The organism is Kitasatospora sp. NPDC048407 (assembly GCF_043200475.1).
Taxonomy (GTDB): domain Bacteria; phylum Actinomycetota; class Actinomycetes; order Streptomycetales; family Streptomycetaceae; genus Kitasatospora.
This window is the reverse complement of the sequence record NZ_JBICXW010000006.1, coordinates 112730-169495: the sequence shown is the minus strand read 5'-3', so window position 1 is coordinate 169495 and position 56766 is coordinate 112730. Positions and strand designations below refer to the sequence as shown.

Genomic DNA, 56766 nt, shown 5'->3' with positions numbered 1-56766 from the left:
GCCGGACGGAGCGTCAGCGGCGGTGTGGTGGAGCCGTCGCGGGCGGTGGAGCGCTGTTCGAGGCGCAGGTCGACGGTGGTGACGGTGCCGGACAGTTCGAGGGTGCCGTCGCCGCCGGCGTCGCCGTCGCGCGGGCCGTCGGCGGCGGGGGCGAGTTCGCCGGGGCCGACCGTCCAGCCCGGCCAGCCGGTGCGGCCGACCAGGGTGGGGGCGGCGGGGGTGCCGCCGGCGACCGCCAGGCGGGCGCTGGTGCCGGTGATGCCGCCCTGGCCGGTGGCCAGGGCGGTCAGGCCGCTGACGTGCAGGCGGGGGTTGCGCACGGGCCGGGAGAAGGTGAGCCGCAGCGTGCCGAGGGGGTGCCAGGCGCCGTCCGCGTGGGGGCGGTCCTCGGCGACGCGGAAGGTCTCGGCCGGGTCGCCGGGGCGGATGCCGTCGCTGTAGGCGTCGCCGCCGGCGGCCCGGTCGGTGAGCTTGCCGGGTGCGGCCTCGACCGTCACGCCCTCGACGGCCTCGAAGTCGAACCGGACGGCCAGCCCGGAGGGCAGTTGGGCGCGTCGCTCGGCGGACCAGCTGTCGGGCGTCTGCTGGGCGGCCACCGGTGGGGTGCCGAGGCCGGTGAGCAGCCCGGTGGCGATCAGGGCGGTGGTGGTCCGGCCGATCCGGGGCCCGGGCCGGTCACGGTCGGCCGGGCGGGCGTCGGGGGCCGGGGCCCGGTGGAGGAACTGTCGGCACATCCGGCTCTCCTCTCGGTGTCTTCGTCCGCCGAATTCGCGGCCCGTGCCATGCACCCGAATGGTGATGACGATCAGACAAAAGGGAATCACGATCGGGTTTCGGTCATACCGCGACACCTGCTCGATCGCCCGATTCCACCCGTTCAGCAGCCAATCTGTCCGCAGCATCTGGATACCCGCCACGCCAGGCATCAACTCGCCCAAGCAGGCATCAATCGGACGCTACTGTCCAGTACTTGAGTGATCGTCAGATCGCCCTGTTGGAATTGGTGTGTTTATCAGTAGAGTCGGCGGGCGTGACTATTGATTCCGCGCTCATCAAAAGCAGCTTCGCCGCCGTCGAGCCCCACGGCAGCGATGTCACCGCATACTTCTACGCCCATTTGTTCGAGCACAACCCGGATGTCCGCAAGCTCTTCGCCGAGCACCTGAATGACCAGCAGGACCGCCTCTGGGCGGCGATATCCACCCTGGTCGACAAGCTCGACGACACCGACACCGTGGTCGAGGTGCTGCAGGGCCTGGGACGCCGGCACGCCGGGTACGGCGCCCTCCCCGAGCACTTCCCCGCCGTCGGCGCGAGCCTGCTGGCCGCCCTCGCGCACTTCGCCGGGGACGCCTGGGCGCCGGAGACCGCCGCGGCCTGGACCGCCCTGTACGGCGTCGTCGCGGAGGTCATGGGCGGCGCGCTGACCGAAGCCGCCGCAGGCTGAGGGGCCTCCCCGGTGCCCTTCGACCCCGCGGTCGTCCGTGCCGGCTTCGCCGTCGTCGAGCGCCGGGCCGACCAGCTGACCAAGTACTTCTACGCCCACCTGTTCACCAACAACCCCGGCGTCGAAGCGCTGTTCCCGGCCCGGCTCGCCGAACAGCGGGACCGCCTGATCGCCGCACTCGCCCAACTCGTGCTGCGACTGGAGGACCCGGAGAAACTCACCGGCTACCTGGCGGCGCTCGGACGCGACCACCGCAAGTTCCAGGCCGCGCCCGAGCACTACCCGGCCGTCGGCGCCAGCCTGATCGCCGCGCTGAAGCACTTCTCCGGGACCGCCTGGACCCCCGAGGTCGAGCAGGCCTGGACGGAGGCGTTCGGCATCATCGCCCAGGCCATGATCGACGCGGCCGCGGCCGTCCCCGCCGGCACCCCGCGCTGGTGGAACGCCGATGTGCTGGCCGTCCGCCGCGCCACCCCCGACCTGGCGGTGCTCACCCTGGCGCCCGACCACCCGTACCCGTTCACCGCCGGAACTGCACGTCCGCCGGGTCCCCGACGGGCTGCTGTCCACCGCACTGGTCGACGAGGTCCGGGCCGGTGAGACGCTCCGGCTCGGCCCGCCGCTCGGCGAGGCGGTGCTCGCCGAGGACTCCGGGCGGCCGCTGCTGATGGTCGCCGCCGGAACCGGCTGGGCCCAGATCAAGGCCCTGCTGGAGCAGCTCGCCCGGAACGGCGGCCGGCCCACCACCGTGTTCGTCGCCGCCCGCGACGACCGCGACCAGTACGACCTGGCCGCCGTGCACGACCTGGTGAAGGCGCATGCCTGGCTGCACGCCGTCCTGTCGGCGCCCGTGCCCGGCGCGTCCCGTGCCACCGCGATCCGCCTGCTCCGCGACGGCCTGCGCGACTACGGCACCTGCGCCGGCCACGACATCCACCTGTCCGGCCCGCCCGACCTCGCGCCCGCGCTCGCCGCCCAACTTCTCGACCAGCACGCCGATCCCGGGCTCATCCGGCACGACCCCGTCACCGCCACGTTCAACCGCAGCCGCCCGCTCACGCCCGCGGACTGGTTCCTGGAAGAACGCGAGGTGCTCTGGATCAACCGGACCGAACTCGGGACGGCATGACGACGAAGGCCCCGGGTGGAAACCCGGGGCCTTCGGTTGGTGCGCTCAGCAGGATTCGAACCTGCAACCTCTTGATCCGTAGTCAAGTGCTCTATCCGTTGAGCTATGAGCGCTCGGACGGCCCCTTGCGGAACCGCGAGCGGAGATTGGTGCGCTCAGCAGGATTCGAACCTGCAACCTCTTGATCCGTAGTCAAGTGCTCTATCCGTTGAGCTATGAGCGCTCGCCCCGTCGGCCTTGGCCTCCTGGGCGGTGCGGGGACAACATTACATGACCGGCGACCTGGGGCGAAATCGATTGCCGGGGACCCCGTCAAGACCGCCGCAGAGGCCGCTGGACGAACAGTGGCCGACAACGCGGAAGCCCCGCCGGTCAGTGACCGACGGGGCTTCCGGTGAAGCGGAGGCGGAGGGATTTGAACCCTCGATGGACGGTAAAGCCCAAACCGCATTAGCAGTGCGGCGCCATAGACCGGACTAGGCGACGCCTCCAACACCCGGACTGCGACCGGGACTCCGGCGCACTCCGTGCGACTGAGATGATGCCACAGCCGAAGGCTCCGGCACCAACCACCACAACGATACTGGCCGGGTCGTCCACGGCGCAAAGAAGAATGAGATACTCCAGTCTCCGAGGAGAGCCAGAGCCGCCCGTCGAAGCGGCGGCCCGAAGGCGTGAGGAGACCTGTCGACGTGAGCAGCAGGCCGACCCGAGGCGCTGCTCGCCTCGCCGCGATACTCGACGCACTGCCCGATCCGTTGCTGCTGGTGAACTCCAACGGCACGGTGGTCGACGTCAACAAGGCCGCCGTGGAGAGCCTGCAGGCACCCGGCACCTCGTTGGTCGGACGGGGAGTGCTGGACCTGCTGCCGGAGTTCGACCCCAGCCGAATCCCCGGTTCGATGCGGCCCCCGGCGAGCGAGACCCAGAGCCTGGAACTACCGGTCCGGATGACCGCCCGACGCACCGACGGCACCACCTTCACCGTCGAAGTGTCGGGCAACGACTTCACCGACGAGGGCGGCGGGGAGGCGCACGGATTCCTGTCCTTCACCACGACGGACCAGGACCTGCTGCTGCTCCTGGTCCGTGACCTGTCGACCCGCCTGGGTGTGGAGACCGAACTCCGGCGCCAGCACAAACAGACCGAGATGATCCTGCGGGCCGCCGCCGAGGGCGTCCTCGGCGTCGACCTGGAAGGCCGCGTGGTGCTGGTCAACCCGGCCGCCGCGCACATCCTCGACTTCCGGGCCAGCGAGCTCGGCGGCCGCGAACTGCACCCGCTGATCCAGCACTCGCAGCCCGACGGCAGCCCGCTGGCCGCCGAGAGTTCGGCGCTGAACGACACCCTGCACTCCGGCCGCAAGCACCGGATCCGCAACACCGTGCTGTGGCGCAAGGACGGCAGCCCCGTCACCGTCGACCTGACCACCGCACCCGTCCGGGACGGCGAGCAACTGGTCGGCGCCGTCATGACGTTCACCGACCGCACCCACGAACTCGCCCTCACCGCACGCAACGAGCACCTCACCGCCGTGCTGGAGTCCGAACTCGGCGGCGCGCTCGGCGCCCTGCACCGGCGGATCGACGCGCTCGCCGCCGACCCCGCCGGGCAGCTCTGGCCGGAGGCCAACTGGACGCTGCGCCGGCTCGCCGACGAGTGCCGCCGGTTCGGCCGGCTGATAGAGGGCGTACTGGAGCACCAGCGCTTCGAGGCCGCCGCCGAGCGCGGCAAGGCCGCCCTGGACCGCGAGCGGATCGGCCTGGACGAGGTCGTGCAGCTGGCCGTCGACCGGGCCGGCGAACTGGTCGGCCCCGGCCGGGTCCGCTACTCGGTGCACGCCGCCGCCGTGAAGGTGCTCGCCGACCGCGAGCGGCTCGCCCAGGCGCTCGCGCACCTGGTCGCCGACGTCAGCGGCGTCACGCCCGTGCCCGAACCCGCCCGCGCCGAGGACGAATCCGCCACCACCGGCGGCGCGTTCGCCGGGCCGGCGCCGGACCCCGGGCAGCCGCCCATGGTGGTGCTGGCCGCCGCGCAGCGCGGACAGGTCGCCCGGATCGAGGTGCGCGGCCCCGCGCAGACCGCCAGCGCCGTCCACCTGCCGATCGCCCGCGCCGCCGTCCAGCGGCACGGCGGCGTCCTGCAGCGGCACGACCTGCCCGGCGGCGGCGGGGCCACCTACGTGGTGGAGCTGCCGCTCGACCCCGACGGCGGCGACGGCGACACGCCGGACAAGCAGCAGCACGTCCCCAAGGACTCCGACACCGCGATGCTGCCCGACCTTCCCGGGCAGCCCCCCGCGGCCGAACCGGCCAAGGACGACACGCCGTCAACGCCCGAGCCGGCCGAGGACGGTGCCACCCCCGCCGCCCGGGCCGACGACACCCAGGGCTCCGGCCGGCGCCGGGCCCGCCCCGCCCGCGAGGAGGACGCCCGGCCCGAACCGGCCGCCCCCGGGGCGCCGATCGCGCTCGGGCCCGGGCCGTCCGCCGCCACCTCCTCCGCCTCGGCCGAACCGGCCGAGAGTGGAGCCGCCGGGGCCGGCCAACTGCCGAGTGCCGAGCCGCCCACGCGTACCGGGCGGCGGGCCCGCCGGGCGCACGCCGGTTCCGGCGACAGCATGCCGGCGCTGCAGCTGCCCGGTATCCCGGACCCCGGGACGCCCGTCTACCCGGGGCTGGAGCACGCGCTGCCGGCCGGCCCGCCGGAGCCCGTCGTGCCGCCGACCCAGCCCACCGGGCGGCGGCGACGGCTGGCGCTGCCCGCCGACACCGCGGAGAGCGCGGAGGAGGTGACGACGGTTCTGCCGCCCGTCCCCGCCGGGGCGCCGGAGCCGTCCACCGCGCTGGAGGTCGCCGCCCGGCCCGCCGCGCCCCCGATGCCCGCCACGCCGCCGCCGGCCGGGGATGCCGGCCAGCCGCAGCCGGTCGGCACCGGGCTGGGCGGGCTCGTCCCGCCGCGGCCGCTGGCCGCCTTCCCGGGCGCGTTCCCGCAGCCCGGGGCGCCGCAGCAGGCCGAACTGCCCGCCGCCCCGGCCGAGACGGCCCCGCACGCCGTCAACGGGCAGGCGCTGCCCGCCGGTTCGGGCGAGGGCGGCGGCGCGCTGGCGCTGCCCGCCGGGCCCGGCGCGGTCGAGGGGCGCACACCGCCCCGGCCGATCGCCGAACTGGCCCCCGCCAAGGAACCCGCGTTCGACGGCCCCCGGCCGCTGCTGGTGTGGCCCGAACCCGACCCGTCCACCCACGACGCGCTGCAGAACCGGGGCTTCCGGCCGGTCGTGGTGGCCTCCCGCGAGGAGGTCGACGCCCAGGTGCCGCAGGCCCCCGCCGCGCTCTTCGTCGACCCGCTGACCGGGCCGATCACCCGCACCGCCCTGCAGGCGCTGCGCACCGCCGCACTGGCCGGGCGGATCCCCGTGCTGCTGGCCGCCGGCCTCGGCCAGGCCACCCGGGACGCCGCCTACGGAGCCGACCCGGCCGTGCTGCTGCGGGCGCTGGCCCCCCGGGACAGCGAGAACCACGCCGCGCGGGTCCTGCTGGTCGAGTCCGACCCCGAGGTGGCCGCCGCGCTGGTCGCCAGCCTGGAGCGGCGCGGCATGCAGGTGGAGCACGCCGCCGACGAGAACGAGGCGGTCGCCCGGGCCAGCAGCATCCAGCCCAACCTGGTGGTGCTCGACCTTCAGCGGATCGAACACGGCGACCTCGGTCTGCTGGACTGGCTGCGCGCCAACGACCGCCTGCACCGCACCCCGCTGGTGGTGTACACCTCGGCCGACCTGGACCCGCAGGCCCGCGCCGGGCTGCGCACCGGCGCGAACGTGCTGTTCCTGGCGGAGCGCTCCACCACCGACGAGGTGCAGCGCCGGATCGTCGAACTTCTGGCCCGGGTCGGCGCGTTGGGGCAGGTGGCGACGGCCGCGTCGTTCTGACCGCCCGTCAGTTCTGTTCGACTCCCGCCCTCGGCAGGCGGGCGACCAGGCGGGCGCCGGTGCGGGCGGGCTCGGCGGCCAAGGTGCCGCCGTGGTGCCCGGCGAGGTCCCGGGCGATGGCCAACCCCAGTCCGGCGCCGCCGAGTTCGCGGCTGCGGGCGTCGTCGAGCCGGGTGAAGCGCTCGAACACCCGCTCCCGGTCACCCTCCGGGATGCCCGGCCCGTCGTCGCGCACCTCCAGCACCACCAGCGGCCCCTGGACGGCGAGTTGGACCTCCACCCGGCTCGTGGCGTAGCGCTGGGCGTTGTCGACCAGGTTGGTGAGCAGCCTGGTCAGCCAGGTGCGGTTGCCCAGCACGTGGGCCCCCTCGGCGAGTTGGGACGTGACCGGGATCCGGTCGGCGGTGCGGGCGGCCAGCGCGGCGGCGAACAGGGCGGTCAGGTCGAGGAGTTCTACGGATACCGGGTCGGCGGCGTCCAGCCGGGCGAGCAGCAGCAGGTCGGCCGCCAGGTCCTGCAGGCGGACGGTGTCCTCCAGCGCGTCGGCGAGCAGTTCGGGCCAGAGCTCCGGGTCCGGGTGGGCCAGTGCCACCTCCAACTGGGTGCGCAACACGGCGATGGGGCTGCGCAGTTCGTGCGAGGCGTCGGCGATGAAACGGCGCTGGCGCAGGCCCGCGTCCTCCAGCCGGTCCAGGGTGGCGTTGACGGTGACGGCCAGCCGGGCCACCTCGTCGCCGGTGTGCGGGACGGGGACCCGGCGGTGCAGGTCATGGCCGGTGATTTCGGCGACCTCGGCCCGGATCGCCTCCACCGGGCGCAGTGCCCGGCCGGTGACCCGCCAGGTGACGGCCGCGACCAGCAGCACCAGCACCGGGACGCCGACGGCGAGCGCGGTGCCGGTGGTGTCCCCGGCGGCGTCCACGTCGCGCAGCGAGGTGCTGGCGTGGACCACGAGATAGCCGTCCGGGCCGGTGACGGGCATGGTGATCACCCGCGACCGGTGCTCCTGCATCCGCGGCACGGGCATCAACGGCTGGGCACCCTGGGCGGGTTGGGGCTGCTCCTTCGCGGCGGGCGGTACCGGCGGCGGGGCGAGGGGGTGCGCCAGCAGGTCCGGGGTGGCGGCGACCGGGCGGCCCTGACCGTCCACCACCCAGATGGAGGTTCCGCCGTGCAGGGGGAGGATCGACGGCAGGTGCTCGCGGGCGGCCAACTCGACCACCTTGCCTGCCTGTTCGACCGCGGAGTCCTGGGCGGTGCGGAGCAGGTTGGCGTGGAGCACGGCGAGCAGCGCGGCCGAACTGCCGCCCAGCGCGAGCGTCACCACGGCGGTGGCGGCGAAAGTGGCCCGGGCCCGCACCGAGCGCGGCAGCAACCGCCGCAGGCGCGGCGGGACTTGGAGGCGGCGGAGGGCCGGGAGGCGGCGCACGCGGTCAGCCACCGTCCGCCGCCAGCCGGTAGCCCGCGCCGCGGACGGTGCCGACGGCGCTGCGGCCGAACGGGGCGTCGATCTTGCGGCGCAGCGCGCTGATGTGGACCTCGACGATGTTCGGGTCGCCGTCGTAGGCCGAGTCCCAGACCCGTTCCAGGATCTCGCGCTTGGAGACCACCCCGCCGGCCGCCCGGGCCAGGCACTCCAGGACGGCGAACTCGCGGGCGGTGAGCCGCACTTCGGTGCCCGCGCGGGTGCAGCTGTGGCGGGCCGGGTCGATCGCCAGGTCGCCGAACTCCAGGGTCTGCGGCAGACGGCGGCCGGTCCGCCGGACCAGGGCGCGCAGCCGGGCCACCAGCACCACGTACGAGAACGGCTTGGACAGGAAGTCGTCGGCGCCGGTGTCCAGCGCCTCGGCCTCGTCGAGTTCGCCGTCCTTGGCGGTGAGCATCAGGATCGGGGTGTCGTCGCCTGCGGCCCGCAACCGGGCGCAGACCCGGTAGCCGTTCAGGCGGGGCAGCATGATGTCGAGCACGATCACGTCGTAGTCGTGCTCGGTGGCCAGCCAGAGGCCGTCCTCGCCGTCGTGGGCGACGTCGACGGCGAACCCCTCGGCCCGCAGGCCGCGTTGCAGTGCGGCGGCGAGCCGCCGTTCGTCCTCGACCACCAGTACGCGCATGGGAACCAGCGTCGCAGGCGCCGGATCCGGCGGTGCGGGCGGCTTCAGCTTGGCTTCAGGCGGGTGGCGGCATGCTGGGCGCCCGGCCGGCGGATTCGGTCCCGGCCGGGTCGTCGAGGGGAAGTGGGACGCAGATGTCCGAGCCGCAGTCGCCGGAGTCGTTCGAGTCCGGTGCCGAGGAGAAGGTCGCCGTGGCGGCCCGACCGACGCTGCGCAAGCGATACATCCGGCTGCCGGAGCGGCGAGGCCGCCGCTGGGTGCTCGGCGCGGCCGTCGCGCTGGTGCTGGGGGTCGGTGTGGCCGGCGCCGCCGCGGTGGCGGCGCACCACTCCGGCCGGGAACGGCCGCCGATCGCCCCGTTCGCGATGCGGGAGCCGGGGGCTCCCGGGGCACCGAACGCATGGGGAAGCGATTACGGGAAGCACCGGAGCGGGGAGCAGAAGGGCGACGGGAAGGTGGCGCACCGCGGCGCCCAGGGCGACGGGAAGGCGCAGCCGGGTAGCGGGAAGGCGCAGCCGGGCGGCCGGGCGGCGAAGCTCGCGCCGGCCGCGCTGCCGGCCGTGCCCGCCGATCAGGCGGTGGCCAAGGCGGCCGGCGCGGTGCCCGGCGGCAAGGTGGACGCGCTGTCGGTGGTGGGCCGGGAGGGCGGCGGCAGCTCCTGGGCGGTCGAGGTGCTCGGCACGGACGGCGTCCGCCACCAGGTGATGGTGGACGGCACCGACGGGTCGATCACCGCCAACACCGTCGTGAACGGCCGCTGACCGTACCCGAGGGCCCCGCCGCAGGACCGAGAACTGCGGCGGGGCGTTCCGGGCGGACCGCGCGTGGTCAGCCCTTGCCGATCACCGTCACGTCCAGGCGGTCGGCTGCGTAGTCGGCGCGGATCACCTTCTTGTCGAACTTGCCCACCGAGGTCTTCGGCACCGCCTCGATCACCGACCAGCGTTCCGGCAGCTGCCAGGAGGCGACCCGCTCGGCCAGGAAGGCGCGCAGTTCGGGGAGGCCGACGGTGGCGCCGGGGCGCAGGACGACGGTGGCGAGCGGGCGTTCGCCCCACTTCTCGTCGGGGACGGCCACCACGGCGGCCTCGGCCACCTGGGGGTGGGCCATCAGGTGGTTCTCCAGGGCCTGCGAACTGATCCACTCCCCGCCGGACTTGATCACGTCCTTGGCCCGGTCGGTGAGGGTCAGGTAGCCGTCGGCGGTGATGGTGCCGACGTCGCCGGTGCGCAGCCAGCCGTCGGGGCTGAACTTGTCCTCGGGACGCTCGGGCTCGCCGTTCGCGCCGCCGAAGTACGCCCCGGCGATCCACGGGCCGCGCACCTCCAGCTCGCCCTCGGCGACGCCGTCGTGCGGCATCACCTCGCCGCCGGGGCCGATCAGCCGGGCCTCCACGGAGGCGGGGAAGACGCCCTGGGTGATCCGGTAGGTCCACTCGTCCTCGCCGTTGACGCCGGCCGGCGGGTGGGCGACGGTGCCCAGCGGGGAGGTCTCGGTCATGCCCCAGGCGTGGATGACCCGGATGCCGTGCCGCTCCTCGAAGGCCTTCATCAGCGCGGGCGGGCAGGCCGAGCCGCCGATGACGACGGACTTCAGCGTGGAGGTGTCGTAGTCGCCGGCGTCCAGCTCGTCCAGCAGGCCGTTCCAGATGGTCGGGACGGCGGCGCCGAAGGTCGGCTTCACCCGGTCGATCATCTCGGCCAGCGGCTTGGGCTGCAGGAAGCGGTCCGGCATCAGCAGGCTGGAGCCCGTCATGAACGCCGCGTGCGGGATGCCCCAGGCGCCTACGTGGAACATCGGCACCACCGGCAGCACGATGTCGCGGGGGGTCAGGCCGAAGCTGGCGGGGGCGATGATCTGCATCGAGTGCAGGTAGATCGACCGGTGGCTGTACACCACGCCCTTGGGGTCGCCGGTGGTACCGGACGTGTAGCAGAGCACGGCGGCCTGCTTCTCGTCGATGTCGGTCTGCCACGGGTAGTCGGTCGGGCGGCCCTCGATCAGCGCCTCGTAGTCGTGCACCGTCCCCTCGAAGCCCGCCAGCAGCGCCGGGTCGTACGGGCCGGAGACCACCAGGTGGCGGACGACGTCGGCGAGCTTGGGCAGGACGGCGGCGAGCAGCGGCAGCACCGAGCCGTTGACGATCACCACCCGGTCCGCGGCGTGCCGGACGATGTACTCCAGCTGGTTGGCGGGCAGCCGCAGGTTCAGGGTGTGCAGCACCGCTCCCATGGACGGGATCGCCAGGTACGCCTCCTGGTGCTCGGTGTTGTTCCACATCAGCGTGGCCACCACGCTGCCGTCCGTGACCCCGAGTTCGTCCCGGAGGGCGTGGGCGAGCTGTGCGGCGCGGCCGCCGACCTCGGCGAAGGTCCGCACGACCGGGCCGTTCTCGGTCCAGGTGGTGACGGTCGACCGGCCGTGGATGGTGGCCCCGTGCTGCAGAATCCGGGCGACAGTGAGTGGAACGTCCTGCATCGTGCTGTACACCAGGGGTCCTCCTTGACCGGCCGGCGGATTGTTACCCGCAGGTAGTAGGCGATGCCTCCGATTGTTTCCCCGGCACACCCGCGCTGTCAGTAGCCGCAACCGAGATGAGACCGACGCCGCCGACCTGCGCGGCTTTCCGTCTCCGCGCGTGTCCGCCCGGGTCCGCGGCGTGTTCGGGATGCGGGGCACGTCACAGTTCCATGGTCGCGCGTCGGGGTCGCTGACCGGCCGTCAGTTCGCCCGGGCGGCACGCGCCGCCGACGCCCGCGGGTCTTGATTCGCCCCTCAGTGCACCCCGGCTTGCCTCTGGCGGTAACCGTCTTTGACCAAAGACACTCCTTACGCCACACTCGATCTCATGCCAGGCACCTCCCTCACCGTCGAAAGCACCACCGACATCCCCGCCATCGCCTCCGTTTCCAAGGTCACCAGTTCCGGCCGAGCCCGGGCAAGCGGAATGCGACGACGGCTGGGCGGTATCCCGGCACCGGTGCTGTGCGTGGTCTCGATGGTGGCGGTCCAGCTCGGTGTGGCGGCCTCCAAGCCGCTGTTCGGGGTGCTGGGGGTGGCCGGCGCGACCTTCCTGCGGATCTCCTTCGCCGCCATCGTGCTGCTCGCCTTCACCCGCCCCCGGCTGCGCGGCCGCAGCAAGCGCGACCTGGCGCTGGCCGGACTGCTCGGCGTGGCGTCCGCCGGCATGACCCTGCTGTTCGCCGCGGCCGTCGACCGGCTGCCGATGGGCACCGCCGCCACCATCGAGTTCCTCGGCCCGCTCGCCGTCGCCCTGGTCTTCGCCCGGCGCGCCGGACACGTGCTGTGGGCGATGCTCGCCGCCGCCGGCGTGGTGCTGCTCACCCTGTTCGGCCACGGCGAGTCCGGCTCCAGCCTGGACCCGGTCGGCCTGGCCTGCGCCTTCGGGGCGGCCGCCTGCTACTCCGGCTACATCCTGTTCACCGACAAGGTCGGCGCCGCGTTCAAGGGCTTCGAGGGCCTGGCGGTCTCCTTCACCGTCGGCATGGTGGTGCTCGCCCCGTTCGGCGCCGCCGAGGCGATGCACGGCCTGTCCGGCTCCGACTCCCCCGCCCTGCTGCTGCTCGCGATCGCGGGTGTCGCCCTGCTCTTCCCGGTGCTGCCGTACGCGCTGGAGATGGTCGCGCTGCGCCGGATGTCCCAGCGGGTGTTCAGCGTGATCGTCAGCCTGGACCCGGCGGTCAGCGCGCTGGTCGGGCTGCTGGTGCTCGGCCAGGTGCTGGGCCTGCCGCAACTGTTCGGCATCTTCTGCGTGGTGGCCGCCAGCGTCGGGGCCACGCTCACCTCCAGGCGGTAGGGCCTCCGCGGTAGGGCCTCCGCGGTAGGGCGTCCTCTTCCGAACACCCCTCGGGGGCGCGGTGCCGTTCGCGGCTGCCGCGCCCCCGAGGGGTTTCTGCTAGTCCTGCTCCCCGAGGCGGGTGACCCTTTCCACTCCCGGGTACTCCGGCGGTCCGTGCTCGGGCCGGTCCGGCGCCCCCGCCGGTCCGGCCGCACCTCCCGCCGGGAGGTCAGTAGCGCGCCATGGATTTCCTCCGTGCTGCCGATGTCCGGTTCCGATGGTCACTGCTGATGACCGTGAATCGCTGTCCTGCACTTCCCTGCACTTCTTCCTGGGAACAGAATTCCGCAACAAATCGACAAAGCACCAGCACCACTGGGCCTTTTCCCTCGTTCGCGTGATACCGAGGTCGCCGCACGGGGTGGCCGGCCGCTGGTTGCACGGCTGTTGAGCTGCGCTTCTGCCCGGACGGCGGAGCGCAGGCCGCCGCTTTCCGGCGAGTCGTTCCACCCCGCAGGCGCACGAATGGTGCGCCCGCGCCCCGGTCACAGCCGAGATGACCGTCAAATGTCGATTTTTATCCGCACGCCAGGGGCAATGGAAATCCGATCCGAATTCAGAACGATCCTCAGATCATCTTTCCCGGGTTGAGCAGACCCAGCGGATCGAAGACCGCCTTGATCTGCCGCTGCAGCTCCAGCCCGACCGACCCCAGCTCCCGGGCCAGCCACTCGCGCTTCAGCAACCCGATGCCGTGCTCGCCCGTCACCGTGCCGCCCAGCTCCAGGCCGAGCGCCATGATCTCGTCGAAGGAGATCCGGGCCCGCTCCGCCTGCTCCGGATCCTTGGCGTCGAAGATCACCACCGGGTGGGTGTTGCCGTCGCCCGCGTGCGAGACCACGCCGATGGTCAGCCCGTGCCGCTCGGCGATCTCCGCGACGCCGTTCAGCATCGCGGCCAGCGCGCTGCGCGGCACCGCCACGTCGTCGATCATCGTGGTGCCCATCCGCTCCAGCGCGGGCAGCGCCAGCCGGCGGGCCTGGAGCAGCAGTTCGGACTCGGCCCGGTCCTCGGCCGGCACCACCTCGGTGGCCCCGGCGGCCGTGCACAGCGCGCCGACCGCGGCCAGCAGCTCGCGCTGGTCCGGGCCGTCGAAGGCGACCAGCAGCAGCGCCCTGGTGGACTCCGGCAGCCCCATCTGCGCCATCTCGTTGACCGCCCGGACGGTGGTGGCGTCCATCAGTTCCATCAGCGAGGGCGTGAACCCGGCGGCCATCACGTCGCACACCGCCCGCCCGGCGGCGTCCACCGAGTCGAACTCGGCTGCCAGCACCAGCTGCGGGCCGGGCGCGGGACGCAGCGCGAGCACCGCCTCGACCACCACGCCGAGGGTGCCCTCGGAGCCGACCAGCAGCCTGGTCAGGTCGTAGCCCGCCACGCCCTTGGCCGTGCGCCGGCCGGTCCGCAGCAGTCGGCCGTCGGCCAGCACCACGTCCAGGCCGAGCACGTACTCGCTGGTCACGCCGTACTTCACGCAGCACAGGCCGCCGGCGCCGGTGCCGATGTTGCCGCCGATGGTGCAGGACTCCCAGCTCGACGGGTCCGGCGGGTAGGCCAGCTGCTGGGCCTCGGCGGCCCGGGACAGTTCGGCGTTGACCACGCCGGGCTGCACGATCGCGATCCGGTCGACCGGGTCCAGGTGCAGGATCCGGTTCATCCGGGTCAGCGAGAGCAGGATGCAGCCGTCGACGGCGTTCGCGCCGCCGGACAGGCCGGTGCGCGCGCCCTGCGGCACCACCGGCACCCGCAGTTCGGTGGCGGTGCGCATCACGTGCTGCACCTGCTCGACCGTCTCCGGAAAGACCAGCACGGCCGGCTCGCCCGCCTCGCAGAATCCCGCCATGTCGCGGGCGTACGCGCCCGTGACGTCCGGGTCCACCGCGACGGCGCCGTCCGGCAGTCCGTTGCTCAGCCGCTCGACCAGCTCACTCACGACAACCTCCACTCGTTCCGCCCGCACTCTCCTCCCCTGCCCGGCCCCCCGCAATCGTCACCAGCCACTGTCGGGCTGTCGGTCGGTTCGGGCACCCTGGTACCCATGCGCGCACCCCGTGTCCAGTGCCCCGCCTGCGGCCGTCCGGTCGCCCTCATGCCCACCCGCCGCACCGGCTACGGCATCGTCCACGACCACAAACGCGACCGCCGCTCGCTGGTGCTGTGCGACGGCAGCATGCGCCAACTCCCGTTCAGCGACGCCACCCTGTGGCAGGACGCGCTGCCCGGCCTGCCCGCCCAGGACGGCGAACCCACGCTGTTCTGACGGCCCGTCGCCCCGGGGCTGGTCAGTACCGGACGCCACGAGTAGCGTCCCCGTGCGACGGTTCGTCCTGGGGGGCACGACATGGCGTACGACGACGGCACGCGGTACCAGTACCTGGAGTCGCTCGACTCGACCCGGACGACCTGGCCCGGACCGGACCGCACGGCCGAGGGGCACGAGGACGAGCTGCATCTGCAGATCTTCACCGAGGTGCTGATGACGCTGGCGCTCGGCCGCGAGGTGGTCGTCCCGCAGTCGTACGCGTTCGACTCGTTCGGGTTCCAGCAGGTCGCGGCCACCGTGCTGCGGGCCCGGGACAGCGGCGCGGCGGGCGAACACCCGTTCCGGCTCCACCTGTTCGGGGTGCGCTCGTACGAGGAGGCGGTGGCCGGCATCCTCGCCCAGGCGGGTGATCCGGCCAGTCCGTTCCTGAGCAGCCTGCTGCCCGAACTCAACGACCCCACCGAATACGGCCTCGACCCCGGCGACGTGCGGGAACAGGCCGCCGACTTCGACCGGCTGCTGAACGCCGAATGGCTCGACCCGGAACGGGCCGACGGGCTGGCGGTGGTCCGCGACGAGTTCCGGCACCTCCCCCGGGTCGCCGCCCGGCCGCCGGCCCGGCTGTACGCGCTCGGCGAGCTGGTGCTCGCCGCCGTCGACGAGACCTCGCCGATGGGCCGGGCGGTGGCGGACCTGCCCGAGCCGTACCGGGAGGTGCACGCCACGGTGGCCACCGCGATCCGCCGGCTCGGCGCCGACCGCCCGCACGCGTTCCACCACCGCAGCCGGCTGCGACTGGCCCGGCCGTGGCCCGGCGACGCCGCCGGACGGACCCCCGAGGAGATCGTCGGCGGGCCGGAGACCCTCGGCCTGCTGGTGGAGTTCGTCGACACCCTCTACAACCTGATCGTGGTGGACTCCATCGGCGTCGCCGACACCACCCTCAGCACCGGCCAGGGCCACGACGACAACCGGCTCGCCGCCCGCGCCACCGCCCAGGAACTCGCCCTCGCCCAGTACCGCCACCGGGCCGGACGGAGCCTCCCGGAGACCGACGAGACCTCGGACGGGCCACTGTTCGAGGTGAAGGTCGGCGCGGCGGCCGGCCTCACCGACGAACGGGTACGGGCCCGGATGGCGGCGCTGCGCACCGACGCCGCCGACGCGATCGCCGCCCTGCTGCAGGCCCGCGCCGAACGCGGCCGCACCGCCAAATCGCCGTTCTGGCAAGGCATTGAGCGGCTGCGCGCGGCCGAGGACCCGCTCTCCGCGCGCAAGGCGCTGGACGCCCACCTGAGCCGGGTCGCCGCCATCCTCGGCGACCGGACCGGCCTCGTCCCGATCGGCGGGATGGCCGTCGAACTGATCCTCACCGCGGCCGGCACGGTCGGCCCCGCGCTGGCCACCGAGGTGTGGAAACTGCCCGGGCTGGTCGGCTACCCCGCGATGGCGGCCGGCGCCGTCGGCAACGTCCTGTACCGCAAGGGCAAGGAGAATGTGGCACGCCGGCTCTCCACCCGGCGGCTGGCGTGCGCGCTGGGACGAGTCGTCGACGTGAGGAGCTGACGCCATGACAGACACCGAGCACACAGACGCCATCCGCCGCACCCGCGAAGTCCTCGCGTACCGCAACAGCTTCGTCGACGTCTACGACGACGAGGTCGCCTTCCCGAGCGGGACCGCCGGGCACTACCTGAGGATCCGTCACCGCGACGAGGGCCTCGGCGTGGTGATCATCCCCGTCCACGACGACCTGATCGGACTGGTCCGCACCTACCGCTACCCGCTCGGCCGCCCCCAGTGGGGCCTGCCCCGCGGCTTCTCGCAGAGCGCCGACCCGCTGGTCACCGCGCGGGCCGAACTGCACGAGGAACTCGGCGTCCCCGACGCCGAGTTCGAGCTCCTCGGCACCATGACCCCCGACTCCGGCCTGCTCGCCAGCACCGTCGCGATCGTCCACGCCACCGTCCGCGACACCCCCTCCGGCACCCCGCTGCTGCCCGACGAAGTCACCGAAACCCGCTGGCTCCCCCTCCCCGACCTCCGCCACTGGATCACCACCGGCCACCTCGACGACGGCATGACCCTCGCCGCCCTCACCCTCGCCCAGGCCCACGGCCGCCTCCCCTGACGGCCCCTCACCCCGCGGACGCCGAACGGCCCCCGACCGGAAACTGCAGGTCGGGGGCCGTTCTCAGGCGCGGAGGGTGTGGGATTTGAACCCACGGTGACCAGAGGCCACGACAGTTTTCAAGACTGTTCCCTTAGGCCGCTCGGGCAACCCTCCTCGGCGGAGGCCAGCCTAACGGGTCGGGGCGGGTTCGGTGCACTCCGTGGTGGAGGGGTCAGTTGTCGCCCTTGCGTTCGCCGAGGGTGACGGTGGTCTTGGCGGCCTTGCCGTCGCGGGTGTACTCGACCTCGACCTTCTCGCCGGGCTTGTGCGTCCAGATCTCGCTGACCAGGGTCGGGCCGCTGTCGATGGAGATGCCGCCGAGCTTGGTGATGACGTCGCCGGCCTTCAGGCCGGCCTGGTCGGCGGGGCCGCCGGGGGTGACGGCGGGGGTGTCGCGGACGGGGGCGGTGGCGATCTGGGCGCCGTCGCCGCGGTAGTCGTCGTTGCGCAGGACGCCGAGGATCGCGTAGACGGGGGTGCCGTCCTTGATCAGGGTCTGGGCGACCCACTTGGCCTGGTTGATCGGGATGGCGAAGCCGAGGCCGATGGAGCCGGCCCGGCCGGAGCCGCTGGTGTTCGACTGGATCGCCGAGTTGATGCCGATGACCGAGCCGGAGCTGTCGAGCAGCGGGCCGCCGGAGTTGCCGGGGTTGATCGACGCGTCGGTCTGCAGGGCGTTCATGTACGAGGAGTTGGCGCCGGTCTCGTCGCCGGAGGCGACCGGGCGGTCCTTGGCGGAGATGATGCCGGTGGTGACGGTGCCTTCAAGGCCGTAGGGCGCGCCGATGGCGATGGTGGAGTCACCGATGGCGACCTTGTCGGAGTCGCCGAGCGGCAGCGGGACGAGCTTGTCCTTGGGCGGGTTGTCGAGGCGGATCACCGCGACGTCGTAGCCCTCGGCGCGGCCGACCACGGACGCGGTGTACGAGGACCCGTCGGAGAACTTGACGGAGAGCTTGCCGCCCTTGGCGGCGGGCGCGACCACGTGATTGTTGGTCAGGATGTGGCCCTCGGTGTCGAAGACGAACCCGGTGCCGGTGCCGGACTCGCTGGAGTTCGAGGCCTTGATGGTGACGGTGGACGGCAGCGCCTTGGCGGCGATCCCGGCGACGGACTCGGGGGCCCGGTCCAGGGTCTGGTGGGCGTTGCCGACGCTGACGGTGGTGCTGGTGTGCTTGGTGCCGCTGTCGCCGTTCCCGCCGGAGACGCTCGCGCCGATCGCGCCACCGGCCAGGCCGGCCACCAGGGCGACCGCCGCGACCAGCGCGACCAGGCCGCCGCGCTTGCTCTTGCCGGAGCCGCCGCCCGGAGCGGGCTGCGGGCCGCCCCACGGCGCACCCGGCTCGCCCGGCCCGCCGACGCCGCCCGGACCGCCGGCCGGGTGGCCCCAGCCGCCCACCGGGTGACCGGCGCCGAACGGGTGCTGCCCTTCCCCGGGGGCGCCGGGGACGCCAGGGACGCCCGGGGTGCCCTGCGGGTCGTGGGCGACCGCGGTCGGCGCGAACGGGTTGGCCGCCACGGGCTGGGCATCGGGGGCCGACGCGTAGGGGTTGGCCGGTGCCTCCTGGGCGTGCGGCGGCACGGCCGGGGCGACGGTGGTCGGCGTGTAGGGGCTGGCCGGCTCGCTGACGCTGCCGTACGGGTTCTGGAACGGCGGCGGCGCGTCCACCGGAGCCGGAGCCGGAGCCGGGGCCGGGGCCACCGGCGGGGCCGCCGGCGCGGCGGGGACCTTCCCGAGCTGCATGGTCTGGTCGGGCACCGGCGCGGCGGGCGCGGGCGCCGTCGGGGCCGCCGGCAGCACCGGCGGCGGGGCGTCGAGGTAGGAGGGAGCGGGCGCGGGCGTTCCGGCGGTGGCGGCGGCCGCCTCGGTGCCGGTGGCCTCGGGGGCCTTCTCCGGCGGGGTGGTACCACTCGCGTGCTCGGTGCTCACGGACGACCTCCATCGCTGACAGAACCTTGGGCTGCGGTCCGTCGCTCGGTCGGCGCGGCCACAGCCTCGGGGCACAGTTTTTCCTATGCCGGATTCGGACACCGTAAGCGGGCCCCTGAAGAAATCATGAGAAGCCTTAGGCCTCGCTGACATGGACATCAGTGGTCCCGCGATGCGGACGCCGTTCCCCCCGGCCTTGGCGTTCTCCCACCCGGAGGCTAGCCTGTCGCTCCTGTAAACCGAAGAACGTCGCGGGAGCTTGGACCAGCCAGGCTGAGAGTGCGCCGGATCGACCGTAGGGCATGGCGGTGTCGCCACCCCGGTCGAGGGGGCGCTGACCGCCGGAACCTGTCCGGGTAATGCCGGCGTAGGGAGTATCGGCCATGACGGCTGTTCCGTCTGCCCCAATTTCCGATCTTGAGACGGCCGCGCGGGCCGAGGCCCCGCTGACCCTCGACACGGCGCCGCCGCGGACGCTGGATTTCCGGGCGCTGTTCGCGCTGTGGGCGAACCTCGGGGTGAGCCTGATCGGGTTCACCAGCGCCGCGACGGTGCTGGGCAAGCAGGGCCACGAGCTGGGCTTCACCGCGGCCGTGACGGCGATCGTGGCGGGTACCGCGATCGGCACCGCGATGCTCGCGGTGGCGGCGCTGGTGGGCGCCCGCACGGGCGCGCCGGCCATGGCGGTGCTGCGCGGTCTGTTCGGCACCCGGCTGTCGTACGTGCCGACGGTGCTGAACATCCTGCAGTGCGTCGGCTGGGGCGTGTACGAGCTGACGGTGATCGCCTGGGGTGCCCAGACGGTGGCCGGCACCGAGGGCTGGCGCTGGCTGTTCGTGCTGCTGGCGGGCGTGCTGACGACGGTGCTGACGATCTGGCCGCTGGGCGCGATCGCGGTGCTGCGCAAGTACGTGGCCGTCGCGGTCGGTGTGGCGATGGTGTACTTCACGGTGCAGTTCGCCCGGCTGGGCTTCCCGGACCCGGGTGCGGGCAACTGGGACGGCTTCCTGTCGGCCACGGACGCGGTGATCGCGGTGTCGATCTCGTTCGTCCCGCTGGCCGCCGACTACACCCGGCACGCACGTACCTCGGCGAGCGCGTTCTGGGGGACGTTCTCCGGCTACACGGTGGCCCAGGTGTGGTGCTACGTGCTGGGCGTGGTGGCGCTGTTGCAGTCCGGCGGCGACCCGGAGAAGATCCTCGGCTCGTTCACCGGCGTGGCCGCGGGCTGGGCGTTCCTGCTGGTGCTGGTGCTGCGCGAGTCGGACCAGTCGTTCGCGAACGTGTACTCGACGGCGATGTCGATCCACAACCTGTGGCCGAAGGTGGACCGGCGGGTGCTGACCGGCGGCATCGGCGTGCTGGTGACGGTACTGGCGCTGCGCATCAAGGAGTTCACCGACTCGTACTACGCGTTCCTCGGCCTGATCGGGTCGGTGTTCGTGCCGCTGTTCGCGGTGCTGGCGGTGGACTACTTCCTCGGGGCCGGCCGGCGCGGCTGGAACCTGACCCAGGACGCCCCGGCGCGCTGGGTGATGCTGGCGCCGTGGGCGCTGGGCTTCGCGGTGTACCAGTTCCTGGCGCCGACCGCGGTGGCCGGCTGGTGGACGGACCTGTGGACGCAGGCGCAGGAGGCCGTGCACTTCACCCCGCAGGCGTGGAGCTCGGCCTCGCTGTTCTCGTTCCTGGTGGCGGCGCTGGCGACCGGCGCGGTGGCGGCCGTGGAGCGCCGCAAGGGCTGACGCCGCATCAAGGGCTGTTCACCGCAGTGTTGCCGGATCGGAAGCCACCCGTCATCCGGTGCCGCGTAGGCTGGTTGACGTGAACACCCAGCACAGCGCCTCGGCCCCGCTCCCCGCTCCGATCGACCGCTCCGCGGTCAAGGTGATCGCCCACCGAGGGTCCTCCGCGGCCCTTCCGGAGCACACCGAGGAGGCCTACAAGCGGGCGCTGGAGGAGGGCGCGGACGGACTGGAGTGCGACGTCCGGGTCACCGCCGACGGGCAGTTGGTGTGCGTGCACGACCGCAACGTCCGCCGCACCTCGGACGGGCAGGGCGTGGTGTCGACGATGACGCTGGCGCAGCTGTCCGCGCTGGACTTCGGCTCGTGGAAGCACCCGGAGCAGCCGCAGCGCAGCTCCGTGCTGACCCTGGAGCGGCTGCTGGAGCTGGTCGCGGACACCGGGCGGCGGGTGGAGCTGGCCATCGAGACCAAGCACCCGGTGCGGTACGCGGGCCGGGTGGAGTCCGAACTGCTGCGGATGCTCGGCCGGTTCGGGCTGCTGCCGGCCACGCCGGAGGAGTCCACGGTGCGGGTGATGAGCTTCTCGGAGCTCGCCCTGCACCGGGTCCGCCGGAACGCCCCGGCGGTGCCCCGGGTGTACCTGTGGGAGCGCCCGGTGCCGCTGCTGGGCCGCACCAAGGCGCTGCCGGGCGGCGCGTCGATCGCCGGCCCGGGCATCTCGCTGGTGCGCCGCGACCCGGACCTGATCCGGGCGCTGCGCCGGGCCGGCCACCGCGTGCACGTGTGGACGGTGGACCGCCCCGAGGACGTCGAACTCTGCCTGGAACTGGGCGTGGAGGCGCTGATCACCAATCGACCGGCCGACGTACTGGCCCAGTTGGGCCGCTGACCGCGCAACCGGCGGGTGGCACCCGCGCCCCATAGGCGTGACAGAAATACCGAACGGGGTATTTCCTGTTGGCCATTCGGACAAGCCCCCCGGTGAGACCGAAGGTGAGACGCTCCTCACCTTTTGGCCGCCCGTCGTGCGGATCTCGTTAATGCCGCGATCGGATCGTCGAACTCCCGTTTCCGATGCATTAACGGCGGGCATCCATCCCTCGGCAGAAGCTGAAGGAGGTCCGGGGGTGGCGTTGATGGTGGCGCGAGCTTTGCCAGTTCAGGCCGGGTCGACCTCATCGGCCATGGCCGTTCCGCACGGTCCGGCCAGTGTTTCGACCGCGCGGCGGAGGCTGCGCGACGATCTCGGTGATCGCTCGATACCGGACGGGGTGATTGACGACGCGGTGTTGATCCTCTCCGAACTGCTCAGCAATTCCTGTCGTCACGCCAGACCGCTGCCGGCCGATGATCCCGACGAGGCGGACAGATCGTCCGAGTGGCATCCGCACGGCGATGACGACGCGGAGATCGGTACGGTGCTGTGGAGTTGGCGGATGCGCGGGGACGGTCTGCTGACCCTCGAGGTGACGGACGGTGGGGCGACCACCCGGCCGGTGCCGGCCAGCCCGTCGGTGTCGGCGCACGGCGGCCGGGGGCTGAGCATCGTCGGCAAGCTGGCCCGGGACTGGGGGGTGCGGCACGCCCCCGGTCAGGTGACGGTGTGGGCGGAGCTGCCGGTGTTCGAGCAGGTGGTGGGCGGCGGGGAGCGGCGCAGCGCCTGAATCCCGGGCCGCGGGCGAAGTAGGCTGCGCGGTGCAAAGTCCGACGTCCCCGGGAGAGCCGCACCATGGCCAAGAAGGCCGCGAAGAAGCAGCCCAGCCAGTCCACCGTCGTCGAGGGCGAGATCCCGGTCGTCGGAGCGCGCGAGGCGTGCCCGTGCGGCTCGGGCCGCCGGTACAAGGCCTGCCACGGCCGCGAGGCGGCGCACGCGGTGCAGGAGTTGGTGCACCGGCCGTTCGAGGGCCTGCCGGGCGAGGCGGACTGGGTGGCGCTGCGCGAGCTGGTGCCGGCCGCCACCGTGCCGCTGACGCTGGCCGCCGGGGTGGCCGAGGAGGCCATCGGCACCGTCCCGTCGGTGACGCTGGCGACGGTGCTGCCGCTGGCCTGGCCGGCGCTGCGGCGGGCGGACGGCTCGATCCTGCTGGGCCTGCAGACCCAGTCGTCCTCGGGCGACCTGAGCCGTGACCTGGCGGACGCGCTGGAGCTGGCGCTGGCGACCGAGCCGGGCACCCCGGTGCCGGCCCGCCGGACCAACCCGGGCGGCCGCCGCCTGCAGGAACTGCTCGACACCACGGCCGATTTCGTGCCCACCGTGTTCACCGGGTTCGAATTCTGGCTGGAGGACGCCGAGTCGGCGACCGGCGAGGTGGCGGCGTCGCTGGAGCGGGCGAACGCCTCGGCGATCCCGACCGAGAAGCTGGCCGGCGTGGACTCCGCGTACTGGTGCGGCACCCCGGACAAGAACCACCTGCGCTGGGTGATGACCGTGCCGGAGGAGCAGCTGCTGGACGCGCTGGCCCGGCTGACGGCGGCCGGCGAGAGCTCGCTGGGCGAGAACACCAAGCTGGTCGGCTCGTTCCGGGCGCACGGCCTGACCGTGCCGGTGTGGGACCTGCGGGTGGACATGACCGCCGCCGAGGTGGAGAAGCCCGCCGTCGAGTTCGCCGCGAAGCTGGCCGAGGTGCTGGCCGCGCCCGCGCCGCTGACCGCCGAGGAGCGCCGCGCCCGCGCCAACCTGGTGAACCGTCAGATCACCCTCAACTAGCAGAGCAGTGACCGGCGTCACATTTCCGCCAGACGGCCGAAAATCCCAAGGTCCTTTCGGCGTGGACAAATTGGCGCGGAGCCGGATCTTTGTTACTGTTTGAACAGTCCGACCGCTGGTGCATCCCCCGTCGCCAGCGGTCGGGCCTTTTTTGTCTCCGGGCCTACTGCGCAACGGACCTGACGGAAGGTCAGCAGTACGGCAGGGCGACCGCGCTCGCGGTGATCAACCCGCCCAGCAGGGTGCCGACCTCGGGCAGCCAGGGCCGGCCGTGGCCGGGGCGGCGCACCCAGTGCACCGGGCCCGCGCCCGTCCGCGAAGGCGGCAGCACCAGGTAGCCGCCCGGCCCGTGATAGCGCAACGTACCCGGCACCCACGGCCGTTCGGACAGCAGCGCGCCCAGCTCCGGCAGCGTGTACGGCGCGGTCAGCAGCACGAACCGGCCCGGCGCGCCGAGCACCGGGCCGAACGGGACGCCGGTCTCGTCCAGGTGCCGCAGCAGCCACGGCCCGGCCGCGCGGGGCAGGCTCACCGCGCACAGCGACCGGCCGGTGGCCGCCAGCACCGGCGCGCCCGGCGCGCGCCGCTCCCACCAGTGCCGGACCATCCGCGGATCGGTGGTGGCCGCCTCCAGCGGCGGGTCGCACGGGTGCGCGCCGGGCGCCGGACAGAGCCGGTCCGGGCACGAGCAGGCCGGTCCGCGCAGCGCCCGCGCCCCCGGCACCACCGGCCAGCCGCAGCCGGCGGCGGCCTGCAGCGCGGCGGCCAGCGCCAGCGTCCGGCCTCGGCGGCCCGGCCACCACTGGCCGACCCGCTCGGTCAGCGGCTCTTGGCTGTGTCGGCGCATGGCGGCTCGTTCCTCTCCGCGTCGGTCGGCCTGGGCCGGGGGTGCGGGCGGGTGCGGGCGCGCTCATGCCCACGCCGCTCCGCTGGAACGAGAATCCCCCATACGTCCGGATGGACGCGCCTCCGCCGACGCCGGTTCCACCGTACGAGTGAGTGCCCGGCGCCCCGGGTGGCACCTGCGGGGCCTCGCCGTACGATCCCTGGCACGTTCGGCCCGTCGCAGTCCTGGACATGCCCCGATCGGCCTGTGTACAAGTGGGGGAATCGTGCCGAGTAGTGAGTAAAGACATCGTTTTCGGTCGGTCTCGGGGCTCCTGCGTGACACGTTCCGGATTGTGGGGAGTTGCGACATGACCGACGTCCAGCCGCTGGCGGCCGAGGCCCTGAGGTCCGAGCCGGTGCTGCTGCCGGAACTCGGCGAGGTGCCCTCGGCGGATCTGCAGGACCGTTTGGCCGGATGGCTGTCCGATTTCACCAGCCTCCAGGAGCACTTGGAGCTGCTGGCCCGGGCCGACGGGCTGCCCGGCACCCTCGACGCGCTGCTGGACTCCGGCGCGGCACTGCTCGGCGCCCGCCGCGGCCTGGTGGTCACCCTGCGGCCCGGGCCGGCCCGCACGCTGGCCCGGCCGGTCGGCCTCGGCCTGGACCCGGCGACGCTCGGCCAGCTGGAGACCATCCCCGCCGAGCACGGCCCGTTCGCCGAGCTGCTCAGCCTCCCCGGCGCCACCGGCCGGCTGCTGATCTCCGACCTGGCCACCGACCCGACGGTCGGCCCCCGGTTCCGCGAGATCGCCGCCCGGCTCGGCCTCGGCGCCTGCTACGCGCTGCCGCTGGCCACCGCACGCGAGGGCGCGCTCGGCGCCGCCGTCTGGTTCTACGACGAACCGGGCCGCCCCGACGAACGCCGCGAGCACCTGGTGCGCCGCTACTGCGAGTTCGCCTCCCCGCTGCTGGCCCGCCAGCTGGAGGCCGACCGGGCGGTGCGCGCCACCGCCGCGCTGCGCCGCTCACTGCTCCCCGACCACCTGCCCGCCCGGCCCGGCCTGCGGATCGCCGCCCGCTGCGTGCCCGCCGCGCTGGAGCACGCCGCGGGCAGCGACTGGTACGACGCGGTCCCGCTGCCGGACGACACCCTGGCGCTGACCGTCGGCAGCGTGCTCGGCGGCGGCCCCAGCGCCGGACCGGGCGCGGGCGTCGGCGCCGCCGCCGCGATGGGCCGGGTGCGGGCCGCGCTGCGCGCCTACGCGGTGCTGGAGGGCGAGGACCCGGTGTCGGTGCTCGGCGACCTCGAGCTGCTGCTGAAGACCACCGAGCCGACCCGTTCGGCGACCGCCGTGTACGCCAACGTCGACCCCGCCGAGCGCCGGATCGCGCTGGCCGGGGCGGCGAACTGCCCGCCGGTGCTGCTCACCCGGTACGGGGCGAACTTCGTCGAGACCTCGCTGTCCGCGCCGCTCGGCATGCTCAGCTGCTGGGAGGCGCCCGGGGTGGAGCTCACCGCGGAGCGCGGCGACGTGCTGGTGCTGTACACCGAGGGCCTGGCCCGCCGGTTCGGGTCCAACCTGCACGCCGGGCAGAGCGCGCTGCGCCGGGCCGCCGCGGACGCCCCCCGCGACATCCGGCTGGACCCGGAGCGGCTCTGCGACCACCTGCTGGCCGAGGCCGGCGGCGAGGACCCGGGCGAGGACGACCTGGTGCTGCTGGCGGCCCGCTTCGAGTAGCACGAAACCGCAGCTCGAACAGCCTTTCTTCACTGGAACGGCCCTACGTACCATGGGGGCGACGTCCGCCCTCGCGCCCCGCGACCCGGGGAGTGCGGGGCGGTACCACGCGCAAGGAGGCGACGTAGTGACCGAGGACCGCAGCCCGGCGGAGTCCGAGAACCCCGAAGGGACCGCCGACGGCGAGGAGGACGAGCCGATCAAGAGCCGCAAGAACGGCCTGTACGGCGACATCTCCGACGAACTCGCCGCGTCCATGCGTTCCGGCTGGGCCGACACCGAACTGCACGGCCTGCAGCCGGTCGCCCAGGCCCCGTACGCGGCCGAGCGCCGCGCCAAGCTGTCCGCCGCCTTCCCGGGCGAGCGGCTGGTCGTTCCGGCCGGCAACCTGCGCACCCGCGCCAACGACACCGAGTACGCGTTCCGCGCCGCCAGCGAGTACGTGCACCTGACCGGCAACCAGACCGAGGACGCGGTCCTGGTCGGCGAGCCCGTCGAGGGCGGCCACGACTTCGTGCTCTACCTGCTGCCGCGCTCCGACCGGGAGAACGGCGAGTTCTGGCTCAGCGGCCAGGGCGAACTGTGGGTCGGCCGCCGCAACTCGCACGCCGAGGCCGAGCAGCTGTACGGCCTGCCCGTGCGGGACGTCCGCAAGGCCGCCGAGGAGCTGGCCGCGGCCACCGTCCCGACCCGCCTGGTGCGCGGCTACGACGCCGCCCTGGAGACCGCCCTCGCCGAACAGCTCGACGCCGAGAAGGACGACGAGCTGACGGTGTTCCTGTCCGAGCTGCGCCTGGTCAAGGACGAGTGGGAGATCGGCGAGCTGCGGGCCGCCTGCACCTCGACCGTCAACGGCTTCACCGACGTGGTGCGCGAGCTCGGCCAGGCCGTCGCCACCTCCGAGCGCTGGATCGAGGGCACCTTCTGGCGCCGCGCCCGGGTCGAGGGCAACGACGTCGGCTACGGCACCATCGCCGCGGCCGGCCCGCACGCCACCACCCTGCACTGGGTGCGCAACGACGGTGACGTCCGCCCCGGCGAGCTGCTGCTGCTCGACGCCGGCGTGGAGACCAGCACGCTGTACACCGCCGACGTCACCCGCACGCTGCCGATCGACGGCCGGTTCAACCCGCTGCAGCGCAAGATCTACGACGCGGTGTACGACGCCCAGGAGGCCGGCATCGCCGCCGTCCGCCCCGGCGGAACCTTCCGCGACTTCCACGACGCCGCGCAGCGGGTGCTCGCCGAGCGCCTGCTGGAGTGGGGCCTGATCGACGCCTCGGTGTACGACGTGGAGAAGGTGCTGGAACTCGGCCTGCAGCGCCGCTGGACCCTGCACGGCACCGGCCACATGCTCGGCCTGGACGTCCACGACTGCGCGCACGCCCGCCGCGAGAGCTACGTGGACGCGGTGCTGGAGCCCGGCATGGTGCTGACCGTCGAGCCCGGCCTGTACTTCCAGGCCGACGACCTGACCGTCCCCGAGGAGTACCGCGGCATCGGTGTCCGGATCGAGGACGACATCCTGGTCACCGCCGACGGCAACGAGAACCTGTCGGTGGGCCTGCCCCGGCAGGCCGACGAGGTGGAGGCCTGGATGGCCTCGCTGAACGGCTGATCCCGTTGACCAGCTGATCATGCATCGCACCGAAGCCCCCGTCCGGTCGGCGGGGGCTTCGGTGCGCTCAGTGCCGTCGGCCCCACCCGGAGCGGACGGCGACGATCACGACAATCTTCTCGAAACGGGCACGGCCGGGCGTGAACATGGCTGCTCTCCGGAGTAGGGGTGTGGTGAGGTCCGCGAAGGGCGCTGCCGCTGCCCGCGCGTGCTGTCGACCCCATCCTCCCGGGCGGCCGCCGCTCAGTTCCAAAGGTTTTCCGCCACCGTCCGGTCAGCCTGCGGCACCGCCCGGACGCACCCGGTCCGCCCCGGCCCGGCGCGCGGCACGGCGGCGGCACGGGCCGCTACACTCGCCGCGTCCCGCCAACGGCCGCACCTGGAGCACCACATGGCCGAGCCCGTGCCCGTCACCATCGGAAAGCGCCCGGCGCCCGTGCACACCGTCGCCGTGTACGCCTTCGCGGGCATGGCCCCGTTCGAACTCGGGGTGGTGGTCGAGGTGTTCGCCCTCGCCCGCCCCGAACTCGCCGGGCTGCTGGCCGCCCCCTGGTACGACGTCCGGGTGTGCGCGGAGCGGCCCGGACACCCGCTGGAAGCGGTCGGCGGCTTCACCCTGACCCCCCGGCACGGCCTGGAGGAACTCGCCGCCGCCGACACCGCCGTGGTGGTCGGGGTGCCCGACCCGTACGGCCAGGTGCCGCCCGCCGTGGTCGCCGCGCTGCGCACCGCGCACGCCCGCGGCGCCCGGGTGGTGTCGATCTGCTCCGGCGCCTTCGCGCTGGCCGCCGCCGGACTGCTCGACGGCCTGCCCGCCACCACCCACTGGCGGTGGGCCGACGAACTGCGCCGCCGCCACCCGGACGTCCGGGTCGACCCGGACGTGCTGTACGTGGACAACGGCCAGGTGCTGACCAGCGCGGGCAGCGCCGCCGGCATCGACCTGTGCCTGCACCTGGTCCGGCAGGACCACGGCGCCAAGGTCGCCAACACCGTCGCCCGCCGCTTCGTCGCCCCGCCGCACCGGGACGGCGGGCAGGCCCAGTACGTCGAAGCCGCGGTGCGGCCGGTGGACGAGCCCGAGGACGGGGTGGCCCGGTCGATGCGCTGGGCGCTGGACCAGCTCGCCCGGCCGCTGACCGTACCGCTGCTGGCCCGGGCGGCCGGCATGTCCGACCGCTCGTACCTGCGGCACTTCACCGCCCGCAACGGGGTCAGCCCGATGCGGTGGGTGGCGATCCAGCGGATCGCGGCCAGCCTGCCGCTGCTGGAATCGCCGGAAGGCAGCGTCGAGGAGATCGCCGCGGCGGTGGGCTTCGAGTCGGCGGCGACCTTCCGCCACCACTTCGGCCGCACCATGCGCACCTCGCCCACCGCCTACCGGCGTACCTTCGGCCGGGCCGCGTGACGCCGGCCCGGCCGGCGCACCGTCAGGACCGCTCCTGCCGGTCCGCGTTGGCGTGGATCGCGTCCCGCAGCCACCCGGCGAGGCCCGGGGCGAGCTGCTCGTAGGTGGCGGTGAACCGCGGGTCGGCGACGTACATGTCGCCGAGGCAGCGGTGCATCTGCGGGGCGCACTCGTAGAAGTTCAGGCCGATGTGGTCACGGTGCCGTTCGGCGGCGTCCATCGCCTCCGGGCTGTCGGGGGCCGCGCCGGCCGTGAACGCCGCCACCAGGGCGTCGTTGATGGCGTCGGCCTCCTCCTTGATCCGCTCCCAGTCGGCCTTGGTGTACTTCGAGGTCTTCTGCTGGGACTGCTTCCAGGCGTCGGTGTCGCCCCAGCGCTGCTCGGCCTCGTCCTCCCAGTTCTCCTGGTAGCCCTTGCCGAACACCTCGAACTTCTCCTCCGGGGTCAGCTGAATGCCCAACGTCCTTGCCTCCATCGCTCGTTCGACTGCCGCGGCGAGGTCCTCCAACTTCCTGATCCGGTCGCCGATCAGCTCGCGCTGCCGGCGCAGGTGCTCGGTCGGGCTGACCGAGCGGTCGTCCAGGATCGCCGCGATCTCCTCCAGCGGGAAGCCGAGTTCGCGATAGAACAGCACCTGCTGCAACCGGTCCAGCTCGGCGTCGTTGTACCGCCGGTAGCCGGCCGGGGTGCGGCCGCTGGGCGACAGCAGCCCGATCTCGTCGTAGTGGTGCAGGGTGCGCACCGTCACTCCGGCGAGGTGGGCGAGCTGTCCCACCGTGTATCCGCTCATCGCGTTGCCTCCTTCCCTCCCGCTGCGCACCAGCCTCCGGCCTCACGTCGCGTGAGGGTCAAGCCGGCCCGGCCCCAGGGCTATTCGGACGCGCCGTAGCGGACCAGGTAGCCGGCGAACCGCTCCAGGTCCTCGTCGTCCCAGGAGGTGAAACGGTCGGTGAAGGCCCGCCGCCGCTGCTCGTACGCCTCCGCCAGCAGCTGCTCCCCGGCGTCGGTCAGGTGCAGCAGCTGCCCGCGCTGGTCGTCCGGGTCGGCCTGGCGGCCCAGCAGCCCGAGCCGCTCCAGCGCACCGACCTGCCGGCTGACGGTGGACTTGTCGAGCATGAAGTGCGCCGCCAGGTCCGCCGCCCGGCACGAGCCGCGCTCCTTGACCAGGTCGAGCATGCTGTACGTGACCAGCGACAGCTCGGGATGCAGCTGGGCTGCCTTGTGGCGGGCCCGGCGGGCGAACGCGGTGAGCTCGCGCTGAATGGTGTCCAGCGCGGCGTCGCGGTCGGGCATGGCGGTGACTCCTTCGTCGTGCGGTGTTGCGACCCACCGTAGGGGCAGCCGCCCGACCGCGCCGACCGGCGTCCTACAGGAGGTCGTCCAGCTCGCGCAGCAGGCGGGCCTTGGCCCGGGCGCCGACCAGGGAGCGGACCGGCTCGCCGCCCTGGAAGACCATCAGGGTGGGCATCGACAGGACGCCGTACGCGGCCTGGGTCTCCGGGTTGCGGTCCACGTCCAGCGCGACGATCTTCAGCTTGCCCGCCTGCTCCTCGGCCACCTCGGCCAGCACCGGCGCCAGCTGGCGGCACGGCGGGCACCAGTCGGCGGTGAACTCCACCAGCACCGGGCCCTTCGCCGCCAGCACCTCGCTCGCGAAGTCCTGGTCGGTCACGGTCTGCACGCCACTCATCGGATTCTCCCCTCGTCGTTCACTCGTGGTCGCGGACCAGCTCGCAGCGCGGCTCCCGGTCCGCCGCGGCCAGCGCGTCGCGCGCCGCCTCGGCCTGGGTCAGCTGGGCCGCCACCTGATCCCGGACCTCGCTCAACCGGGCCACCATGGCGTCCAGTTCGGCCAGTTTCGCCCGGTACACCTCCAGCGAGGCCGGACAGGAGTCACCGGCCGGATGCCCGGCCCGCAGGCACTCCACGAACGGCCGGGTGTCCTCCAGCTCGAACCCGAAGTCCTGCAGCACCCGGATCTGCCGCAGCAGCCGCAGGTCCTCCTCGTCGTACGCCCGGTACCCGTTCCCGCCGCGCCGCGCGGGCAGCAGCCCCCGCGACTCGTAGTACCGCAGCGTCCTGGTGGTGGTCCCCGCCCGCTGTGCCAGCTCGCCGATCCGCATGGCTCCGACGCTAGACCTTCACCCCGGCGTCAACGCCAGTGGCAGTCCCGAGAATTGCCGGAAAGCGCCGGACAAGATCGTTTACCCTCGCCTGGTGACCGACCTGACCACGGCCCTGCTCGCGGCCTACGACGAGCACATGCGCGGCCTCGGCCCCGTCCGCGACGGCGAGACCCGGGACTCCGACGGCCCGCTGCTGCGCAAGAGCGGCGGCTTCCGCGGCTTCGTGACCTCCCCGTCCGCCGACCTCGGCCTGGACGGCGCCGAGCTCGACGCGCTGATCGCCCGGCAGCGCGACTTCTTCACCGCCCGCGGCGAGAGCGTCGAATGGAAGACCCGCGGCCACGACCTGCCCGCCGACCTCCCGGAACGGCTGACCGCGGCCGGCTTCGTCGCCGAGGACCCGGAGACCGTCCTGATCGGACTGGCCGCCGAACTCGCCACCCCCACCCCCGCGCCCGACGGCATCACGCTGCGCCGGGTCACCGCCCGCACCGACATGCGGCGGATCGCCGCGCTGCAGGGCGAGGTCTGGGGCCAGGACTGGAGCTGGCTGGTCGGCGACCTCACCGAGAACGCCGCCGCCGACCCCGAGGGCTTCCTGGTGCTGGTCGCCGAGACCGACACCCCCACCCCCGAGGTGGTCTCCGCCGCCTGGCTGACCCGCACCCCCGGCACCGAGTTCGCCGGCCTCTGGGGCGGCTCCACGCTGGCCGCCTGGCGCGGCCGCGGCATCTACCGCTCGCTGGTAGCCCACCGCGCCCGCTGGGCCCTCGACCACGGCATCCGCTACCTCCAGGTCGACGCCTCCCCCGACAGCACCCCGATCCTGCGCCGCCTCGGCATGCACGCCGTCACCACCACCACGCCGTACGTCTGGACACCGCCGACCGCCTCCGCCGAATAACGTCGTCCCGTGCGGAGAAGCGCCACTCCGTGCAGAGAAGCGTCGCCCCGTGCAGAGAAGCGCCACTCCGTGTAGAGAAGCACCGCTCCGCTCCGACCAGTGGACACAAGCACCCACCGACACAGAGGACGTGGTCCCCGTGAAGTACCTGCTGATGACCTACGGCAACCAGGAGAAGTGGGCGTCCATCTCGGCCGAGGAGTGGCCGGCGGCGATCGCCCAGCAGGACGCGTTCAACCAGCGCTACCGCGAGACCGGCGAGCTGATCGGCGCGTACGGCCTCGGCGACGCGGCCGCCAGCCGGCTGGTGCGCCGCCAGGACGGGCTGCCCGCGGTGAGCGACGGGCCGTACCTGGAGACCAAGGAGTACATGGCGAGCTTCTACCTGCTGGACTGCGAGAACGAGCAGCGGGCGCTGGAGATCGCCGCCGACATGCCGTGGGCGGACCAGGAGCCGGTCGAGCTGTGGCCGATCCTGCACGAGACGCCGATGACGGACTGAACCGCGTCATGACCGACCGGGCGCCCGCCGACCAGGACCTGCTGCGCGAACTCGCGCCCCAGGTCCTGGCGGTGCTGCTGCGCCGCCACCCCGGTGCGTTCGACAGCTGCGAGGACGCGGTGCAGGAGGCGCTGCTGGCGGCCGCGACACAGTGGCCGCGGCAGGGCCGGCCGGAGAACCCGCGCGGCTGGCTGGTGACGGTGGCGGCGCGCCGGCTGGTCGATCTGGTGCGTGCGGACCGGGCCCGGCGCGAACGCGAGGAGCGGCTGTTCCTGGCCACGCCGCAGTCCGAGCTGCTGGGCCGGGCGGCCGACGCCGACCCCGCCGCGGACCGGGACGACTCGCTGGCGCTGCTGTTCCTGTGCTGCCACCCGGCGCTGACCGCGCCGAGTCGGATCGCGCTGACGCTGCGCGCCGTCGGTGGCCTGAGCACGGCGCAGATCGCGGCGGCGTTCCTGGTGCCGGAGGCGACCATGGCGCAGCGGATCAGCCGGGCGAAGCAGACCATCCGTTCCTCCGGGCTGCGGTTCGTGCTGCCGGAGCCGGGCGAGACGGTGGAGCGGCTGCGCGAGGTGCTGCAGGTGCTGTACCTGGTGTTCAACGAGGGCTACACCGCCACCTCCGGCGAGGACCTGACCACCCCCCGGCTGTCCGACGAGGCGATCCGGCTGACCAGGCTGCTGCACCGGTCGCTGCCCGCGGACGCCGAGGTGATGGGCCTGCTGGCGCTGATGCTGCTCACCGACGCCCGGCGCCCGTCGCGGACCGGCCCGGGCGGGGAGCTGGTGCCGCTGGCGGAGCAGGACCGGACGCGCTGGGACGCGGCGGCGATCGCCGAGGGCGTGGCGCTGGTGGAACGGGCGCTGCCGCACGGCCGGGTGGGCCCGTACCAGTTGCAGGCGGCGATCGCTGCGCTGCACGACGAGGCGCCGGACGTGGCGGCCACCGACTGGCCGCAGATCCTGGCGCTGTACGACCTGCTGGTGCGGGTGGCGCCCGGCCCGATGCCGGAACTGGGCCGGCTGGTGGCGCTGGCGGAGGTGCACGGCGCGGAGCTCGCGCTGAAGGAACTCGAAGCGCTGGAGCGGGTGTTGGGCCGGCACCACCGTTTTCTGGCGGTGCGGGCCGAGCTGCTGGCCCGCACCGGCGAGGCGGAGGCCGCGGCGGAGGTGTTCCGCCGGGCGTCCGCGCTGGCGCCGAGCCTTCCGGAGCGCCGTTTTCTGGCGGAGCGGGCCCGTCAGCTGCGTTAGTGCCGGCGCGGCGTCGATCAGGGCAGTTGACCGACCGCCGCGGCCACCGCGGTGTCGATCGCTCCGTACAGTTCGGAGCGCAGGCCGAGCCGGCTGGCGCGGATCTCGACGGCCTCGGCGACGGCGGGCTGTGCGTAGCGGTCGACGGACTCGCGGATGCCGTTGATCAACGGCGCTCCGGCCAGGCCGAGTTCGCCGCCGATCACGATGGCGGCGGGGTTGAGGCAGTTGACCAGGTCGGCGAGGACGCGTCCGATGGTGCGGCCGGCTTCGCCGATGACGCGGGCGGCGGCAGGGGTGTCGGTGAGTTCGCCGAGCGGCGGCAGTTCGACGTTTTCGTCGGGGCGGGCGCCGGGGGCGAGGACGTGGGCGAGGCGGCGGCGGACCTCGACGATGGAGGCGACGGACTCCAGGCAGCCGCGGTTGCCGCAGCGGCACCAGGTGCCGGTGTCGGGGAGCTGGATGTGTCCGATCTCGCCGGAGATGCCGCTGGCGCCGCGGTAGATGCGTCCGTCGAGCAGCAGTCCGGCGCCGATGCCGGTGGAGGCCTTGACGTAGATCAGGTCGTTGACGGCGTTCCCGCCGCTGTGGGCGCGTTCGCCGCGGGCGCCCATCTCGGCGTCGTTGCCGACGGTGACGGGCAGGCCGAAGAGCCGGCCGAGTTCGGCGGCGGGGTCCATGCCGATCCACTGGGAGAGGGTGGAGGGGGCGCGAACCACATTGGTGCGGGTGTCGAGGGCGCCGGGGATGCCGGCGGCGACGGCGGTGATGGCGTCCAGGGGGTGGCCGGCGGCGGCGAGTGCCCGGTCGGCGAGGGTGCGGGCGGCGGCCAGCACCTCGCGGGGGTGGTTGTCGACGTCGAGGCGGGCGGTGGCCTCGCCGCGTACGGTGCCGGTGGTGTCGGCGACGGCGGCGGTGACGTGGGTGTGCCCGAAGTCGAGGGCGAGGACGAGGGCGTGGGCGCGGCGCAGGGTGACGGCGGCGGCGCGGCGGCCCCGTCCGGCGGCGGCGGTGGCGGCGGTTTCGCCGGCGAGTCCTTCGTCGATCAGGTCGGTGACGGCGCTGCTGACGGCGGAGCGGGAGAGCCCGGTGAGCCGGCTGATCTCGGCGCGGCTGAGCGTGCCGTGTTCGCCGAGGACGGCGAGCAGGGTGGCCCGGGTGCGCAGGCGGCGGGCCGAGGGTGCCGGGTGGGCGGGGGCGGTCCGGATCCGCCGAAGCCCGCCGCCACCGCCGCGGCGCCACCCTGGACCTCGCCCGGGCCACCGTCGTCCACCTCGCCCTGCTGCGCGTGCACTGACCTTCCCCGCTCACCGATCCCCCGACGGCCCCCGGCCGCCGGGGGATCGCGCTTTCCCGGGCAACGGGCGGCCGGGGGCCGTGGAGGGAGGGGTGTGACTTCACCCGACCGAATTTGTATGCTTCGCTGAACCTCTACAGCTCTGTAGAAGTTCGGGCCGGCGCTCCGCCGGCCACGACGGGGAAGGGTGCGTCATGTCTGCACGCAGGGTGGGGGCCCGGAGCGACGGATCCGGCCGCGGCCGCAAAGTCCGCCGGATCGTCCTGTGGTCCACCGCCGGCGTCGTCGCGCTCGCCGTCACCGCGGGCGGCCTGGTCTACTACCGGCTCAACGGCAACCTGAGCACCTTCGACAGCGCCGGCATCAGCAAGGACCGCCCCGACGCCGCCAGCGCCGACTCCCAGGGCCGGGTCCCGGTCAACCTGCTGCTGATCGGCTCCGACTCGCGCGCCGGCACCAACAAGGACCTCGGCGGCGGAGACGACGGCGGCGCCCGCTCGGACACCGCGATCCTGCTGCACGTCTACGCCGACCACAAACACGCCGTCGGCGTCTCCATCCCGCGCGACTCGCTGGTCGCCATCCCGTCCTGCCTGCTGCCCAACAAGAACTGGACCAAGCCGCAGGCCAGCGCCATGTTCAACGGCGCCTTCTCGGTCGGCAACACCGACCAGGGCAACCCCGCCTGCACCCAGAACACCGTGGAGAAGCTCACCGGGCTGCGCATCGACCACACCATGGTGATCAACTTCCAGGGCTTCGCCGACATGACCTCCGCCGTCGGCGGCGTCGACGTCTGCCTGCCCAAGGCCGTGTACGAGGGCGACCTCAACCCGAACCTCGGACACCGCGGCAAGGAGCTCTTCGCCCAGGGCCACCAGAAGATCTCCGGCCAGGCCGCCCTCGACTACGTCCGGATCCGGCACGGCCTCGGCGACGGCTCCGACATCGGCCGCACCAAGCGCCAACAGGCCTTCCTGTCCTCGCTGATCAAGCAGGTCAAGTCGCAGGGCATGAACCCCGTCGCGCTGCTGCCGCTGGCCGACGCCGTCACCAAGTCGCTCACCGTCGACGAGGGACTCGGCTCGGCGCAGAAGCTCGTCGACTTCGCCATGTCGCTCAAGGACATCGACCTGCACGACATCAAGTTCCTCACCGTGCCGTGGCGCTACCAGGGCGACCGGGTCGCCCTCGTGCACCCCGACGTCGACCAGCTGTGGGCCGCGCTCAAGGCCGACCGCACCCTGGACGGCCAGGACGCCTCGGCCGGCGCCAGCGCGCCCGCCGCCGAACCCACGCCCAGCCAGGCCGTCGCACCGGCCAAGGTCGACGGGGCCGGCATCAAGGTCACCGTCTACAACGGCACCGAGACCGGCGGACTGACCGGCAAGGCCGCCGAGGCACTGGAAGGCTCCGGCTTCACCGTCACCGGCCGGGCCAACGCCACCTCCCGCAGCCACACCACCACCCTCGTCGAATACGGGCCCGGCGAGAAGGCCAAGGCCCAGAAGGTCGCCGAACTCTTCCCCGGCGCCACCCTGCAGGCCGGCAGCCACGCCGGCATCTCCCTCACCCTCGGCGCCGACTACGCGGCCGGCAACGGCACCACCGCCGCCCCGCCGCTGCCCACCGGCCCGCTGCCCACCAGCGTCAGCCAGGCCCGCTCCGCCGACGACGACCTCTGTTCCGACGTCAGCTACGGCTGACCGGCATTCGACCCACGGGGGACATCACCATGGACCCGCTCACCGGCCACGGCCCCACCCAGCAGGACCGCGCCGACTTCGAGTACGCCCTCGGCCGGGCCTTCGCCGATCCCGCCGTCCGCACCGCACTGACCGGCGACACCTCGCAGGCCACCCGGCTGCGGACACTGGCCCGGCAGCGCACCGAGGAGATCCTGGCCGCGGCCGAACCCGAGTACCTGACGTACTGCCGGCTCCGCGACGCCGCACCCGCCGCACCCGGGCCCGCCGCCGAACCCGGCGAGCGGATGTCCGGCTGGTTCGGCGCGCTGGCCCTGGTGGTACCGATCGTGTCCGGCAGCGCCGCCGCCGTGTTCTTCCTGCTGGCCTCCCTGATCGGCCTGTCCAGCCCGCACGCCTTCACCGCCGACGTGCTGCGCACCGCCGCCTGGTCCACCGTCGCCATCGCCGTCGCCAGCGCCCTGATCGGCCTGCTCGGCCTGCTGTTCAGCGCCTCCCGCCAGCGCGCCACGCCCTCCGAGCAGCCGCAGCACACCCAGGAGCTGTCCGCGGCCCGAACCGCCTGGCGCACCGCCCTGCTGCACCGCGGCCTGATCCCCTTCCTGCTCGCCGCCCCGCGCCCCGCCGCCCCCGCTCCGGAACCGCTGGACGACTGATATCGGCCCACGTTTTTCAGCTGCGGTCCGGCACCCGGGTCAGCGTGCGGATCGGGCGGGTGAGCAGCAGCGCGGCCGGGACGAGCAGCGCGACGACGGTGCCGACCAGCAGGACGGGCGTGGTGCCGAAGGCGTGCACGGCCGGGCCGGCCAGCGCGCTGCCGAGGGGGTACATGCCGACCGAGCCGGCCACCTCGTACGCGTGGACGCGGTTGAGGACCTCGCCGGGAACCTGGGTCTGCACGCTGGTGGCCCACATGACGCCCCAGACGCCGATCCCCGCGCCGACCAGCAGCTGCGCGGCGGCGAGCAGCCAGACCGGGGCACCGAGCACCAGGCCGAGCGGGTACAGCGGGTAGGCGAACATCGCAGCCCCGCCGGCGGCGAGCGGACGGGCCGGCTTCCAGCGGATCGCGATCAGCCCACCGGCCACCGTCCCGGCGCCGAGCGCGCAGTTGACCAGCCCGAAGGCGGTGGCGCCGTGCCGGGGGACGATCAGCCCTGCGGCGAGCGAGAGTTGCGGGCCCCAGGACAGCACGGCGTAGACCATCCAGATCGCGATGACGCCCCACAGCCAGCTGCGGGAACGGAACTCCCGCCAGCCGACCACCAGGTTCCGCCACAGCCCGTCCCCGACCGGCGGGGCGGGCACCGCACCGAGGCGGAGCGCGAACAGGCAGATCGCACTGGTCGCGTAGGCGAGGCCGGAGATCACCATCACCCAGCCCGTGGAACCGAACCCGACCAGCACACCGGCCAGCGCGGGCCCGCCCAGCCCGGTGACCGCCTCGGAGGTGCGCAGCACCCCGTTGGCACCCTGCACGTCCCGGGCCACCAGCGGGACTGTGGACGAAGCCCCGGGCTGGAACAGTGCGTTGGCGGTACCGGCCACCACCAGCAGGGCGTACAGCTGCCACAGGTGGTCGATGCCGTGCAGGAAGAGAACGGCCAGCAGGATGTGCGCGGTGAGGTTGGCCAGGTCGGCAACGATCATCATCCGGCGGGCGGTGAACCGGTCGGCGAGCACCCCGCCGAACAGCACCAGCCCGGCAAACGGGCCGACCAGGAAAGCCATCGCGTAGCCGGCGGCGTCCAGGCCGTGGCCGCTGCCGATCAGACCGGCCGAGACCGCGACCGGGAGCATCGCCCAGCTGAGCAGGCCCGCACTGCGGGCGGTGAAGTAGTAGCGGAAGTTGCCGGACCAGATCGCCGGTTCGGCGGGCCGGGCCTGTTCCGCTGCAGGGGCATCGGCAAGGCGTTCGGACACGGTTCAGTCCTTCAAGTCGGTACGGGCGGCGGCGAGTTCGGCGCGCAGGGCGGCGTTCTCCGCCTCCAGCCGGGCGAGGCGCTCGCGGACCGGGGCGAGGGCGTGGTCGAGTTCGGCCTCACTGAACCGCGGCGTGATGTGGTTGGGGCAGTTCCAGGCGAACGCCTCGACCCGGACGGTGACGACCTGTTCGATCCGGCCGTCGGTGCGCGGGGATTCCAGGCGGGCGACCAACTCCGGGTACCGGTCGGCCGGGACGGCGGTGGCGCGGCCGAACAACTTGAGCCGGGCCTGCCTGGCGTGGTCGAGGAAGAACAGCGACACCCGGTCGTCGGCGCGCAGGTTGCCGGTGGTCAGGTACTGCCGGTTGCCGCGGACGTCCAGATAGCCGAGCGTGTGCGCGTCCAGCACGTGCACGAAGCCCGGCGGGCCGCCCCGGTACTGGAGGTACGGCCAGCCGTTCTCGTTCACGGTGCCGACCAGGAAGCCGTCGAGACCGGTGATGAACGCGGCGGCAGCACCGGTCAGCGGCTCGGGCTCCCCGGCGGGCTCGCGCAGGCGGCGCCCGGCCGCGGCGGCGCTGCCCAACTCCTGTTGGACGCGGCGCACCGCCGGGGTGGACGCCAGCAGGTCGTAGCGGCTCATGCGAAGTCCTCCGGGTGTCGGCGCGGGCGGTGCGCCCACCGTACGAAGGTGGCCTGTACCCGCTCCCACAGCCGGACCAGAGGCGTCCGGACCCTTTCTGACCTGCCGATATGACCTTCCGTCAGCCGCGACCGGCAGAAAGCGCGGAAGCGGCGGAACTGCCGCTCAGCGCAGCCTGCTCACGCCCATCGCCCGGGACAGCCGCAACGCCTCCCGCCAGTGCCCGACGGCGAGGCCGGGCGCGCCGAGCGCGGACTGCGCGCGGCCGAGGGCCAGCAGGGCCCGCACCTCGCCGGGCAGGTGGCCGGTCGCACGGTGCAGGGCGAGCGCGCGGCGGCCGCTGTCCAGTGCCGCCTGCGGCTGCTCCAGCCGGACGAGAGCGCAGGTCAGAGCGGCGAGAGCGTTGCCTTCGAGGATGCGGAAACCGGCGGCGCGGCTGATCCGGAGAGCGTTTTCCACGTGCTCCAGGGCGGCCTGCGGGTCGGTGCCGGAGCGGGTGGTGGCGAGGCCGATCAGCGCGACGGCCTGCGGGTGCCGGTCGTCGGCGGCCTCCGCGAGGCGCAGCGCCTCCCGGTATCCGGCGGCCGCGTCGGCTCGGCAGTGGGCGCGTTCGTGCGCGGCGGCCAGCGCGAGATGGGCGCCCGCCTCCAGCGCGGGGTGGCGCAGGGTGCGGGCGGCGGTGATCGCGGCGCGGGCGAGCAGCCGGCCGGCGGCGGGGTCGCCGAGGTCGGTGCGCGCGCCGGACAGGCAGGTCAGCGCCACCGCCTCGCTGAACGTGTTGCCGGTGCGGCGGTGCACGGGCAGCGTCGCGTCGAGCAGGCGGACGGCGTCGGCGGGACGCCCCAGCGCGCGGCGGACGGCGGCCAGGTTGGTCCGGGCGATGGCCTCCTCGGCGGCGGCGCCCTGCTCGCGGTGCAGCCGGGCGGCCCGGGTGAAGTGCTCGGCGGCCTCCTGGAGCCGGCCGAGCTTCCCGCAGATCAGCCCGAGCACGGTGAGGTCGTCGGGGTGCCCGGTGGCCGCCGCCACGGGCCGCCGCTGTTCGGCGAGCCGCCGGGCGGTGGCGGGGAAGCCGGCGTCGCAGGCTTCGTCGGGGTGCCCGGTGGCCGCCGCCGCGGGCCGCCACTGTTCGGCAAGCCGCCGGGCGGTGGCGGGGAAGCCGGCGTCGCAGGCTTCGTCGGGGTGCCCGGTGGCCGCCGCCGCGGGCCGCCGCTGTTCGGCGAGCCGCCGGGCGGTGGCGGGGAAGCCGGCGTCGCAGGCCTGCCGGACAACGGGGGCCAGGTCCTCGTCGGCGTCCGTCAGATACCAGTCGAACAGCCGCTGCCGGGCGGGGCCCATCTCCTGACGCGCCGTCAACTCGCGGGCATGTGCACGCAGCAGCCCGGGGAGCCCGTACCGGCCGGCGCGCTCACGCAGCAGGTGGGCGTCGGCGAGGGTCCGCAGCAGGGCGGCGGCCTCGCCGGGGCCGGTGCCGGCAAGGGCTGCGGCGCCGTCGGCGGTGGTGTCGGGGCCGGGGAGCAGCCCGAGCAGGCGGTACAACCGCCGGGCCGGGGAGGGCAGTTCGCGGTAGGAGAGGTCGAGCGCGGCCCCGACGGTCGAACGCGGGTCGCCCTCGACGTGCAGCAGCTCGAGCAGGCCGCCCCCGGCCAGCCGGGCGCAGTGCTCGGCGATCGTGCCGTCCCGGGCGACCAGGCCGGCACCGGCGGCACGGACGGCCAGCGGCAGGCCGTCGCAGAGCTCGACGAGGCGGCGGGCGGCCTCGGGTTCGGCGGCGACCCGGCACTCGCCGACCACGCTGCCGAGCAGCTCGCGGGCCTCGTCCGGGCCGAGCGCGTCCAGGGTGAGCCGGCGGGCGCCGTCGGCGGCGACCAGCCCGGTCAGGCGGTGGCGGCCGGTGACCAGGACGGCGCAACCGCGGGCGCCGGGCAGCAGCGGGCGGACCTGTTCGGCGTCGCGGGCGTTGTCCAGCACGATCAGCACGCGCCGGTCGGCGAGCAGGGTGCGGTAGAGCGCGGCGGCCTCGTCCCGGCAGTCGGGCAGCCGGTCCGGCGGGGTGCCGAGGGCGCGCAGGAAGCGGCCGAGCACCTCGGCGGGACGCAGCGCCGGGTGCGGAGAATGGCCGCGCAGGTCGATGTACAGCTGCCCGTCCGGGAAGTGCTCGCGGCGGGTGTGCGCCCAGTGCACGGCGAGCGCGGTCTTGCCGACACCGGGCGGGCCGACCACCGCCGCCAGGCGCGGCTGCGGGCCCGGGGCGGTCAGCGCGTCGAGCAGCCGGAGCTCGGCCCGCCGGCCGACGTGCGGGCCACTCTCGGCGGGCAGCTGAGCCGGCTGGACGCCCCTTGCAGGCAGCTGAGCCGGCTGGACACCCCTTGCGGGCACTGGAAGTTGGCGACGCAGCACCCGCAGGTGGGCGTCCTCGACCTCCGGGCCGGGGGCGATGCCCAGCTCCTCGTCGAGTCGCTCGCGCAACCGCTGGAACACGTCGAGCGCGGCGGCCTGCTCGCCGCCCCCGGCCAGCGCGAGGATCAGCCGGGCGTGCAGCCCCTCGTGCAGCGGCTCGGCATGCACCAACTCCCACAACTGGGGGACGGCGTCGGCGGACCGGTGCAGCAGCAGGGCGGTGTCGGCGTACAACAGCGCGGCGCGGATCCGCCGTTCGCCCGCCGCGACGGCGGCCGGGTGCCGCCGCAGCGCCGGGTCGGCGTCGGCCAGCACCGGCCCGCGCCACCAACGCAGCGCCAAGGCCAGCGTCTCGTGGACGGTGGCCGGGTCGGGCGCGTGGTGCGTGCACACCGTACGGGCCAACAGGGCGTCGAAGCGGCCGAGATCGGTGTCCTGCGGGCCGGCCGTCAGCCGGTAGCCGGTGGGGGTCCGGGCCACCCCGGTTGCCAGTAGGCGGCGGGCCTGGCTGACGTACGTGTGCACCAGGCTCTGCTGCGAGTCCGGCGGCCCGTCCGGCCACAGCGTGTCGGTGATCTCCTGCCGGGTGGCGGGCTCCGGGTGCTTGAGCGCCAGCAGGCCGAGCAGGCGGCGCAGCATCGGGCTGGTGACCGGGACGGGATCGCCACCGGTCCGCAGCTCCAGCGGCCCGAGGACCAGCAGCCGCGGCCCGTCGTCCAACTCCCGTTGCGCATCGGCGAGTTCTTCGTCGCTGATCGCCAGCGCCTCGGCCAACTGCCGCAGCGTACGCGGCCGGGGCCGGCGGACCCGGCCCTGTTCGAGGTCACGCAACGCCCGGGTGCTCAGCCCGGCGCGCTCGGCGGCGGCCTGCTGGCTGAGCCCGGAACGCCGGCGCAGCGCCCGCAGCCGGGGGCCGAACGGGACCCCGCCGACCGCTGCCGGTACCGCCATCGCGCGTCCCCCCTCGTCCGACCCGAGGCAAGTGTGGCCGGGCCGTTCGCGCCGGGCAAGGGAGGACGGGGTCGCTCTTGGATCAGCCGGTCAGCCAGCTGAGGAACTGGCTCCAACGCCCGGGTTTTCCAGCCGGCGCCTCCGGCTTCCGCGCCGTCTCCGGCTCCGCGGCCGCGCGCCGGGCGGGCACCGGCTCCCGCGGCGTGAACCGGCCCCGGCACCCAGCAGCAGGGCCAGTTGGTGGACCATCTCGTCGTCCGTGAGCCGCTGGCCGTGCTCCATCAGCCAACTCGTCACGTCGTCGCCCGGCCGCTCCCGCTTGAGCACGACCAGTTCGCCGACCGCGCCGAACAGCACCTGGGCGGCCTGCTCGGCGTTCACCCCGTCGAACATGCCGGATATCCCGAGCAGCGCCCGGTCGCCGATCTCGGCCGTGCAGCCGAACAGGTCGTTGAACACGAACAGCGGCAACTGCTTGGCGTACGCGGCCAGTAGATCGGCCGCCCCCTGCTCCGCGAACCGCGAGATCAGGAAGTCGGAAACCTGCCTGGCCGTCCGGGCCAGCCGACCCGGATCGACCCGGGCCATGCTGTCGGTGACCGCCCGCCGCAGCCGCAAGTGCTCGGCGCCGTCCGTGAACATGCAGTTCGGACGGGGCGCGAGCAACGGCAGCACCGGGCTGTCGGCCGGGATCCGCCCGTCGTACAGCGCCCGCCACCGGTGCGGATCCTTGCGGAACGTCGCCGGGTCCTGCAGCAGTCGCAGGGCCGTCGCGTAGTCGGTGACCAGCGTGGCCTCCACCCCCGGCGCCAACTCCACCGGCACCGCCGGCCCGAACCGCCGCAACCGCTCGTAGTACCCCTGCGGATCTGCGACGAATCCGGGCCCGTACAGCGGCACCCGCCCGCCCTTTACCGGGCACCCCGGTATTGCCACGTCGAGTCGTACGTCCATCGGCTCGGCTTCCTCCCCGCGCAGGCACACACCTCGGCCGACCGTGCATGTCACCTGCGCACCCGCCACTCCGCCGAAGCAGAACTCCCGCCCCTTGACGGCGACTTGGGGCCATGTCTGCTCCCGCTCCGGGGCCAACCGGATGAATCCCGGCCCCCGCAAGCCGCGCCGCAACACCCCTGAACACGCGACTTCCGATGCTGGCGCCATGTCCCATCACCTCAGCGGCCCCAACCTCCGCTCCCCCCTGGACGACGCCCGCCTCGACATGACGGACCTGTTCGCCTTCGCCGCCCCCGGCGACCGCACCGTCCTGATCCTCAACGTCAACCCGATCGCCCCCACCGGCGGCGACGCCTTCCACCCGGACGCCGTCTACCGCATCAACATCGACACCGACAGCGACCACCGGGCCGACATCGCCTACAGCTTCACCTTCTCCCCACCCACCAACAACCATCAGACCGCCACCGTCCGCCGCGCCACCGGCGACCAGGCCCGCGCCCACGACGCCACCGGCCAGGAACTCTTCACCGACCTCCCGGTGAACTTCGACGCCACACCCACCGTGACCGAGTCCGGCCCATACAAGTGCTACATCGGCTTCCGCAGCGACCCGTTCTTCGCCGACCTGGACGGCATCGTCGCCAAGTTCCAATGGACCGGCGTCGACTGGGGAGCCGACAAGAACGTCTTCGCCATGGCACTGGAAGTCCCGAACACCGAACTCGGCCCGCACCCCGAAATCGGCGTCTGGGGCCGGGTCAGCCTCCATCAGAACGGCCGACTCACGTCCGTCGACCGCGGCGCCCACCCGTCCCTGACCGCCTACTTCAACGCCGAGGACGTCAAGGACGCCTACAACGCCGGCGAACCCGCCGACGACTGGACCACCTACCGCGAACCCTGGTCGGCCGTCCTCCAGCACTTCGGCGACTACACCCCCCAAGCCGCCGAACAGGCTCTACGCGCCGTCCTCCCCGACATCCTCCGCTACGACCGCACCAAGCCCACCGCCTACCCCAACGGCCGCACCCTCACCGACGACGTCACCTCCGCCCGCCTCACCATGCTCACCGGCGGCAAAGTCCCCACCGACCACATCACCCCCCACACCGACCTCCTCCCCCACTTCCCCCACCTCGGCGCCCCCCACCCGGCCTGACCCCGCCCCCGAACAACGCGAAAGCCCCAGGCCATTGGCCTAGGGCTTTCTGCTGGAGCGGGCGACGAGAATCGAACTCGCGCTCTAAGCTTGGGAAGCTCTGGGTGTTCGGGCCGCAAAGTGGCCCTAACCTGTACAGGTTCCGGCGCAACCAGCCCTTCGGCCCTGGCTCAGACCGCTACTGCCCGCGTTCACCACCCGTTCTGGCACGCGCCGGCTTAGTTCGAGCGGGGGCCAGCATCCGGGCCCCCTGGCGCACTTCGGAGACACCACAACCTGCTCCCCGGACCGATTCAGCCAGCTAAACTTCTTGGCGGACAAGGACAACAAGGAGATCCACGGCTCGCGTGCTACTTCAGCCGCCAACCGCCGCAGCCTCCCCGATGGACGCCGAGGTCCGCAGTCGTCTGATCCAGTGCTCGACACGTTCCGCCGCTACGGCTGGGTCCTCGTGCTCCCAGACTCTGATGACAGTCCAGCCAGCTGCACTCAACTTCTCGGTCGTCTCGGCGTCCCGGGCTCGATTACCCTCGATCTTCTCTCGCCAGAAGTCCGCATTCCTGGTCGCTGGCCGGTAGTGCTCCGGGCAGCCGTGCCAGAAACACCCGTCAACAAAGACCGCGACCTTGTCGCGCGGGAACACCAGGTCCGCACTGCGTCGGATTTCGGCTAGAGGCCTGGCGTTGACTCTGTAACGCAGACCGCGACCGTAGAGCAGGCTGCGCAACGCCAATTCAGGTCCGGTGTCCTTCCCGCGGTTGGCGCGCATAGAGGCGCGAACCTCCTGCGAGGAGGCCGTCGACTCGGGCGGCAGTGGCTCCTCCGTCACCAGCCCTCTCTGCTGTGCGTGTCGCCACGCCGCAGCCAAATTCGCCTTACGGGAGTCCTGCTCCACCTCGCAGACGTACCTCTCCTGGGTTTCACCATCCTGTGACCAGCGCAGGTATGCGCGAATGCGTCGCGTGCGCCTGTACAGCCGAAGGGTGATCGAGGCACGCGCGAAGCGCCCGTCGCCGAGGGCCACGCTGCGATGGCTGCGGCCTCCGGCAGCACGGTCCTGCTCCAGCGTCGGCGCGACAGCCCCAGTGCGTCGCTTGTACGCCCGCTCCGGGGGGAGCCGCTCCTTCCAGTGCCCCCCATCCCCTATCTGCGGCATACGATCAGTGTCCCGCTGCCGTCAGGGCGTCGGCAACGGCGTTGGCGAAGAACTCGCCGAGCACGACCGGAACCGCGTTGCCCAGTTGTCGCATCTGCTCGCCCCGAGGACCGGAACCGAGCCACTCGTCGGGGAACGTCATGACGCGGGCGGTCTCCCGCACGGTCATGTAGCGGTGCTGATAGATCTCGCCAGCAGCCGACGAGGGATCACGGACAAGCCTGTCCGTGAGCATCACCGACTCGCCTCCGGGGACGCCGTGGACGCCGGCCTTGACCGTCTTGGCGGGCCGGTCGAGCTCGTTCGGTGTGTGGCCCTTGTAGATCCGGGCACCGGGCCAGCCGATGTGATCGACGACGCCGATCTTCTTGCCGAAGTTGAACTTCTCGTGCAGCCGGTCAGGGTCGACCTCTGGCAGCGCGGGGAGCTTCGCGTCCGTGCCGTAACCCTGGATGGCGTCGCGCAGCGTGCGCCATGGCAGGAAATCATCTTCCTTGATCACCTTGGGCAGACGCGACCGAACTCGGTCACGCACGTGTCCCGGCACATCCGGGTGGCGCTGCCAATAGGGGCCGTCCTCGTCCCGCATCGAGCGCTGCAGGGCGGGTTCCGAGAACCGCTGTGTATTGACGTACTTGGTGAAAGCCTCGACGTCGACGCGCAGGTCGGCCCGGAAGGCCACAATGACCACGCGATTCCGTATCTGCGGGACACCGTAGTCAGCCGCGTTGACTGGAACCATCACCACCTTATAGTGGTCCGGGTCACCATCATCGTCGGAGAGCCTTCCGAGGATGCCCGTCAGATGGGCGTTGTGATCCTGCCACCTCGCTTTGTCGTCCCGCTTCTCGAACGGGAGGCTCAGTTCGTTCTGGATGTACTGGAAGTACTCGGCGAACGACGGTCGCAGCAGGCCTCGGACGTTCTCGCAAATGACGGCCTTCGGCCGGATTTCCCGCACAGCGTTGAACATGGCGGGAAACATGTTGCGCTTGTCCTCGTCACCCTTGGCGACTCCGCCGGCACTGAACGGCTGACATGGGGGCCCGCCCGCGAGGACGTCGACCTGCCCCTCGAGTTTGCTCATGTCAAGATCGCGAACATCCCCCGGATAGAGAGGTGCCGCTTCGCCCGGCTCTGGAGGTGCGGGCCTGCGCTCCTCAGTCCGCAGCAGGCCGTCAACGCCAAGCGTCTTCCGCGCGCTGGCCACGAGGGTCTCGCAGGCCCGGTTGTTGAACTCGTTGAACAGCAGCGGACGGAAGCCCGCCCGATGAACCGCCATGGCAAGGCCGCCCCCGCCCGCGAACAGCTCAACACTCGTACGCGGCTTCTTCATGTCTTGAGGCTGGTCAACCATGCGAGAACCATACCGCGGAGTTGGTGATCTCCGCGGGAATTCACCCGAACGTGCCCCCCAAAGGTGAGCAAGAGCATAGGGTTACCTTGATCAACATCAGACAAGGGGCGGGGCGAGATGACGCAGCTGGCCAGGCCGAACGGCCGGGGCACATATCACGACGACTTCCGGCTGAGCATCACCAAGGCCCTTGGTGATCAGTTGGCCGACGCGCTCTCCCATCTGGAACACGCACCATTGTCCGAGGAGAACCTCGCGCGACTCGACGAGCGACCCGGCGTGTACCAGCTCTACCTTGGTGGCGACTTCGTCTATGTCGGCAAGGCCGACAAGACCCTGCCCGGCCGCCTGCGGAACCACCTGCGCAAGCTCTCGGGGCGCCGCAACATCAATCTCGCGAATGTCGACTTCTCCTGCCTCTACGTCGCGGAGGACTTCTCCGCCCTAGCACCGGAACAGCTGCTCATCAGCCACCACAAGGAGATGGGCAGCATTCCCTGGAACAACAACGGCTTCGGCAACAAGGACCCGGGACGCCAGCGTGACAGCACGGTCCTGAAGAAGAACCACTTCGATGTCGTATTCCCGATCGACCTGGATCGACCCGTCGAAGGGCTAACCCCAGGGGATGCCTCTCTGCACGCCTTCCTGAAGGCGCTCAAGGGTGGGCTGCCCTACAACTTCCGCTATGCGGAGCCACCGCGCTCGAAGTCCTCGTTTGTGACGGTGCCGCGCACCGACCTCTCGGCGAACGAGGCGTTCCACCTGCTCTCGAAGGCACTGCCCGACACGTGGCAGGTAGCAGCTCTCATGGGCTACGTGATCATGTACTCGGACTCGCCGGACGAATACAAGAGCGCGTGGCGATACTTCCGGTCCGGGACGGTGATCGACGCTGAACCCGAAGCCTCACCTGAAGAAATGGGTCAGGACGACCTCTTCGACGAGGGGTGATCTCGCAAGTACACCAGCCAGTGGACCGCTCCCGACCTCGCCACATCCCAGGCCGCAGGCCCAGGTTTGCCCTGGTTTTGAAATAAGCAGGAACACATGCCCACCCAGTACGTGCCGAACTCGTTCGACCCTCTGTCCACGGAGCAGATCGCGAACACCATCTGCGAGACCTTCGAGCGGCAGCCGCTGGTATCCATGACTCATGAGATCCCGCGATTCGATGGCTCGGGGCTGTACGCGCTCTATTACCGGGGCACGAGCGTGGACCTATATGCGCCTCTCGGTCACCTACAGATCCCCGTGTACGCGGGCCAGGCCCTCTCTAGCAACAGCGCCACTGGAGAGACGGTTCGGGAGAAATATCCCCTTCACAGCCGCCTCAGGAAGCACCGGATCTCGATCATCGAGGGCGGCCTACCCATCGCTGAATTCCGCTTCCGGGCTCTCTTCCTCCCCGACGTGCACGCCGATTTGGGCGAGAACGGCCTTCGCGTCGGCTACCAGCCGATCTGGAACAGCAAGCTCAAGGGCTTCGGAGGCAACGAGCAGGGCGCCACTACCCGCAAAAGCAAGAAAAGCAAGTGGGACACCGTGCATGGCGGGCGTCGGCGCACCCACGGCGGAGTGGTACACGATGTCGAATCGTTGATCGCCACCGCCAAGACGCATATCGCGCAGCAGGTCAGCGCCTACGACTCGCTCGCATGGCCCCACCCAGCCGCCGACGTGCTCCTCGACCTCAGCACTCCCTGACCCCGGTACAAGAACGTCGGAGCGGTTTGTCAGGTCACCTCGGTGCCTGACCATACGGGCGGGTTGCTCCGTGCTCCAGGTAGACCGTCTCGGACTGCGCCCTTGCGGCGCAGGCGGCGGGGACGCGACCGGCAAGGCGCGGGATGAGGAGTGAGTCGAGTTGATCGGTGGCGTGGAAGGCGTACTCGCTCATCTCCACCTGGTCGACGGCGAATGCTGTCGAGTTCCTCCTTCACCTCCCGGGCCGCACCGTCGCTCGGAGTCTCGCCGGCGCGCAGGTAGCCGCCGGGGATCTCCCAGCCGGGCTTGCAGGTTGGCTTCACGTGTAGGACGCGCGGTCATCCGCGTCAAGGAAGAACGCGCTGGCGGCGGTACTGGGCTGGGCTACGACCTTTGGGGCTGGAAGTCACTCATGGCGGCGACTGTAGCTGCTCTGTCCAGCAGGACGGCGGTTTGAACTCGCCATGCGATGACCGCCATCAAGTCGCCTTGTATGCACCAATGTTGGCGCGCAGCCGAGTGGAGGACGATCGCCGCCCAACCGAGCGGACTTCGCCGCTCAAGTGTCGCGAAGTGGCCTTCTGGCGTGGACCTGGCACGACAAGGCCGGATTGTTCCAGATAATGAAGAAGCCCCAGGCCATTGGCCTAGGGCTTTCTGCTGGAGCGGGCGACGAGAATCGAACTCGCGCTCTAAGCTTGGGAAGCTCATGTTCTACCATTAAACTACGCCCGCAGCTGACGAACCGTCAGGGACGGATCGATCAAGCACCACTGTACCCCATCGGGTGGGGTGGGAGTACGGGGTTCCGGGTGGCGGCGAGCCTGGTGGGGTGGTGTCCGGTTGGTCCCCTAATGTGACGGCTTTCGGTGGATGCGGAAGTACGGGAAGGGGACCGATGGAGCAGCGCACCCTGGTTCGTTGTGCGGAGGGGCATCTGTTCGGGACGGCGGCGTTTCCGATGCAGCAGTTGCAGGCGGGGCGGCTGGGGCCGGGGCGGTTGTTGCGGTGTCCGCGGTGCGGGCGGTTGCGGAATTCGGTGCCGGCGGACGTGTCGGAGTTGTCGGAGGTCCAACTGGCGCGCGGGCTAAGGATGTAGGCGGTGCGGGCGGCCGCCGGGGCTGGTCTGCGGGGCGGGTGCTTTTGGGTGGCCCGCCCGTGGCACGTACCCTCGGGGGCGTGCTGCTCTCTGACAATGACATCCGTAGCGAGATCGACAAGGGCCGGGTCGTCATCGACCCGTTCGACCCGTCGATGGTCCAGCCGTCGAGCATCGACGTCCGCCTCGACCGGTTCTTCCGGGTTTTCGAGAATCACCGTTACCCGCACATCGACCCCTCCGAGGAGCAGCCGGACCTGACCCGGCTGGTGGAGCCGGAGGGCGATGACGCGTTCATCCTGCACCCGGGCGAGTTCGTGCTGGCGTCCACCTACGAGGTGATCACGCTGCCGGACGACGTCGCTTCGCGGCTGGAGGGCAAGTCCAGCCTGGGCCGCCTGGGCCTGCTGACGCACTCGACCGCGGGCTTCATCGACCCGGGCTTCAGCGGCCACGTGACGCTGGAGCTGTCGAACGTGGCGACGCTGCCGATCAAGCTGTACCCGGGCATGAAGATCGGCCAGCTGTGCCTGTTCCGGCTGTCCTCGCCGGCCGAGCACCCGTACGGCTCGGAGCGTTACGGCTCCCGCTACATGGGCCAGCGCGGCCCGACGCCGTCGCGGTCGTACCTGAACTTCCACCGCACCGAGGTCTGAGCCGCTTCAGCAGAGCGCACGGACAGCAAGGAGGGCCGGCCCCGCAGTTCGGGGCCGGCCCTCATCATGTGTCAGGCGCGCTTGGGGCTGGTCCGGGCGACCAGCTCGGTGCCGTCCGCAGAGAGCGTCAACTCGGTGCGCAGCTCGACGAGTTCGCCGAGGTGGTGGAGGTGAGTGCCGCCGCAGGGGATCTCCGCGGCGCCGTCCGGGAGGTCGGCGTGCCAGCGGCGGCGGGCGGTGAGCTCGGGGCCGGGGACGTCGATCCGGACGGCCGCGTCGGCGGCGACCCAGGCGGCCAGGCGGGCGTTGACGTCCGCGGTGAGGGCGGGCAGCGCGTCGGCGAGCGAGGGAAGTTCCTCGGTGGCGTCGACGGTGAAGCCCTTCTTCTTCAGCGACTTGCCGATCCGGTAGGTGTCGGTGCTGGCCTCGGTGTCCATCACCGAGGTGTCCATGGCGAGGCTGTCGAAGTCCGGGTTGCCGAAGGCGTCGGAGCGGCCCGGGTCCTTGCGCCAGCGCGGGGCGAGCGCGGCGTTCAGGGCGAGTGCCAGCAGGTGGCAGCCGGTGTGCGCGGCGGACAGCAGCGCGCGGCGCTCGGCGTCGACGGCGAGTTCGGCGGTGCGTCCGACGGCCTCCGGGCCGAGCGCGCCGGCGGGCAGCACGTGCAGCACCAGCCAGGCCCAGTCCTCGTCGCCGCGCCGGACCGGGATGTCGGCGCCGGCCGCGAACTCGCCGTCCGGGCCGTGGCCGCCGGTGAGGCAGTCGACGACCGGGTGCGCGGTGCCGTCGACGGTGAGGGTGCCGAGGTCGGCGGGCTGGTCGGGCCAGGTGTGGTCGACCGGGTGGAAGGGGGTGGCCTCGGTGACCACGGCGGTGCGCCCGTCGGGCAGGGTGTGCACGGCGAGGATCGGCGAGGCGCCGGTCACCGCCCCGGCCGGGAAGCTGACGTGGGTGGTGGGCAGGCTCATGCGCGGGCTCCGGACGGGATCTGAGGGTGGGCCGAACACCCCACCCTACAAAAATCCCACCATCCGGACGCCCGGGGCTACGGGCCTCAGCCCAGCGTGGGCAGCTTGATCAGCACCAGCAGCGCGATCAGCTGCACCGCCGCCGCACCGGCCGCCTTGCCCCAGGGCAGGTCGTGGATCCGCCGCACCATGATGGTCAGCAGCGCCGCGCAGCCCACCCAGGTCGCCCAGCCGACCGCCTGCACCACCACGTTGCCGGCGGGCAGGAACAGCGTCAGCAGCAGCCGCGGGACGTCGGTGGTCCAGCTGACCAGCACGGCCAGGCCGACCGTCGACTGCCAGGGCCCGCCGCCGCCGAACTGCCGGGCCAGCGCGTAGGTGACGGCGCTGAGGATGCCGCCGGCCAGGGTGAAGCCGATCGCGGCGGCGGCGATCGCCGACAGCGCGACCCCGAAGGTGGAGCGCACCACCTCGTCGTAGGTGCTGTCGAGGCCGAACACCGCGAGCACGCCGTACAGCAGCGAGACGGACAGCGCGGGCAGCCACACCTGGTGGTCGCGCATCCGGTCGAAGGTGGCGCTCGGGCGGCGGTAGATCCCGGCGAGCAGTTCCCGCCAGGCCAGCCGGGGCCCGCCGAGGTGCGGCGCGGCCTGCCCGCCGGCCCGGTAGACGGCGACGTTGTCCTCGACCGGGTAGCCGCCCTGCTGGTCGTACTGCTGCTGGTACCCGTCCGCGTACGGCTGCTCGCCGTACTGCTCGCCGTACTGCCCGCCGTACGGGTCGTACGAGCCCTGGTGGGCCCCGTCGTCGTACGGCTGCTCGCCGACCGCGAAGGCCCTGGTGTGACCGGGCTGGTCGCCGGGGTGCGCGGGCGGGGCGGGGTAGCCGGGGGTCGGGGCGGTGAAGTACTCGGGGACGCCGGTGGGCGCGCCACGGTACGGGTCACCCTGCGGGGTGCCCGGTTGGGGTGCCGTCCAGCGCCGGGGGTCGACTCCCCGTCCGTCGTCGTGTCGATTGCCAGCCACGGCACGACGGTACCCGCAACGGCCGACCCCTGGCCGGGTGATCATGAAGGTACGACCGGATTGCAGCCGTCCTGTGACGCGGCCGCGCGGGCCCGGAAACGGCGCACGGCCGCGCGGGCCCGGAAACGGCACACGGCCGCGCCGTCGGCGGTGAAGCCGAGGGCGCGGCCGTGCGGGGCCGTTGGAGGTCAGCCGATGACGCGGCTGCCGGGCGCGTGCACCGCGGCGGCGTTGCTCAGGCCGGCCTCGCAGCCGCCGGGGCCGGCGGAGCGGCGCACGGCGCCGACCGGCAGGCGGGTGCCGCAGGCGATCCGCAGGCCGTTGGAGAGCTCGTTCTCGGCCTCCAGGACGGCGCCGTCGCCGATCACCACGCCGTCCAGCGAGCAGCTCTCACCGATCTCGGCGAAGGCACCGACGATGGAGTCCTTGACGTACGCGCCGGCCTTGATCCGGGCGCCCTGGAGCACCACGCTGCCCTCGACGATGGCGCCGGCGGCGATCTCGGCGTCCGCGGAGACCACGGTGCCGGAGCTGAGCACGGCGGCCGGGTCGACGTGCGAGCCGGGCAGCAGCAGGGCCTCGCCGGTCGCGCCGGGGACGGCCGGGGAGTCGACCTTGCCGAGCACCAGGTCGGCGGAGCCGCGGACGAACGCGGCGGGGGTGCCGAGGTCCAGCCAGTACGAGGTGTCGACGACGCCGCGCAGCAGGGCGCCGGTGGCGAGCAGCTCGGGGAAGGTCTCGCGCTCGACGGAGACCTCGCGGCCGGTCGGGATGCGGTCGATCACCGAGCGGGTGAAGACGTAGCAGCCGGCGTTGATCTGGTCGGTGACGATCTGCTCGGGCGTCTCGGGCTTCTCCAGGAAGGCGAGCACCCGGCCGTTCTCGTCGGTCGGGACCAGACCGAAGGCGCGCGGGTCGGCCACCCGGGTGAGGTGCAGGGTGACGTCGGCGCCGGAGGCGGTGTGCTCGTCGCGCAGCGCGGCGATGTCCAGGCCGGACAGGATGTCGCCGTTGAAGATCAGCACCGGCTCGTCGGCGCCGCAGGTCAGGCCGGCCGCGGCGTTGCGGATGGCGCCGCCGGTGCCCAGCGGCTCGTCCTCGGTGAGGTAGACCAGTTCGAGGCCGTAGGGGCTGCCGTCCTTGAAGTGGTCGACGAAGACGTCGGCCAGGTACGAGGTGGCGAGCACGACGCGGGTGACGCCGGCGGCGGCGGCACGGGCCAGCTGGTGGGCGATGAACGGGACACCGGCCACGGGCAGCATGGGCTTCGGCGTGTGCGTGGTCAACGGGCGCAGCCGGGTGCCCTTACCGCCGACCAACATGATCGCCTCGGTCATGTCCTATCTCCCCTGGTCAGATTCCGGCGGCCCGGCTCGACAGGGTCCGGTGCGCTCGCTCGGTGACTGTGTCGGGCCGGCACAAGGCGGCCTTCGACGGAACCGGCTATTTCCCGGCCCCGCCGCATACTCTATTTGCTCGAACAGCGTGTCAAACCCACTCCCCCTGTCGGGCAGGTGTGCGGACGCCGGGGCAGACCCGGGACAGCCGCCGGGTCCGGGCTAGGGCAGCAGCCAGGAACGTTTGGCGGCCGTTCCCGCATCGGTGCCGCCGGACCCGTTCAACCGGGCGACGGCGGTGGCGGGCAGCGCCTGGTCCCAGACCTGCACGTCGGAAATGGCGCCGTCCCAGAAGTCGCTCCAGGTGTTCTTGTAGCGCACCCGGCCGAGCTGGAGTCCGCCGGTGGTCTGCCAGACGCCCTGGACGGCGGTGGTCTGCTGGAGCACCCCGTTGACGTACAGGGTGATCTTCTTGCTGCCCGCGTCGTAGCTGCCGGTGAGCAGCGTCCACTGGCCGGTGGTGGCGGCTCCGGCGGCGGTGGAGCGCCGATCAGGACCACGCCGAGCGCTCCGGCGCCGATCCGCAGCCGCAGCCGACGACGGCGGTGCTCGTTCTCGTTGGCCTCGGCGAGCGCCGCCCAGTCCGGAGCCGCGCTGGTCACCGTCGGCAGGTGGTAGGGCCCGCCACCGGAGCCGCCGGGCCCGGTATTCCCCCGTCAGCAGTCATGCGGCAGATGCCAGGTCATCGGCGATCGCCGAGAACGCCCGGACCCCGGAGCCGCAAGGGGCGTCCGGGGTCCGGGGAGTGAGGCGGTGTCAGGCCTCGACGGGCTCGGCCTCCGCGGCGGGCAGGGCCTTGACCGACTCCAGCAGCAGCTGGGCGACGTCCACGACCTTCAGGTGCTCCTTGGCGGCGCCCTCGTTCTTCTTGCCGTTGACCGAGTCGGAGAGCATCACCAGGCAGAACGGGCAGGCGGTGGAGACGATGTCCGGGTTGAGGGACAGCGCCTCGTCCACGCGCTCGGTGTTGATCCGCTTGCCGATGCGCTCCTCCATCCACATCCGCGCACCACCGGCGCCGCAGCAGAAGCCGCGCTCCTTGTGGCGGTGCATCTCCTCGTTGCGCAGGCCGGGCACCTTGCCGATGATCTCGCGCGGCGGGGTGTAGACCTTGTTGTGCCGGCCGAGGTAGCACGGGTCGTGGTAGGTGATCAGGCCTTCCACCGGGTTGACCGGCAGCAGCTTGCCCTCGTCGATCAGGTGCTGCAGCAGCTGGGTGTGGTGGATGACCTCGAAGTGCCCGCCGAGCTGCGGGTACTCGTTGGCGATGGTGTTGAAGCAGTGCGGGCAGGTGGCGACGATCCGCTTGGTCGGCGCGTCCTCCAGCGCGGCGTTCAGGGTCTCGACGTTCTGCGCGCCGAGCATCTGGAACAGGAACTCGTTGCCGAGGCGGCGCGGGGAGTCACCGGTGCAGGTCTCCTCCTTGCCGAGGATCGCGAACTTGACGCCCGCGGTGTGCAGCAGCTCGGCGAAGGCCTTGGTGGTCTTCTTCGCCCGGTCCTCCAGGGCGCCGGCGCAGCCGACCCAGTACAGGTACTCGACCTCGGCGGGGTCGATGTCCTCACCGATCACCGGCACCTCGATGCCGGTCTCCTTCTTGAGCTCCTTGACCCAGTCCAGGCGCGCCTTGGTGGCCAGGCCCCACGGGTTGCCCTTGTTCTCCAGGTTCTTGAGCATCGTCCCGGCCTCGGTCGGGAAGCTGCTCTCGATCATCACCTGGTAGCGGCGCATGTCGACGATGTGGTCGATGTGCTCGATGTCGACCGGGCACTGCTCGACGCAGGCGCCGCAGGTGGTGCAGGACCACAGCACGTCCGGGTCGATGACGCCGCCCTCTTCGGCGGTGCCGATCAGCGGGCGCTCGGCCTCGGCGAGGGCCTCGGCGGACACCCCGGCCAGCTGCTCGCTGGAGGCCTTCTCCTCACCCTCCATGTCCTTGCCGCCACCGGCGAGCAGGTACGGGGCCTTGGCGAAGGCGTGCTCGCGCAGGCTCATGATCAGCAGCTTGGGCGACAGCGGCTTGCCGGTGTTCCAGGCGGGGCACTGCGACTGGCAGCGGCCGCACTCGGTGCAGGTGGAGAAGTCGAGGATGCCCTTCCAGGAGAAGTGCTCGACCTGCGAGACGCCGAACACCGCGTCGTCGGCCGGGTCCTCGAAGTCGATCGGGGCGCCGTTGCTGGTCATCGGGCGCAGGGCGCCCAGCGCGGTGCCGCCGTCCTCCTCGCGCTTGAAGTAGATGTTGAAGAAGCCCAGGAAGCGGTGCCAGGCGACACCCATCGACGGGTTGATGCCGATGGTGGTGGCCCACGCGAACGAGATGACGATCTTCAGCATCGCGAACAGGTAGATCAGGTTGACCAGGGTGGCGTGGGCGGTGCCCTCGAACGCGGCGACGATCGGGTACGAGATCAGGTACGTCGGGTCGTAGGAGGTGACGCCTTCGAGGGCGCCCTCCAGGCCGCGCAGCATCATGATGCAGATGCCGATGCCGAGGATCGTGTACTCGACGTAGAACGCCTGCCAGGCGATCGAGCCGGCGAACCGGGACTTGCGGCCGGACCGGGACGGCAGGCTGAGCAGCCGGATCACGATCAGGACGGCGATACCCAGGGTGGTCAGCGTGCCGATCAGCTCGACGAAGATGTTCCACACCAGCCAGTGGCCGATGACCGGCAGCGCGAAGTCGGCGTCGAAGAGC

Annotated in this window: 47 protein-coding genes, 5 tRNA genes, 2 pseudogenes and 1 riboswitch (2 of these 55 only partly in view); of the genes and pseudogenes, 25 read left to right on the top strand and 29 right to left on the bottom strand. The window is 72.6% G+C overall.

The window, feature by feature from the left end:
• A protein-coding gene (locus tag ACGFWJ_RS14455; protein ID WP_392949030.1) for an Ig-like domain-containing protein crosses the window boundary here: on the bottom strand, positions 1-734 show its 5' portion. The gene continues 2389 nt to the left of window position 1, outside the view; the window shows 734 of its 3123 coding nt (coding positions 1-734); its start codon is at positions 732-734; its stop codon lies beyond the left edge, outside the window.
• Between the two features lie 236 nt (positions 735-970).
• Here ACGFWJ_RS14455 and ACGFWJ_RS14450 point away from each other — a divergent pair, with 236 nt between their 5' ends.
• Together ACGFWJ_RS14450 and ACGFWJ_RS14445 are read left to right on the top strand one after the other, a co-directional pair.
• On the top strand, positions 971-1447 hold the full coding sequence (locus ACGFWJ_RS14450; RefSeq protein WP_392949027.1) for a globin domain-containing protein: 477 nt from the start codon (positions 971-973) through the stop codon (positions 1445-1447).
• A gap of 12 nt (positions 1448-1459) precedes the next feature.
• Entirely contained in the window at positions 1460-2047 is a 588-nt protein-coding gene (locus tag ACGFWJ_RS14445) for a globin domain-containing protein (protein ID WP_392949024.1), read from the top strand.
• A gap of 566 nt (positions 2048-2613) precedes the next feature.
• Here ACGFWJ_RS14445 and ACGFWJ_RS14440 read toward each other — a convergent pair.
• From ACGFWJ_RS14440 to ACGFWJ_RS14430, 3 genes are all read right to left on the bottom strand, one after another.
• A tRNA-Arg gene (locus ACGFWJ_RS14440) sits at positions 2614-2689 on the bottom strand.
• 34 nt (positions 2690-2723) lie between these two features.
• Positions 2724-2799 (bottom strand) — tRNA-Arg (locus tag ACGFWJ_RS14435).
• Positions 2800-2976: 177 nt separating this feature from the next.
• Positions 2977-3067, bottom strand: a tRNA-Ser gene (locus ACGFWJ_RS14430).
• A gap of 201 nt (positions 3068-3268) precedes the next feature.
• Between ACGFWJ_RS14430 and ACGFWJ_RS14425 the strand changes: the two genes are divergently transcribed.
• On the top strand, positions 3269-6505 hold the full coding sequence (locus tag ACGFWJ_RS14425) for a PAS domain-containing protein (RefSeq protein WP_392949021.1): 3237 nt from the start codon (positions 3269-3271) through the stop codon (positions 6503-6505).
• 7 nt (positions 6506-6512) lie between these two features.
• Here ACGFWJ_RS14425 and ACGFWJ_RS14420 read toward each other — a convergent pair whose 3' ends face one another.
• Together ACGFWJ_RS14420 and ACGFWJ_RS14415 are read right to left on the bottom strand one after the other, a co-directional pair.
• Positions 6513-7946: a sensor histidine kinase gene (locus ACGFWJ_RS14420; RefSeq protein ID WP_392949018.1), complete on the bottom strand. Its 1434-nt coding sequence runs from the start codon at positions 7944-7946 to the stop codon at positions 6513-6515.
• Positions 7939-8616: a response regulator transcription factor gene (locus ACGFWJ_RS14415; protein WP_392949015.1), complete on the bottom strand. Its 678-nt coding sequence runs from the start codon at positions 8614-8616 to the stop codon at positions 7939-7941. Before ACGFWJ_RS14415 ends, ACGFWJ_RS14420 begins: the two co-directional genes overlap by 8 nt.
• 134 nt (positions 8617-8750) lie before the next feature.
• On the opposite strand from ACGFWJ_RS14415, the gene ACGFWJ_RS14410 reads away from it, so the two are divergent.
• Entirely contained in the window at positions 8751-9377 is a 627-nt protein-coding gene (locus ACGFWJ_RS14410; protein ID WP_392949012.1) for a PepSY domain-containing protein, read from the top strand.
• A 67-nt stretch (positions 9378-9444) separates the two neighbouring features.
• Here ACGFWJ_RS14410 and ACGFWJ_RS14405 read toward each other — a convergent pair whose 3' ends face one another.
• Positions 9445-11106: a long-chain fatty acid--CoA ligase gene (locus ACGFWJ_RS14405; protein WP_392949010.1), complete on the bottom strand. Its 1662-nt coding sequence runs from the start codon at positions 11104-11106 to the stop codon at positions 9445-9447.
• 358 nt (positions 11107-11464) lie between these two features.
• Between ACGFWJ_RS14405 and ACGFWJ_RS14400 the strand changes: the two genes are divergently transcribed.
• Positions 11465-12433, top strand: a complete 969-nt coding sequence (locus ACGFWJ_RS14400; protein ID WP_392949008.1) for a DMT family transporter — start codon at positions 11465-11467, stop codon at positions 12431-12433.
• 610 nt (positions 12434-13043) lie between these two features.
• On the opposite strand, the gene ACGFWJ_RS14395 is transcribed toward ACGFWJ_RS14400, so the two are convergent.
• Entirely contained in the window at positions 13044-14408 is a 1365-nt protein-coding gene (locus ACGFWJ_RS14395) for an FAD-binding oxidoreductase (RefSeq protein WP_392949005.1), read from the bottom strand.
• A gap of 105 nt (positions 14409-14513) precedes the next feature.
• Between ACGFWJ_RS14395 and ACGFWJ_RS14390 the strand changes: the two genes are divergently transcribed.
• The 3 genes from ACGFWJ_RS14390 to ACGFWJ_RS14380 all read left to right on the top strand — a co-directional run bounded on the left by ACGFWJ_RS14390 (position 14514) and on the right by ACGFWJ_RS14380 (position 16869).
• On the top strand, positions 14514-14735 hold the full coding sequence (locus ACGFWJ_RS14390; protein WP_387639492.1) for a hypothetical protein: 222 nt from the start codon (positions 14514-14516) through the stop codon (positions 14733-14735).
• A gap of 81 nt (positions 14736-14816) precedes the next feature.
• Positions 14817-16304, top strand: a complete 1488-nt coding sequence (locus ACGFWJ_RS14385) for a hypothetical protein (protein ID WP_392949002.1) — start codon at positions 14817-14819, stop codon at positions 16302-16304.
• A gap of 4 nt (positions 16305-16308) precedes the next feature.
• Positions 16309-16869 (top strand): NUDIX hydrolase, encoded by a 561-nt coding sequence (locus ACGFWJ_RS14380; RefSeq protein ID WP_392948999.1) that lies wholly within the window; start codon positions 16309-16311, stop codon positions 16867-16869.
• 70 nt (positions 16870-16939) lie between these two features.
• On the opposite strand, the gene ACGFWJ_RS14375 is transcribed toward ACGFWJ_RS14380, so the two are convergent.
• Positions 16940-17025: transfer RNA gene (locus ACGFWJ_RS14375), tRNA-Ser, on the bottom strand.
• Positions 17026-17083: 58 nt separating this feature from the next.
• Positions 17084-18841, bottom strand: coding sequence for a trypsin-like peptidase domain-containing protein (locus ACGFWJ_RS14370; protein WP_392948996.1), 1758 nt, complete (start codon positions 18839-18841; stop codon positions 17084-17086).
• A 241-nt stretch (positions 18842-19082) separates the two neighbouring features.
• Positions 19083-19234: riboswitch (TPP riboswitch) on the top strand.
• Here ACGFWJ_RS14370 and ACGFWJ_RS14365 point away from each other — a divergent pair.
• The 4 genes from ACGFWJ_RS14365 (at position 19225) to ACGFWJ_RS14350 (ending at position 23293) form a co-directional block, all read left to right on the top strand.
• Positions 19225-20583, top strand: coding sequence for a purine-cytosine permease family protein (locus ACGFWJ_RS14365; RefSeq protein ID WP_387639503.1), 1359 nt, complete (start codon positions 19225-19227; stop codon positions 20581-20583). Its footprint overlaps the riboswitch before it by 10 nt.
• A gap of 79 nt (positions 20584-20662) precedes the next feature.
• The gene (locus tag ACGFWJ_RS14360) at positions 20663-21475 is read left to right on the top strand and encodes a glycerophosphodiester phosphodiesterase (RefSeq protein WP_392948993.1); all 813 of its coding nucleotides are present in this window, start codon (positions 20663-20665) and stop codon (positions 21473-21475) included.
• Between the two features lie 247 nt (positions 21476-21722).
• Positions 21723-22250, top strand: a complete 528-nt coding sequence (locus ACGFWJ_RS14355; protein WP_392949447.1) for an ATP-binding protein — start codon at positions 21723-21725, stop codon at positions 22248-22250.
• Between the two features lie 65 nt (positions 22251-22315).
• Positions 22316-23293, top strand: coding sequence for a DUF5926 family protein (locus ACGFWJ_RS14350; RefSeq protein ID WP_392948990.1), 978 nt, complete (start codon positions 22316-22318; stop codon positions 23291-23293).
• 190 nt (positions 23294-23483) lie between these two features.
• On the opposite strand, the gene ACGFWJ_RS14345 is transcribed toward ACGFWJ_RS14350, so the two are convergent.
• Entirely contained in the window at positions 23484-24140 is a 657-nt protein-coding gene (locus ACGFWJ_RS14345; RefSeq protein WP_387639511.1) for a bifunctional DNA primase/polymerase, read from the bottom strand.
• A 349-nt stretch (positions 24141-24489) separates the two neighbouring features.
• Here ACGFWJ_RS14345 and ACGFWJ_RS14340 point away from each other — a divergent pair, with 349 nt between their 5' ends.
• The 3 genes from ACGFWJ_RS14340 (at position 24490) to ACGFWJ_RS14330 (ending at position 28886) form a co-directional block, all read left to right on the top strand.
• The gene (locus tag ACGFWJ_RS14340) at positions 24490-25860 is read left to right on the top strand and encodes a PP2C family protein-serine/threonine phosphatase (RefSeq protein ID WP_392948987.1); all 1371 of its coding nucleotides are present in this window, start codon (positions 24490-24492) and stop codon (positions 25858-25860) included.
• A gap of 127 nt (positions 25861-25987) precedes the next feature.
• On the top strand, positions 25988-27478 hold the full coding sequence (locus ACGFWJ_RS14335) for an aminopeptidase P family protein (protein ID WP_392948984.1): 1491 nt from the start codon (positions 25988-25990) through the stop codon (positions 27476-27478).
• 391 nt (positions 27479-27869) lie between these two features.
• On the top strand, positions 27870-28886 hold the full coding sequence (locus tag ACGFWJ_RS14330; protein ID WP_392948982.1) for a helix-turn-helix domain-containing protein: 1017 nt from the start codon (positions 27870-27872) through the stop codon (positions 28884-28886).
• 22 nt (positions 28887-28908) lie between these two features.
• Here the strand turns inward: ACGFWJ_RS14330 and ACGFWJ_RS14325 are convergent, their stop codons facing one another.
• The 4 genes from ACGFWJ_RS14325 to ACGFWJ_RS14310 form a co-directional block, all read right to left on the bottom strand.
• A complete protein-coding gene (locus ACGFWJ_RS14325; protein ID WP_387639522.1) occupies positions 28909-29676 on the bottom strand; it encodes a MerR family transcriptional regulator in 768 nt (255 codons plus the stop codon).
• 80 nt (positions 29677-29756) lie between these two features.
• Complete coding sequence (locus ACGFWJ_RS14320; RefSeq protein ID WP_392948980.1) at positions 29757-30179, bottom strand: MarR family winged helix-turn-helix transcriptional regulator; 423 nt, start codon at positions 30177-30179, stop codon at positions 29757-29759.
• A gap of 73 nt (positions 30180-30252) precedes the next feature.
• Complete coding sequence (gene trxA, locus ACGFWJ_RS14315) at positions 30253-30576, bottom strand: thioredoxin (RefSeq protein WP_387639527.1); 324 nt, start codon at positions 30574-30576, stop codon at positions 30253-30255.
• A gap of 19 nt (positions 30577-30595) precedes the next feature.
• Positions 30596-31009 carry a MerR family transcriptional regulator gene (locus ACGFWJ_RS14310; RefSeq protein WP_392948977.1) on the bottom strand — a complete coding sequence of 138 codons (414 nt, stop codon included), beginning with the start codon at positions 31007-31009 and terminating at the stop codon, positions 30596-30598.
• Positions 31010-31103: 94 nt separating this feature from the next.
• On the opposite strand from ACGFWJ_RS14310, the gene ACGFWJ_RS14305 reads away from it, so the two are divergent.
• From ACGFWJ_RS14305 to ACGFWJ_RS14295, 3 genes are all read left to right on the top strand, one after another.
• Positions 31104-31916, top strand: coding sequence for a GNAT family N-acetyltransferase (locus tag ACGFWJ_RS14305; RefSeq protein WP_392948974.1), 813 nt, complete (start codon positions 31104-31106; stop codon positions 31914-31916).
• A 130-nt stretch (positions 31917-32046) separates the two neighbouring features.
• A complete protein-coding gene (locus tag ACGFWJ_RS14300; protein ID WP_392948972.1) occupies positions 32047-32418 on the top strand; it encodes a YciI family protein in 372 nt (123 codons plus the stop codon).
• An 8-nt stretch (positions 32419-32426) separates the two neighbouring features.
• A complete protein-coding gene (locus tag ACGFWJ_RS14295; protein ID WP_392948969.1) occupies positions 32427-33668 on the top strand; it encodes an RNA polymerase sigma factor in 1242 nt (413 codons plus the stop codon).
• A 17-nt stretch (positions 33669-33685) separates the two neighbouring features.
• On the opposite strand, the gene ACGFWJ_RS14290 is transcribed toward ACGFWJ_RS14295, so the two are convergent.
• The gene (locus tag ACGFWJ_RS14290) at positions 33686-34816 is read right to left on the bottom strand and encodes an ROK family transcriptional regulator (protein ID WP_392949445.1); all 1131 of its coding nucleotides are present in this window, start codon (positions 34814-34816) and stop codon (positions 33686-33688) included.
• 343 nt (positions 34817-35159) lie between these two features.
• On the opposite strand from ACGFWJ_RS14290, the gene ACGFWJ_RS14285 reads away from it, so the two are divergent.
• Both ACGFWJ_RS14285 and ACGFWJ_RS14280 read left to right on the top strand, forming a co-directional pair.
• Positions 35160-36671 carry an LCP family protein gene (locus ACGFWJ_RS14285; protein WP_392948966.1) on the top strand — a complete coding sequence of 504 codons (1512 nt, stop codon included), beginning with the start codon at positions 35160-35162 and terminating at the stop codon, positions 36669-36671.
• A gap of 29 nt (positions 36672-36700) precedes the next feature.
• Entirely contained in the window at positions 36701-37327 is a 627-nt protein-coding gene (locus tag ACGFWJ_RS14280; RefSeq protein ID WP_392948963.1) for a hypothetical protein, read from the top strand.
• A 16-nt stretch (positions 37328-37343) separates the two neighbouring features.
• Here ACGFWJ_RS14280 and ACGFWJ_RS14275 read toward each other — a convergent pair whose 3' ends face one another.
• The 4 genes and pseudogenes from ACGFWJ_RS14275 to ACGFWJ_RS14260 all read right to left on the bottom strand — a co-directional run.
• Entirely contained in the window at positions 37344-38594 is a 1251-nt protein-coding gene (locus ACGFWJ_RS14275) for an MFS transporter (protein WP_392948960.1), read from the bottom strand.
• A 3-nt stretch (positions 38595-38597) separates the two neighbouring features.
• Positions 38598-39239, bottom strand: a complete 642-nt coding sequence (locus ACGFWJ_RS14270; RefSeq protein WP_392948957.1) for a pyridoxamine 5'-phosphate oxidase family protein — start codon at positions 39237-39239, stop codon at positions 38598-38600.
• A gap of 165 nt (positions 39240-39404) precedes the next feature.
• Complete coding sequence (locus ACGFWJ_RS14265; protein ID WP_392948955.1) at positions 39405-42587, bottom strand: BTAD domain-containing putative transcriptional regulator; 3183 nt, start codon at positions 42585-42587, stop codon at positions 39405-39407.
• Between the two features lie 210 nt (positions 42588-42797).
• A pseudogene (locus tag ACGFWJ_RS14260) lies at positions 42798-43541 on the bottom strand (cytochrome P450); the annotation flags it as partial.
• A gap of 208 nt (positions 43542-43749) precedes the next feature.
• Here ACGFWJ_RS14260 and ACGFWJ_RS14255 point away from each other — a divergent pair.
• The gene (locus ACGFWJ_RS14255) at positions 43750-44706 is read left to right on the top strand and encodes a DUF4331 family protein (RefSeq protein WP_387639562.1); all 957 of its coding nucleotides are present in this window, start codon (positions 43750-43752) and stop codon (positions 44704-44706) included.
• Positions 44707-45061: 355 nt separating this feature from the next.
• Here the strand turns inward: ACGFWJ_RS14255 and ACGFWJ_RS14250 are convergent, their stop codons facing one another.
• The gene (locus tag ACGFWJ_RS14250) at positions 45062-45862 is read right to left on the bottom strand and encodes a very short patch repair endonuclease (RefSeq protein WP_392948951.1); all 801 of its coding nucleotides are present in this window, start codon (positions 45860-45862) and stop codon (positions 45062-45064) included.
• Between the two features lie 4 nt (positions 45863-45866).
• Positions 45867-47219 carry a DNA cytosine methyltransferase gene (locus ACGFWJ_RS14245; protein ID WP_392948948.1) on the bottom strand — a complete coding sequence of 451 codons (1353 nt, stop codon included), beginning with the start codon at positions 47217-47219 and terminating at the stop codon, positions 45867-45869.
• Positions 47220-47336: 117 nt separating this feature from the next.
• On the opposite strand from ACGFWJ_RS14245, the gene ACGFWJ_RS14240 reads away from it, so the two are divergent.
• Together ACGFWJ_RS14240 and ACGFWJ_RS14235 are read left to right on the top strand one after the other, a co-directional pair.
• A complete protein-coding gene (locus ACGFWJ_RS14240) occupies positions 47337-48173 on the top strand; it encodes a GIY-YIG nuclease family protein (protein WP_392948946.1) in 837 nt (278 codons plus the stop codon).
• 96 nt (positions 48174-48269) lie between these two features.
• Positions 48270-48926 carry an Eco29kI family restriction endonuclease gene (locus ACGFWJ_RS14235; RefSeq protein ID WP_392948943.1) on the top strand — a complete coding sequence of 219 codons (657 nt, stop codon included), beginning with the start codon at positions 48270-48272 and terminating at the stop codon, positions 48924-48926.
• A 29-nt stretch (positions 48927-48955) separates the two neighbouring features.
• Here ACGFWJ_RS14235 and ACGFWJ_RS14230 read toward each other — a convergent pair whose 3' ends face one another.
• Positions 48956-49249: an NUDIX domain-containing protein gene (locus ACGFWJ_RS14230; protein WP_392948940.1), complete on the bottom strand. Its 294-nt coding sequence runs from the start codon at positions 49247-49249 to the stop codon at positions 48956-48958.
• A 338-nt stretch (positions 49250-49587) separates the two neighbouring features.
• A tRNA-Gly gene (locus tag ACGFWJ_RS14225) sits at positions 49588-49661 on the bottom strand.
• Positions 49662-49824: 163 nt separating this feature from the next.
• Between ACGFWJ_RS14225 and ACGFWJ_RS14220 the strand changes: the two genes are divergently transcribed.
• Together ACGFWJ_RS14220 and dcd are read left to right on the top strand one after the other, a co-directional pair.
• Positions 49825-50025: a hypothetical protein gene (locus ACGFWJ_RS14220; RefSeq protein ID WP_387639567.1), complete on the top strand. Its 201-nt coding sequence runs from the start codon at positions 49825-49827 to the stop codon at positions 50023-50025.
• Between the two features lie 80 nt (positions 50026-50105).
• Complete coding sequence (gene dcd / locus ACGFWJ_RS14215) at positions 50106-50681, top strand: dCTP deaminase (protein WP_387639570.1); 576 nt, start codon at positions 50106-50108, stop codon at positions 50679-50681.
• Between the two features lie 71 nt (positions 50682-50752).
• Here the strand turns inward: dcd and ACGFWJ_RS14210 are convergent, their stop codons facing one another.
• The 5 genes and pseudogenes from ACGFWJ_RS14210 to ACGFWJ_RS14190 form a co-directional block, all read right to left on the bottom strand.
• Positions 50753-51646, bottom strand: a complete 894-nt coding sequence (locus ACGFWJ_RS14210) for a metal-dependent hydrolase (protein WP_387860534.1) — start codon at positions 51644-51646, stop codon at positions 50753-50755.
• Between the two features lie 86 nt (positions 51647-51732).
• Entirely contained in the window at positions 51733-52671 is a 939-nt protein-coding gene (locus tag ACGFWJ_RS14205; protein ID WP_392948935.1) for a YIP1 family protein, read from the bottom strand.
• A 263-nt stretch (positions 52672-52934) separates the two neighbouring features.
• A pseudogene (locus ACGFWJ_RS14200) lies at positions 52935-54008 on the bottom strand (sugar phosphate nucleotidyltransferase); the annotation flags it as partial.
• Between the two features lie 222 nt (positions 54009-54230).
• Positions 54231-54512: a LamG-like jellyroll fold domain-containing protein gene (locus tag ACGFWJ_RS14195; protein WP_392949442.1), complete on the bottom strand. Its 282-nt coding sequence runs from the start codon at positions 54510-54512 to the stop codon at positions 54231-54233.
• A 312-nt stretch (positions 54513-54824) separates the two neighbouring features.
• Positions 54825-56766, bottom strand: the 3' portion of a protein-coding gene (locus ACGFWJ_RS14190; protein ID WP_392948932.1) for a (Fe-S)-binding protein. Its footprint extends 272 nt past the window's final position; 1942 of the gene's 2214 nt are visible here — the last part of the coding sequence; its start codon lies off the right edge, out of view — the gene reads right to left on this strand; the stop codon is at positions 54825-54827.

Excerpts from the sequence above, each read along its gene's own strand:
- ACGFWJ_RS14340 (WP_392948987.1), top strand. The coding sequence starts at position 24,490 with ATGACCGACGTCCAGCCGCTGGCGGCCGAGGCCCTGAGGTCCGAGCCG.
- ACGFWJ_RS14410 (WP_392949012.1), top strand. The coding sequence starts at position 8,751 with ATGTCCGAGCCGCAGTCGCCGGAGTCGTTCGAGTCCGGTGCCGAGGAG.
- ACGFWJ_RS14295 (WP_392948969.1), top strand. The coding sequence starts at position 32,427 with ATGACCGACCGGGCGCCCGCCGACCAGGACCTGCTGCGCGAACTCGCG.
- ACGFWJ_RS14310 (WP_392948977.1), bottom strand. The coding sequence starts at position 31,009 with ATGCGGATCGGCGAGCTGGCACAGCGGGCGGGGACCACCACCAGGACG.
- ACGFWJ_RS14265 (WP_392948955.1), bottom strand. The coding sequence starts at position 42,587 with ATGGCGGTACCGGCAGCGGTCGGCGGGGTCCCGTTCGGCCCCCGGCTG.
- ACGFWJ_RS14325 (WP_387639522.1), bottom strand. The coding sequence starts at position 29,676 with ATGAGCGGATACACGGTGGGACAGCTCGCCCACCTCGCCGGAGTGACG.
- ACGFWJ_RS14365 (WP_387639503.1), top strand. The coding sequence starts at position 19,225 with ATGACGGCTGTTCCGTCTGCCCCAATTTCCGATCTTGAGACGGCCGCG.
- ACGFWJ_RS14240 (WP_392948946.1), top strand. The coding sequence starts at position 47,337 with ATGACGCAGCTGGCCAGGCCGAACGGCCGGGGCACATATCACGACGAC.
- ACGFWJ_RS14220 (WP_387639567.1), top strand. The coding sequence starts at position 49,825 with ATGGAGCAGCGCACCCTGGTTCGTTGTGCGGAGGGGCATCTGTTCGGG.
- ACGFWJ_RS14355 (WP_392949447.1), top strand. The coding sequence starts at position 21,723 with ATGGTGGCGCGAGCTTTGCCAGTTCAGGCCGGGTCGACCTCATCGGCC.
- ACGFWJ_RS14285 (WP_392948966.1), top strand. The coding sequence starts at position 35,160 with ATGTCTGCACGCAGGGTGGGGGCCCGGAGCGACGGATCCGGCCGCGGC.
- ACGFWJ_RS14270 (WP_392948957.1), bottom strand. The coding sequence starts at position 39,239 with ATGAGCCGCTACGACCTGCTGGCGTCCACCCCGGCGGTGCGCCGCGTC.
- ACGFWJ_RS14235 (WP_392948943.1), top strand. The coding sequence starts at position 48,270 with ATGCCCACCCAGTACGTGCCGAACTCGTTCGACCCTCTGTCCACGGAG.
- ACGFWJ_RS14380 (WP_392948999.1), top strand. The coding sequence starts at position 16,309 with ATGACAGACACCGAGCACACAGACGCCATCCGCCGCACCCGCGAAGTC.
- ACGFWJ_RS14280 (WP_392948963.1), top strand. The coding sequence starts at position 36,701 with ATGGACCCGCTCACCGGCCACGGCCCCACCCAGCAGGACCGCGCCGAC.
- ACGFWJ_RS14390 (WP_387639492.1), top strand. The coding sequence starts at position 14,514 with ATGCGCGCACCCCGTGTCCAGTGCCCCGCCTGCGGCCGTCCGGTCGCC.
- ACGFWJ_RS14250 (WP_392948951.1), bottom strand. The coding sequence starts at position 45,862 with ATGCCGCAGATAGGGGATGGGGGGCACTGGAAGGAGCGGCTCCCCCCG.
- ACGFWJ_RS14400 (WP_392949008.1), top strand. The coding sequence starts at position 11,465 with ATGCCAGGCACCTCCCTCACCGTCGAAAGCACCACCGACATCCCCGCC.
- trxA (WP_387639527.1), bottom strand. The coding sequence starts at position 30,576 with ATGAGTGGCGTGCAGACCGTGACCGACCAGGACTTCGCGAGCGAGGTG.
- ACGFWJ_RS14245 (WP_392948948.1), bottom strand. The coding sequence starts at position 47,219 with ATGGTTGACCAGCCTCAAGACATGAAGAAGCCGCGTACGAGTGTTGAG.
- ACGFWJ_RS14385 (WP_392949002.1), top strand. The coding sequence starts at position 14,817 with ATGGCGTACGACGACGGCACGCGGTACCAGTACCTGGAGTCGCTCGAC.
- ACGFWJ_RS14330 (WP_392948982.1), top strand. The coding sequence starts at position 27,870 with ATGGCCGAGCCCGTGCCCGTCACCATCGGAAAGCGCCCGGCGCCCGTG.
- ACGFWJ_RS14320 (WP_392948980.1), bottom strand. The coding sequence starts at position 30,179 with ATGCCCGACCGCGACGCCGCGCTGGACACCATTCAGCGCGAGCTCACC.
- ACGFWJ_RS14350 (WP_392948990.1), top strand. The coding sequence starts at position 22,316 with ATGGCCAAGAAGGCCGCGAAGAAGCAGCCCAGCCAGTCCACCGTCGTC.
- ACGFWJ_RS14345 (WP_387639511.1), bottom strand. The coding sequence starts at position 24,140 with ATGCGCCGACACAGCCAAGAGCCGCTGACCGAGCGGGTCGGCCAGTGG.
- ACGFWJ_RS14255 (WP_387639562.1), top strand. The coding sequence starts at position 43,750 with ATGTCCCATCACCTCAGCGGCCCCAACCTCCGCTCCCCCCTGGACGAC.
- ACGFWJ_RS14210 (WP_387860534.1), bottom strand. The coding sequence starts at position 51,646 with ATGAGCCTGCCCACCACCCACGTCAGCTTCCCGGCCGGGGCGGTGACC.
- ACGFWJ_RS14415 (WP_392949015.1), bottom strand. The coding sequence starts at position 8,616 with ATGCGCGTACTGGTGGTCGAGGACGAACGGCGGCTCGCCGCCGCACTG.